Origin of the sequence: Streptomyces sp. NBRC 110028, from assembly GCF_001417735.1 — a bacterium.
Lineage (GTDB): Bacteria > Actinomycetota > Actinomycetes > Streptomycetales > Streptomycetaceae > Streptomyces.
In genome coordinates this window covers 1-55,914 of sequence record NZ_BBUZ01000036.1, presented here as the reverse complement: position 1 = coordinate 55,914, position 55,914 = coordinate 1, and the positions used below count along the sequence as shown (strand labels likewise).

Annotated in this window: 55 protein-coding genes and 2 pseudogenes (1 of these 57 only partly in view); 19 read left to right on the top strand and 38 right to left on the bottom strand. The window is 70.7% G+C overall.

Annotated features, from left to right (window positions below):
• The 6 genes from ASC60_RS28580 to ASC60_RS28555 form a co-directional block, all read right to left on the bottom strand.
• Positions 1-780, bottom strand: partial view of a dicarboxylate/amino acid:cation symporter gene (locus tag ASC60_RS28580; protein WP_055555940.1) — the 5' portion only. The gene continues 564 nt to the left of window position 1, outside the view; 780 of the gene's 1,344 nt are visible here — the first part of the coding sequence; the start codon lies at positions 778-780; its stop codon lies beyond the left edge, outside the window.
• 353 nt (positions 781-1,133) lie between these two features.
• Positions 1,134-1,457 carry a DUF4229 domain-containing protein gene (locus ASC60_RS28575; protein ID WP_199831077.1) on the bottom strand — a complete coding sequence of 108 codons (324 nt, stop codon included), beginning with the start codon at positions 1,455-1,457 and terminating at the stop codon, positions 1,134-1,136.
• A gap of 90 nt (positions 1,458-1,547) precedes the next feature.
• Complete coding sequence (locus tag ASC60_RS28570; RefSeq protein WP_055555938.1) at positions 1,548-2,072, bottom strand: GNAT family N-acetyltransferase; 525 nt, start codon at positions 2,070-2,072, stop codon at positions 1,548-1,550.
• 109 nt (positions 2,073-2,181) lie between these two features.
• Positions 2,182-2,838, bottom strand: coding sequence for a UdgX family uracil-DNA binding protein (locus ASC60_RS28565; protein WP_055555936.1), 657 nt, complete (start codon positions 2,836-2,838; stop codon positions 2,182-2,184).
• Positions 2,839-2,896: 58 nt separating this feature from the next.
• Positions 2,897-4,078, bottom strand: a complete 1,182-nt coding sequence (gene mqnE, locus ASC60_RS28560) for an aminofutalosine synthase MqnE (protein ID WP_055555935.1) — start codon at positions 4,076-4,078, stop codon at positions 2,897-2,899.
• A gap of 64 nt (positions 4,079-4,142) precedes the next feature.
• A complete protein-coding gene (locus ASC60_RS28555; RefSeq protein WP_055555933.1) occupies positions 4,143-4,604 on the bottom strand; it encodes an Lrp/AsnC family transcriptional regulator in 462 nt (153 codons plus the stop codon).
• A gap of 126 nt (positions 4,605-4,730) precedes the next feature.
• Between ASC60_RS28555 and ASC60_RS41815 the strand changes: the two genes are divergently transcribed.
• A complete protein-coding gene (locus ASC60_RS41815) occupies positions 4,731-4,898 on the top strand; it encodes a hypothetical protein (protein WP_159043333.1) in 168 nt (55 codons plus the stop codon).
• On the opposite strand, the gene ASC60_RS28550 is transcribed toward ASC60_RS41815, so the two are convergent.
• From ASC60_RS28550 to ASC60_RS28540, 3 genes are all read right to left on the bottom strand, one after another.
• Positions 4,895-5,563, bottom strand: a complete 669-nt coding sequence (locus ASC60_RS28550; protein WP_055555931.1) for a UbiX family flavin prenyltransferase — start codon at positions 5,561-5,563, stop codon at positions 4,895-4,897. The genes ASC60_RS41815 and ASC60_RS28550 overlap by 4 nt on opposite strands.
• Before the next feature lie 62 nt (positions 5,564-5,625).
• Positions 5,626-6,528, bottom strand: a complete 903-nt coding sequence (gene mqnP, locus ASC60_RS28545; RefSeq protein ID WP_055555929.1) for a menaquinone biosynthesis prenyltransferase MqnP — start codon at positions 6,526-6,528, stop codon at positions 5,626-5,628.
• Positions 6,525-7,976 carry a menaquinone biosynthesis decarboxylase gene (locus ASC60_RS28540; protein WP_055555927.1) on the bottom strand — a complete coding sequence of 484 codons (1,452 nt, stop codon included), beginning with the start codon at positions 7,974-7,976 and terminating at the stop codon, positions 6,525-6,527. The genes mqnP and ASC60_RS28540 overlap by 4 nt, the downstream gene beginning before the upstream one ends.
• A gap of 89 nt (positions 7,977-8,065) precedes the next feature.
• Between ASC60_RS28540 and ASC60_RS28535 the strand changes: the two genes are divergently transcribed.
• Positions 8,066-8,491 (top strand): PLD nuclease N-terminal domain-containing protein, encoded by a 426-nt coding sequence (locus ASC60_RS28535; RefSeq protein ID WP_055555925.1) that lies wholly within the window; start codon positions 8,066-8,068, stop codon positions 8,489-8,491.
• A 41-nt stretch (positions 8,492-8,532) separates the two neighbouring features.
• Here the strand turns inward: ASC60_RS28535 and ccsB are convergent, their stop codons facing one another.
• The 7 genes from ccsB to hemL all read right to left on the bottom strand — a co-directional run bounded on the left by ccsB (position 8,533) and on the right by hemL (position 16,280).
• Positions 8,533-9,627, bottom strand: a complete 1,095-nt coding sequence (gene ccsB / locus ASC60_RS28530) for a c-type cytochrome biogenesis protein CcsB (RefSeq protein WP_055555923.1) — start codon at positions 9,625-9,627, stop codon at positions 8,533-8,535.
• Positions 9,624-11,432, bottom strand: coding sequence for a cytochrome c biogenesis protein ResB (locus ASC60_RS28525; protein WP_107097188.1), 1,809 nt, complete (start codon positions 11,430-11,432; stop codon positions 9,624-9,626). Before ASC60_RS28525 ends, ccsB begins: the two co-directional genes overlap by 4 nt.
• 3 nt (positions 11,433-11,435) lie before the next feature.
• Positions 11,436-12,158, bottom strand: coding sequence for a cytochrome c biogenesis CcdA family protein (locus tag ASC60_RS28520; RefSeq protein WP_370592974.1), 723 nt, complete (start codon positions 12,156-12,158; stop codon positions 11,436-11,438).
• A 45-nt stretch (positions 12,159-12,203) separates the two neighbouring features.
• Positions 12,204-12,821 (bottom strand): TlpA disulfide reductase family protein, encoded by a 618-nt coding sequence (locus ASC60_RS28515; protein ID WP_055555920.1) that lies wholly within the window; start codon positions 12,819-12,821, stop codon positions 12,204-12,206.
• Positions 12,822-12,920: 99 nt separating this feature from the next.
• Positions 12,921-14,105 (bottom strand): hypothetical protein, encoded by a 1,185-nt coding sequence (locus tag ASC60_RS28510; protein WP_055555918.1) that lies wholly within the window; start codon positions 14,103-14,105, stop codon positions 12,921-12,923.
• Positions 14,106-14,268: 163 nt separating this feature from the next.
• Complete coding sequence (locus tag ASC60_RS28505; protein WP_199831076.1) at positions 14,269-14,955, bottom strand: histidine phosphatase family protein; 687 nt, start codon at positions 14,953-14,955, stop codon at positions 14,269-14,271.
• An 8-nt stretch (positions 14,956-14,963) separates the two neighbouring features.
• The gene (gene hemL / locus ASC60_RS28500) at positions 14,964-16,280 is read right to left on the bottom strand and encodes a glutamate-1-semialdehyde 2,1-aminomutase (RefSeq protein ID WP_079038692.1); all 1,317 of its coding nucleotides are present in this window, start codon (positions 16,278-16,280) and stop codon (positions 14,964-14,966) included.
• Between the two features lie 138 nt (positions 16,281-16,418).
• Here hemL and ASC60_RS28495 point away from each other — a divergent pair, with 138 nt between their 5' ends.
• A complete protein-coding gene (locus ASC60_RS28495; RefSeq protein ID WP_078510346.1) occupies positions 16,419-16,967 on the top strand; it encodes a hypothetical protein in 549 nt (182 codons plus the stop codon).
• A 26-nt stretch (positions 16,968-16,993) separates the two neighbouring features.
• A complete protein-coding gene (locus tag ASC60_RS28490; protein WP_055555912.1) occupies positions 16,994-17,326 on the top strand; it encodes a YnfA family protein in 333 nt (110 codons plus the stop codon).
• Here the strand turns inward: ASC60_RS28490 and ASC60_RS28485 are convergent.
• Positions 17,316-18,548, bottom strand: a complete 1,233-nt coding sequence (locus tag ASC60_RS28485; protein ID WP_055555911.1) for a hypothetical protein — start codon at positions 18,546-18,548, stop codon at positions 17,316-17,318. The genes ASC60_RS28490 and ASC60_RS28485 overlap by 11 nt on opposite strands.
• Before the next feature lie 208 nt (positions 18,549-18,756).
• Between ASC60_RS28485 and ASC60_RS28480 the strand changes: the two genes are divergently transcribed.
• Positions 18,757-19,512 (top strand): SDR family NAD(P)-dependent oxidoreductase, encoded by a 756-nt coding sequence (locus ASC60_RS28480; protein WP_055555909.1) that lies wholly within the window; start codon positions 18,757-18,759, stop codon positions 19,510-19,512.
• A 42-nt stretch (positions 19,513-19,554) separates the two neighbouring features.
• On the opposite strand, the gene ASC60_RS28475 is transcribed toward ASC60_RS28480, so the two are convergent.
• A complete protein-coding gene (locus ASC60_RS28475; RefSeq protein ID WP_055555907.1) occupies positions 19,555-20,748 on the bottom strand; it encodes an RtcB family protein in 1,194 nt (397 codons plus the stop codon).
• Between the two features lie 160 nt (positions 20,749-20,908).
• Here ASC60_RS28475 and ASC60_RS28470 point away from each other — a divergent pair, with 160 nt between their 5' ends.
• The 3 genes from ASC60_RS28470 (at position 20,909) to ASC60_RS28460 (ending at position 24,303) form a co-directional block, all read left to right on the top strand.
• Complete coding sequence (locus tag ASC60_RS28470; protein ID WP_055555905.1) at positions 20,909-21,850, top strand: hypothetical protein; 942 nt, start codon at positions 20,909-20,911, stop codon at positions 21,848-21,850.
• 122 nt (positions 21,851-21,972) lie between these two features.
• Complete coding sequence (locus ASC60_RS28465; protein ID WP_055555903.1) at positions 21,973-22,764, top strand: hypothetical protein; 792 nt, start codon at positions 21,973-21,975, stop codon at positions 22,762-22,764.
• 117 nt (positions 22,765-22,881) lie between these two features.
• The gene (locus ASC60_RS28460; protein ID WP_055555902.1) at positions 22,882-24,303 is read left to right on the top strand and encodes a DUF2637 domain-containing protein; all 1,422 of its coding nucleotides are present in this window, start codon (positions 22,882-22,884) and stop codon (positions 24,301-24,303) included.
• Positions 24,304-24,370: 67 nt separating this feature from the next.
• Here the strand turns inward: ASC60_RS28460 and lysS are convergent, their stop codons facing one another.
• Complete coding sequence (gene lysS / locus ASC60_RS28455; RefSeq protein WP_055556155.1) at positions 24,371-26,122, bottom strand: lysine--tRNA ligase; 1,752 nt, start codon at positions 26,120-26,122, stop codon at positions 24,371-24,373.
• A 167-nt stretch (positions 26,123-26,289) separates the two neighbouring features.
• Here lysS and argS point away from each other — a divergent pair, with 167 nt between their 5' ends.
• On the top strand, positions 26,290-28,077 hold the full coding sequence (gene argS, locus ASC60_RS28450) for an arginine--tRNA ligase (protein ID WP_055555901.1): 1,788 nt from the start codon (positions 26,290-26,292) through the stop codon (positions 28,075-28,077).
• A 43-nt stretch (positions 28,078-28,120) separates the two neighbouring features.
• Here the strand turns inward: argS and ASC60_RS28445 are convergent, their stop codons facing one another.
• Positions 28,121-29,632, bottom strand: a complete 1,512-nt coding sequence (locus ASC60_RS28445) for an alpha/beta hydrolase (protein WP_055555900.1) — start codon at positions 29,630-29,632, stop codon at positions 28,121-28,123.
• Between the two features lie 200 nt (positions 29,633-29,832).
• Here ASC60_RS28445 and ASC60_RS28440 point away from each other — a divergent pair, with 200 nt between their 5' ends.
• A complete protein-coding gene (locus ASC60_RS28440) occupies positions 29,833-30,420 on the top strand; it encodes a hypothetical protein (RefSeq protein ID WP_055555899.1) in 588 nt (195 codons plus the stop codon).
• A 13-nt stretch (positions 30,421-30,433) separates the two neighbouring features.
• Here ASC60_RS28440 and ASC60_RS28435 read toward each other — a convergent pair whose 3' ends face one another.
• Positions 30,434-31,582, bottom strand: coding sequence for an ROK family protein (locus ASC60_RS28435; RefSeq protein ID WP_234357183.1), 1,149 nt, complete (start codon positions 31,580-31,582; stop codon positions 30,434-30,436).
• A gap of 226 nt (positions 31,583-31,808) precedes the next feature.
• On the opposite strand from ASC60_RS28435, the gene ASC60_RS28430 reads away from it, so the two are divergent.
• The 4 genes from ASC60_RS28430 to ASC60_RS28415 are packed head-to-tail and all read left to right on the top strand — an operon-like array spanning position 31,809 to position 35,270.
• Positions 31,809-32,681 carry a sugar phosphate isomerase/epimerase gene (locus ASC60_RS28430; RefSeq protein WP_055555895.1) on the top strand — a complete coding sequence of 291 codons (873 nt, stop codon included), beginning with the start codon at positions 31,809-31,811 and terminating at the stop codon, positions 32,679-32,681.
• A 32-nt stretch (positions 32,682-32,713) separates the two neighbouring features.
• The gene (locus tag ASC60_RS28425; RefSeq protein ID WP_055555893.1) at positions 32,714-33,358 is read left to right on the top strand and encodes a nucleoside/nucleotide kinase family protein; all 645 of its coding nucleotides are present in this window, start codon (positions 32,714-32,716) and stop codon (positions 33,356-33,358) included.
• A complete protein-coding gene (locus tag ASC60_RS28420; RefSeq protein WP_055555891.1) occupies positions 33,355-35,034 on the top strand; it encodes a sodium:solute symporter family protein in 1,680 nt (559 codons plus the stop codon). The genes ASC60_RS28425 and ASC60_RS28420 overlap by 4 nt, the downstream gene beginning before the upstream one ends.
• Positions 35,035-35,048: 14 nt before the next feature.
• Entirely contained in the window at positions 35,049-35,270 is a 222-nt protein-coding gene (locus ASC60_RS28415; RefSeq protein WP_199831075.1) for a hypothetical protein, read from the top strand.
• Positions 35,271-35,328: 58 nt separating this feature from the next.
• Here ASC60_RS28415 and ASC60_RS43360 read toward each other — a convergent pair.
• The 3 genes and pseudogenes from ASC60_RS43360 to ASC60_RS28405 all read right to left on the bottom strand — a co-directional run.
• Positions 35,329-35,499, bottom strand: a pseudogene (locus tag ASC60_RS43360) (YdcF family protein); the annotation flags it as partial.
• Positions 35,500-35,528: 29 nt separating this feature from the next.
• Positions 35,529-35,945 carry an NUDIX domain-containing protein gene (locus ASC60_RS28410; RefSeq protein WP_234357182.1) on the bottom strand — a complete coding sequence of 139 codons (417 nt, stop codon included), beginning with the start codon at positions 35,943-35,945 and terminating at the stop codon, positions 35,529-35,531.
• A gap of 65 nt (positions 35,946-36,010) precedes the next feature.
• Complete coding sequence (locus ASC60_RS28405; protein WP_234357181.1) at positions 36,011-36,454, bottom strand: ATP-binding protein; 444 nt, start codon at positions 36,452-36,454, stop codon at positions 36,011-36,013.
• Between the two features lie 160 nt (positions 36,455-36,614).
• On the opposite strand from ASC60_RS28405, the pseudogene ASC60_RS28400 reads away from it, so the two are divergent.
• Positions 36,615-37,930 (top strand): annotated as a pseudogene (locus ASC60_RS28400) (hypothetical protein).
• On the opposite strand, the gene ASC60_RS28395 reads toward ASC60_RS28400, so the two are convergent.
• The 6 genes from ASC60_RS28395 to ASC60_RS28370 all read right to left on the bottom strand — a co-directional run bounded on the left by ASC60_RS28395 (position 37,927) and on the right by ASC60_RS28370 (position 44,525).
• Entirely contained in the window at positions 37,927-38,469 is a 543-nt protein-coding gene (locus ASC60_RS28395) for an NUDIX hydrolase (RefSeq protein WP_055555885.1), read from the bottom strand. The pseudogene ASC60_RS28400 and the gene ASC60_RS28395 overlap by 4 nt on opposite strands.
• Positions 38,470-38,577: 108 nt before the next feature.
• A complete protein-coding gene (hemB, locus tag ASC60_RS28390; protein ID WP_055555883.1) occupies positions 38,578-39,582 on the bottom strand; it encodes a porphobilinogen synthase in 1,005 nt (334 codons plus the stop codon).
• A complete protein-coding gene (locus ASC60_RS28385) occupies positions 39,579-41,240 on the bottom strand; it encodes a bifunctional uroporphyrinogen-III C-methyltransferase/uroporphyrinogen-III synthase (protein ID WP_055555881.1) in 1,662 nt (553 codons plus the stop codon). Before ASC60_RS28385 ends, hemB begins: the two co-directional genes overlap by 4 nt.
• The gene (gene hemC / locus ASC60_RS28380) at positions 41,237-42,202 is read right to left on the bottom strand and encodes a hydroxymethylbilane synthase (protein ID WP_055555879.1); all 966 of its coding nucleotides are present in this window, start codon (positions 42,200-42,202) and stop codon (positions 41,237-41,239) included. Before hemC ends, ASC60_RS28385 begins: the two co-directional genes overlap by 4 nt.
• Entirely contained in the window at positions 42,199-43,701 is a 1,503-nt protein-coding gene (locus tag ASC60_RS28375) for a glutamyl-tRNA reductase (protein WP_055555877.1), read from the bottom strand. Before ASC60_RS28375 ends, hemC begins: the two co-directional genes overlap by 4 nt.
• Positions 43,698-44,525 carry a redox-sensing transcriptional repressor Rex gene (locus ASC60_RS28370; RefSeq protein WP_055555875.1) on the bottom strand — a complete coding sequence of 276 codons (828 nt, stop codon included), beginning with the start codon at positions 44,523-44,525 and terminating at the stop codon, positions 43,698-43,700. The genes ASC60_RS28375 and ASC60_RS28370 overlap by 4 nt, the downstream gene beginning before the upstream one ends.
• A gap of 347 nt (positions 44,526-44,872) precedes the next feature.
• Between ASC60_RS28370 and ASC60_RS28365 the strand changes: the two genes are divergently transcribed.
• The 4 genes from ASC60_RS28365 (at position 44,873) to ASC60_RS28350 (ending at position 48,995) form a co-directional block, all read left to right on the top strand.
• Entirely contained in the window at positions 44,873-45,151 is a 279-nt protein-coding gene (locus ASC60_RS28365; protein WP_055555873.1) for a glutaredoxin family protein, read from the top strand.
• A 114-nt stretch (positions 45,152-45,265) separates the two neighbouring features.
• A complete protein-coding gene (locus ASC60_RS28360; RefSeq protein WP_055555871.1) occupies positions 45,266-46,189 on the top strand; it encodes an HAD family phosphatase in 924 nt (307 codons plus the stop codon).
• Positions 46,190-46,700: 511 nt separating this feature from the next.
• Positions 46,701-47,531: an ECF subfamily RNA polymerase sigma factor, BldN family gene (locus ASC60_RS28355; RefSeq protein ID WP_055555869.1), complete on the top strand. Its 831-nt coding sequence runs from the start codon at positions 46,701-46,703 to the stop codon at positions 47,529-47,531.
• 213 nt (positions 47,532-47,744) lie between these two features.
• A complete protein-coding gene (locus tag ASC60_RS28350) occupies positions 47,745-48,995 on the top strand; it encodes a DUF5667 domain-containing protein (protein ID WP_055555867.1) in 1,251 nt (416 codons plus the stop codon).
• A 63-nt stretch (positions 48,996-49,058) separates the two neighbouring features.
• Here ASC60_RS28350 and ASC60_RS28345 read toward each other — a convergent pair whose 3' ends face one another.
• The 8 genes from ASC60_RS28345 to ASC60_RS28315 form a co-directional block, all read right to left on the bottom strand.
• Positions 49,059-50,102 (bottom strand): lysophospholipid acyltransferase family protein, encoded by a 1,044-nt coding sequence (locus tag ASC60_RS28345; protein ID WP_055555865.1) that lies wholly within the window; start codon positions 50,100-50,102, stop codon positions 49,059-49,061.
• Between the two features lie 14 nt (positions 50,103-50,116).
• Positions 50,117-51,160, bottom strand: coding sequence for an NAD-dependent epimerase/dehydratase family protein (locus ASC60_RS28340; RefSeq protein WP_055555863.1), 1,044 nt, complete (start codon positions 51,158-51,160; stop codon positions 50,117-50,119).
• Positions 51,161-51,359: 199 nt separating this feature from the next.
• Entirely contained in the window at positions 51,360-51,458 is a 99-nt protein-coding gene (locus ASC60_RS39940; protein WP_003948845.1) for a 30S ribosomal protein bS22, read from the bottom strand.
• A gap of 113 nt (positions 51,459-51,571) precedes the next feature.
• The gene (locus ASC60_RS28335) at positions 51,572-51,781 is read right to left on the bottom strand and encodes a helix-turn-helix domain-containing protein (RefSeq protein WP_014053989.1); all 210 of its coding nucleotides are present in this window, start codon (positions 51,779-51,781) and stop codon (positions 51,572-51,574) included.
• Between the two features lie 131 nt (positions 51,782-51,912).
• The gene (locus ASC60_RS28330) at positions 51,913-52,728 is read right to left on the bottom strand and encodes a phosphatase (protein WP_055555861.1); all 816 of its coding nucleotides are present in this window, start codon (positions 52,726-52,728) and stop codon (positions 51,913-51,915) included.
• 102 nt (positions 52,729-52,830) lie between these two features.
• Positions 52,831-54,003: an acetoin utilization protein AcuC gene (locus ASC60_RS28325; protein ID WP_079038690.1), complete on the bottom strand. Its 1,173-nt coding sequence runs from the start codon at positions 54,001-54,003 to the stop codon at positions 52,831-52,833.
• Entirely contained in the window at positions 53,972-55,213 is a 1,242-nt protein-coding gene (locus tag ASC60_RS28320; RefSeq protein WP_055555857.1) for an MFS transporter, read from the bottom strand. Before ASC60_RS28320 ends, ASC60_RS28325 begins: the two co-directional genes overlap by 32 nt.
• Positions 55,214-55,238: 25 nt before the next feature.
• Positions 55,239-55,895 carry an HAD family phosphatase gene (locus tag ASC60_RS28315; RefSeq protein ID WP_055555855.1) on the bottom strand — a complete coding sequence of 219 codons (657 nt, stop codon included), beginning with the start codon at positions 55,893-55,895 and terminating at the stop codon, positions 55,239-55,241.
• Positions 55,896-55,914: the final 19 nt, after the last annotated feature.

The following is a 55,914-nucleotide window of genomic DNA, read 5'->3' as shown; positions in this document are numbered from 1 at the left end:
GACCTTGGCGACGGTCGCCAGCAGCAGCGGGTAGACGCCGAACATCACCAGCGCGCAGCCGATGTAGACGTCGGCGGTGAAGGTCGCGTACTTGCTGATGAGGTTCCAGCCGTACTCGGCGATGGCGGAGCCGATGAGCCCCAGGCTGCCCAGCGGGGCGAGGCGGATGACCCACCACAGGGCCTTCTGCAGCAGCTCCAGCACCGACTGGCTCAGGGTGAGGATCGGCTGCGCCTTCTCGCCGAGCCGCAGGGCGGCGACGCCCGCGACGGCGGCCATGAAGACGATCTGCAGGACGTTCAGCTCGGTGAAGGGCGTGATGACGTCCGTCGGCACGATGCCCGTGAGGAAGTCCAGCCAGGACCCGGCGTGGTCCGGCTTGGCGCCGTCCTTCGCGGTCAGGCCGGTGCCCGCGCCCGGGTTGGTGAGCAGGCCGATGGCCAGGCCGATGGCGACCGCGATGAGCGAGGTGGCCATGAACCACAGCAGCGTGCGGGTGGCCAGCCGGGCGGCGTTGCTGACGTTCCGCAGGTTCGTGATCGATATCAGGATCGCGAAGAAGACCAGCGGGGCGACGGCGAGCTTCAGCAACTGGACGAAGATCGAGCCGATCTTGTCGAGCGTGGTGACCAGCCAGCCGACGTCGCCGGTGCGGGCGACCCAGCCGAGCGCCACGCCGAGGACGAGACCCAGCAGGATCTGCGCCCAGAACGGCACCTTGGGCAGGCGGAAGGACGACGTCCGGCCGGACGTCTCGGGGAGGGACGACAACGGACACACTCCGGGGGAGGTAACGAAGGGCGAGAAAAAGCCAGGAGTCCGTACGGGATCTCCGGCCGCTGTACGAGAGGGGTCAGCGGCGTTGACAGGCCGCGGACCGGCAGCGGCAAAGATCGATGTGCAGGCGCGCCACGAGCGGAACGCTCGCTGCGTTACGGGGCGCGGCTGCTGTCTTCATGGCAAATACATTAACACCGCGTCTTTGGGGAACCCAAAGAAAATCTTTGATGTATCGGACCGGCCAGGGACCCGCCGAGGTGGCCGGAAACAGCTCAACGCCCCCTGGGCCAGCGGCTGCTGGCCCAGGGGGCGCCGGAAACCTGTGCGGGGTGTGAGGAGCCTTACACGCCGTCCTACGCGCTGTTGCGCGCGCCGGCCTGTGCGCCGTCCTGCGCGCCGTCCTCCTGGCTCTGGCTCGCCGCCAGCCGCTCCTTGGCCCGGTCCACGCGCTCGGCGACCTGCACCGCCATGGCCTCGCGCTGCTTGCGCAGCAGGACGAAGCTGAGCGGGGCGGACACGACCAGCGCGAGCAGGACGACCCAGAACAGGTTGGAGGCGCCGAGGCCGGCGGGGACCACGCGGAAGTAGACCAGGCCCCACATGATCAGAAAGCAACCGGCGAAGATCCCCAGGCGCATGCTGGTGTAGCGGAACGTGGCGCTCGGCTTGAGAGACACGGCGGGGTCCTCTTTCTGCTGGAAGTTCCTGCCCTCCCAGTGAATCACGTCCGGTTTCTGATCAATTCAGCGGTAGCCGGTTCGGCGCGCTCAGATCAGCGGCAGCCACATGGTGATGTCGTCGCGGAAATCGTCGTCCGCGACCTTGATCGCCCCCGGCACCCGGCCGACCTCCTTGTAGCCGCATCCGGCGTAGAACCGGTCCACCCCGGTGCCGCCCCGGCAGGTGAGCCGTATCCCCCGGATGCCGTCCATCCCGCGCGCGGCCTCCTCGACGGCGGCCATCAGGTCGCGGCCGTAACCCTTGCCCTGGTGGGAGGGGTGCACCATCACGCTGTAGAGCCAGCACCAGTGCCGCATCAGCCGGTGGGTGTTGAGGGTGAAGAAGGCGGTCGCGGCCGCCGCGCCGCTCTCGTCCCGGCCGACGAGCAGCCGGGTGCGCCCCTCGGCCATCGCGGTCAGGTGCTTGATCAGCTCGGGCCGTACGTCCTCCGTGGTCACCGGCGGTACGAAGCCGACCGCCCCGCCCGCGTTCGAGACGTCGGCCCAGAGCGTACGGATCGAGTCGAGCAGCTCAGGGGTGGTCTCGGGGTCGAGGTCGAACGTCAGCGGCATGCGGACGACGATATCCGAGCAGATGCCCGGGCCAGGCCCCCGGCCCGGCGCAGGAGCCCGGCGCAGGAGCTTGGCGCAGGAGCTTGGCGCAGGAGCCCGGCTATGGCCCTCAGCCCAGGGCCTCCGCCACGACCCGCAGGTCCGACACCAGCCCCCGGTAGACGGCCTCGCGGTCGTCGGCCCGCAGCACGGCGGACGGGTGGATCGTGGCGACCATCTCGTGGTCGTCCAGCGCGGGGCACGGCAGCAGCGTCCCGCGCTGCTCGGTCACCCGGAACGACGACCCCAGCAGTGCCTTCCCGGCGGTCGCGCCGAGCGCCACGATCATCTCGGGGTCGATCGCCGCCACCTCCGCGACCAGCCAGGGGCGGCAGGCGGTCATCTCGCGCAGGCTGGGCGGTTTGTGGATGCGCCGCTTGCCGCGCTCGGGGACGACCGTGAACGTGAAGTGCTTGACGGCGTTCGTGATGTACGTCTCGTCCGGCTCCACCCCGGCCTCGTCCAGCGCCCGGGTCAGCACCCTGCCCGCGGGCCCGACGAACGGCTTGCCCTGCCGGTCCTCCTGGTCGCCGGGCTGCTCGCCGACGAGGAGGACACGGGCGTCCGGGGCGCCCGCGCCGAACACGGTCTGGGTGGCCTCGCGGTGCAGCGGACAGCCGCGGCATCCGGCGGCCGCCTCCCGGAGCGCGTCCAGACCGGCGCCGGGCCCTCCGGGCACGAAGGGCTCGGCGGTGTACGCGTCCTCGGGGGCGGTACGGGCGCTCATGCGCGCCGAGTACCCGCCGGCCCGCCCCTTAAGACGGTCACCGCCCGCACGAGCGGTGTCACACCCGCATCGGCTGCGGCGACTCGCGCCGGGCCGGGTCCGGGCCCTCGTACTCGCGGATGGTCTCGTACCGGGTGTTGCGCTCCACCGGGCGGAAGCCCGCGTCCCGGATCAGGTCCAGCAGGTCGTCGCGGGTCAGCTTGTTCGGCGTGCCGTAGTTGTCCGCGTCGTGCGTGATCTTGTACTCGACGACCGAGCCGTCCATGTCGTCAGCGCCGTGGTTGAGGGCGAGCTGCGCGGTCTGCACCCCGTGCATCACCCAGAAGACCTTGACGTGCGGGACGTTGTCGAACAGCAGCCGGGAGACCGCGAAGGTCTTCAGCGCCTCCGCGCCGGTCGCCATGGAGGTGCGCGCCTGCAGCCGGTTGCGGATCTTGCCGTCCCGCATGTCCACGAAGTCGTGCTGGTAGCGCAGCGGGATGAAGACCTGGAAGCCGCCGGTCTCGTCCTGCAGCTCACGCAGCCGCAGCACGTGGTCCACCCGGTGCCGGGGCTCCTCGACGTGCCCGTACAGCATGGTGCACGGGGTCTTGAGGCCCTTCTCGTGCGCCAACCGGTGGATGCGCGACCAGTCCTCCCAGTGGGTGTCGTGGTCGACGATGTGCTGCCGGACCTCCCAGTCGAAGATCTCCGCGCCGCCGCCGGTCAGCGACTCCAGACCGGCGTCGATCAGCTCGTCCAGGATCTCGGACGCGGACATTCCGGAGATCTTCTCGAAGTGGTGGATCTCGGTGGCGGTGAAGGCCTTCAGCGACACCTCCGCGGGCAGCGCCTCCTTGAGCGCCTTCAGCGACCGCGGGTAGTAGCGCCACGGCAGGGTGGGGTGCAGTCCGTTGACGATGTGCAGCTCGGTGAGCTTGTCGTTCTCCATCGCCTTGGCGAGGCGGACGGCCTCCTCGATGCGCATCGTGTACGCGTCCTTCTCCCCCGGCTTGCGCTGGAAGGAGCAGTAGGCGCAGGACGCGGTGCACACGTTCGTCATGTTGAGATGACGGTTGACGTTGAAGTGGACGACGTCGCCGTTCTTGCGGGTGCGCACCTCGTGGGCGAGCCCGCCCAGCCAGGCCAGATCGTCGGACTCGTACAGGGCGAGGCCGTCCTCACGGGTGAGCCGCTCCCCCGCGAGAACCTTCTGCTCCAACTCCCGCTTGAAACCCGCGTCGTGTGTCGCTGCGCTCATGCGACGGCCGCCTCCCATACGTCTGGCCCTACGTCGTCGTGCCGGTGTCGGCCTGAAGCCGAGACTACGCCTCGGTGTCCTCGGGGAGTTCGCCGACCCGGTTCTCCCACTTCGTGGACAGCACGATCGTGCTACGCGTCCGGGAGACGCCCTTGGTGCCGGACAGTCTGCGGATCGTGCGCTCCAGACCGTCCACGTCCGAGGCGCGCACCTTGAGCATGTACGAGTCGTCGCCCGCGATGAACCAGCAGTCCTCGATCTCGGAGAGGTCGCGCAGCCGGTGCGCCAACTCCTCGTGGTCGGTGGCGTCGGAGAGCTGGATGCCGATGAGGGCGGTGACGCCGAGCCCGAGGGAGGCCGCGTCCACGGTCGCGCGATAGCCGGTGATCACCCCGGCCGCCTCCAGGCGGTTGATCCGGTCCGTGACGCTGGGTCCGGAGAGGCCGACGAGCCTGCCCAGCTCCGCGTAGGAGGCCCTGCCGTTCTCCCGCAGGGCCTGGATGAGCTGCCTGTCCACCGCGTCCATATGCCGTGCGCCTTCCATTATTCAGGGTTAGAGCGTCATTACATGTAGAATCTAAGGCATCATGGCCACAAGTCCTGCAAATCATCTAGGCGTTCGGCCTGTTATCTCAGGAGATGAGAACTCACCGTGTACACGATCGAAGGTCTTGAAGCCCGCATGCTGGAGCTGCGGGAACTGGCCGGCCGCTCGCGTGCCGTGATCCGCACCCCCGACCGTCCCGTGTCCCGCACGGCCCGCCGCGCGGCCGTCGTCGCGGCCCGCGCCGCCCGCGCCAGGAAGCGCTGGACCCCCTAATCCGGTCCCCGGTCTCCACCGAGTTCCCCCTCCCACCGGCGGTACAGCTTGTGCGGCACCCCCGCCGCGTCCAGCACCCGCCCCGCGACGAAGTCCACCAGATCCTGGATGTGCGTCGCCCCCGCGTAGAACGCCGGCGAGGCGGGCAGCACCACGGCGCCCGCCTCGTCCAGCGTCACCAGATGCCGCAGGGTCTGCCCGTTCAGCGGGGTCTCCCGCACCGCCACCACGAGCGGGCGCCGCTCCTTGAGCGTCACGCTCGCGGCCCGCTGCAGCAGATCCTTCGACAGCCCCAGCGCGACCCCGGCCACACACGCGGTGCTCGCGGGGACGATCAGCATCCCCTTGACGGCGTAACTGCCCGACGACGGCCCGGCGGCCAGGTCCCCGGCCGCCCAGTGCCGCACATCCGCCGCGTCCACGGGTACGTCGAAGGCGTCGGGCGTACCGTCCGCGCCGCGCGCCAGCCAGCGGCGCAGATCCTCCCGCCAGTGCGCGTCCCGGAAGCCGATCCCCGTCTCGTCCAGCAGCGTCAGCCGCGAGGAGCGGCTGATCACGAGGTCGACGGCCTCCCCCGCGTGCAGCAGCGCGCGCAGCACCGAGGCGGCGTACGGCGTCCCGGACGCGCCGGACACGCCGACCACCCAGGGCCGGCGTCTGCTCACTTCTTCGTGCGGCCTGTTCGGCCCGTGCGGCGGCTCCACACACCGAGCCTATCCGGCGGGTCTCACGGGCCGAGGCCCCGCACCACCAGGTCGAGCAGAGCGCAGCAGAACAGGGCGATTCCGATGAAGCCGTTCACCGTGAAGAAGGCGCGGTTCAGGCGGGAGAGATCGTCCGGGCGCACGATCGTGTGCTCATACGCGAACGCCGCCGCCACGATCACCAGCCCCAGCCAGAAGAAGACCCCGGCGCCGGTGGCCAGCGCGTACCAGACCAGCAGCAGCGTGGTGATCACATGGCAGGCGCGCGCCCCGTGGAGCGCCCCCGCGATACCGAAACGCGCCGGTACGGACCGCACCCCGTGCGCCCGGTCGGCGGCCACGTCCTGGCAGGCGTAGATCAGGTCGAACCCGCCGATCCAGATGCCGATCGCGAGGCCGAGGATCACCGCGTCCCACGACCACTGGCCGGTGACCCCGATCCAGGCCCCGATCGGGCCCATGGCCTGGGCGAGGCCCAGGATGGCGTGCGGGAAGTCGGTGAACCGCTTGCCGTACGGATAGACCACCATCGGGACGACCGCGACCGGCGCCAGCGCCAGGCACAGCGGGTTGAGCAGCGCGGCGGCGCCCAGGAAGACGACGAGCGCGACCAGCGCCCCGGTCCAGGCGGTGCGCACCGAGACCGCGCCGGTGACCAGCTCGCGGGAGGCGGTCCGCGGGTTCCGCGCGTCGATCTCGCGGTCGATGATCCGGTTGGCGGCCATCGCGAAGGTGCGCAGACCCACCATCGCGACCGTGATCAGCAGCAGCTTGGTCCAGTGGACGCTGCCGTCCCACAGCCGCATCGCGGTCAGCGCGGCGGTGTACGCGAAGGGCAGCGCGAAGACGGAATGCTCGATCATCACCAGGCGCAGGAACGACCTGGTCCGACCGGGCTGCGGTACGGCGGCGGCAGCGGAGGTCACAGTCCGAGTTCCTTCCAGCGTCGGGTCACCCGATCGGCTACCTCCGGATCGGACTCGACCATGTGCGGCCAGCCGCCGTCGCGGGTGTAGCCCTCCTCGGGCCACTTGGCGGTGGCGTCGATGCCCGCCTTGCCGCCCCAGAACTGCTGGTAGGAGGCGTGGTCGAGATGGTCGACCGGGCCCTCGACCACGGTCAGATCGCGGGCGTAGTCGGTGTTCCCCAGCGCGCGCCAGGACACCTCGTGCAGATCGTGTACGTCACAGTCCGCGTCGACGACGACGATCAGCTTGGTCAGCGACATCATGTGGGCGCCCCAGATGGCGTGCATGACCTTCTGCGCGTGCTTGGGGTACTTCTTGTCGATCGAGACGATCGCACAGTTGTGGAAGCCGCCCGACTCGGGGAGGTGGTAGTCCACGATGTCCGGGATGATGATCTTGAGGAGCGGGAGGAAGAACCGCTCGGTCGCCCGCCCCAGCGGCCCGTCCTCGGTCGGCGGACGGCCCACCACGATCGACTGCAGCAGCGGCCGGGACCGCATCGTCACACAGTCGATGGTCAGCGCCGGGAACGGCTCCTGGGGCGTGTAGAAGCCGGTGTGGTCGCCGAACGGCCCCTCCGGCAGCATCTCCCCGGGCTCCAGCCAGCCCTCGATGACGACCTCGGCGGCGGCCGGGACCTGGAGCGGCACCGTCTTGCAGTCGACCATCTCGACCCGCCGGCCCTGCAGGAACCCCGCGAACAGGTACTCGTCGATGTCACCGGGCAGCGGGGCGGTCGACGCGTACGTCACGGCGGGCGGCGCGCCGAAGGCGATCGCGACCGGCAGCCTCTCCCCGCGCCGGGCCGCCACCTGGTAGTGGTTGCGGCTGTCCTTGTGGATCTGCCAGTGCATGCCGATGGTGCGGCGGTCATGGCGCTGGAGGCGGTAGAGGCCGAGGTTGCGCACCCCGGTCTCCGGGTGCTTGGTGTGGGTGAGGCCGAGGTTGAAGAACGAGCCGCCGTCCTCGGGCCAGGTGAACAGCGCCGGAAGCGCGTCGAGATCGACGTCGTCGCCGGTCAGCACGGTCTCCTGGACCGGCGCCTCCTTCACCTTCTTCGGCGGTACGTGCGCCATGGAGCCGAGCTTGCCGAACGCCTCGCGCAACCCGCCGAAGCCCTGCGGCAGCTCGGGCTTGACCAGCCCGCCGATCTTCTCGCTGATCTCGTCGTACGAGCGCAGGCCCAGGGCCTTGAGGAACCGGCGATCCGTGCCGAACACGTTCATGGCCAGCGGCATCGCCGCGCCCTTGACGTTCTCGAAGAGCAGCGCGGGACCGCCCGCCTTGTTCACGCGGTCGACGATCTCGCCGATCTCCAGATACGGATCGACTTCGGCCTTGACGCGCTTGAGGTCGCCTTCCCTGTCGAGCGCCCGCAGAAAGGAACGAAGATCGTCATAAGCCATGCCTCCCAGTATCCGGTACGCACTACCCTGGTCCCGTAACTGGGGCCCGCCCGAACCGCCCCGAACACCACACGCAGGGGGATCGCCTCATGCTCCGGGTGCTGATGATCCTGGTGCCGCTGGCACTCAGCATCTACGCGTTCATCGACTGCATCACCACCGAAGAGCGGGACGTCCGCTATATCCCCAAGCCGCTCTGGGCGATCCTCGTCCTGCTGTTCCCGGTGGTGGGCTCGATCTCCTGGCTGCTGGTGGGAGGCAAGCGGGCCACGACGGCCGGGGCGCGGCGCGAGTGGGTCGCCCCGGACGACAACCCGGAGTTCCTGAAGTCCCTGGGGGACGCGCCGAAGTCCCCCGAGGACGCTCCGGAGGCGCGCGGCGCGGCGGCGCCCGAGGGCCGCGACGAGGAGCTGCTCAAGAGCTGGGAGGCGGATCTGCGCCGCCGCGAGGAGGAGCTGCGCCGCAAGGGCGGCGAGGGCGGCCCGGACGACAGCACGCCGCCCGCGGCGTCCTGAAGACGGCGCGGGCGGCGGGGCGGCGGGGCTGAACGCCGGGGTCAGACTCCGGCGTAGGAGTGCTTGCCGGTGATGAAGATGTTGACGCCGTAGTAGTTGAACAGGTAGCAGGCGAAGGCGATCAGCGCGAGGTACGCGGCCTTGCGACCCTTCCAGCCCGCGGTGGCCCGGGCGTGCAGATAGCCGGCGTAGGCGACCCAGGTGATGAACGACCAGACCTCCTTGGGGTCCCAGCCCCAGTAGCGGCCCCAGGCCGCCTCGGCCCAGATCGCGCCCGCGATGATCGTGAAGGTCCACAGCGGGAAGACCGTGGCGTTGATGCGGTACGCGAACTTGTCCAGCGACGCCGCCGACGGCACCCGCGCCAGCACGGACTTGACGCCCTGGCGGAACTGCTTGCCCTCCGGGTTCTCCAGCTGCGCCTCGTACCGGTCGCGGAACAGGTAGAGCAGCGTGGAGACGGCTCCCATGTACAGCGCGGCGCCGGAGATGATCGCGCAGCTGACGTGGATCCACAGCCAGTACGAGTGCAGGGCCGGAACCAATTGGTCGCTGTCGGTGTACAAGACAGAGACAGCGAGTCCGAGGTCGAGGAGGACCGTGGTGACCAGGGGCAGACCGATCCAGCGCACGTTCTTCTTCAGCGCGAGCAGCACGAGGTATGTGGCGACCGCGACCATGGCGAAGGTCGTGGAGAACTCGTACATGTTGCCCCAGGGCGCGCGCTCCACGGACAGCGCGCGGGTGAGGACACCACCGGCATGAGTGAGGAACGCCAGCACGGTGAGGCCCACCGCGATCCGGCCGTAGACATCGCCCTGCTCGGTGCCGCCCGCGGCGCCCGGCCCGTCCGGGACGTCGCGGCTGCCCGCGGCGGACCGGGTGATGACCTTCGGGCGCTCCAGCACGGCGGTGCCGCCGCCCTTCTCGGCGGTCCGCACCGTGACCGAGGCGCGGTTGGCGGCCCCGGTCCCGGTGGTGAGCGCGGCGGCGGTGCGGCCCACGGCGCTGCGGCTGCCGAAGACCCACTCGGCGATATGGGCGAGGAAGGCGAGGGTGTAGATCGCCATCGCCGTGTAGACCAGCACATTGCTGTAATGGGCGAGATTCTCGTTGACTGCGGCCGCGAGGTTCACGCGCTCGCTCCTTCTGCGGGATCTGCGGGGTGTGCAGGCTCTTCGGTGTCTCCGGGGGTCGACGCGGCCTTCGGGCCGTCCTCATCGGTGCCGTCTTCCGGTTCTGCCGTGGGGGGCGCGTCCGTCTGCAGCCGGACGGCCAGATCACCCAGCTCCTCGGGGAGCTTGGCGTATTCGCTGCGGCCGAGCCCGGCCATCTCGACGACGGTCGCGCCGTCCGAGCCCTTCACCGCCCGGATCCAGATCCGGCGGCGCTGGATGAACAGCGAGCCGACCAGGCCCACCAGGGCGCCCACGGCGCCCAGAAGGGCGGTCTGGTCGCCCGGCTTGTGCGAGATCTGGAAGCTGGCCCAGCTCTTGACGCCGTCGAAGGTCAGCGAGCCCTCGCCGCCCGGCAGCTTCATCGTGTCGCCGGGCGCGAGCGCCCGGGCGAACTTGGTCTTCCCGTCGGCCTCCCGGTACTGCCTCATCCGCGACTTGTCGAGCTGGTACACGCTCTGCGGAGTGCCGCCGTCGATGCCGAGGCTGCCGTGGTAGGCCGTCAGCACCAGCGCCGGATTGTCCAGCGCCGGGAACTGGGAGAACATCCCCTTGCTGCGCACCCAGGTCGGCAGGAACTGCCCCTGGTAGGCGACCTGGTCACGCTTGCCGTTCTTGTCGCGGTAGTCACCGAGCTTGATCACCATGCTCTCGGTGAGGTTGGCCCCGTCGATCGGCAGCCCGACCACCGGCCCCTTGTGGACCACGTTGCCCTGGCCGTCCCGGACCGTGACGACCGGCGAGTAGCCGTGGTTCAGCAGGTAGACCTTGTAGTTCTGGATCTCCAGCGGATCGTTCACCTTGATCGAGGTCTTGCGGGCGGGCCCGTCCACCCCGTCCCAGTAGGTGACATCGGCGCGGAAGGTGCGCGGCGTGCGCATCTGGGGGCCGCTGCGCTCGTAGGTCGCGTGGAAGCGGTCCAGCTGGAAGCTGAAGGGCGCCAGGTCCTCGCTCTTGAACAGCTGCCCGGTCTTGATGTCGTCGTACTGGGTCAGGCTGTTGGAGAAGCCGCCGCCCTCGGTGATCAGGCTGCTGCCCTCGGTCTTCCACAGCTGGCCCGCGGCGAAGGAGACCAGCAGCACGATCAGCGCGGTGTGGAACAGCAGATTGCCGACCTCGCGCAGGTAGCCCTTCTCGGCGGCGACCGCGCTCCCGGTGATCCGGCTGCGGAAGCGCCTCCGCTTCATGATCCGCTGCGCGGCCTCCAGCACCTTCTCCGGCTCGGCGTCGCTGCGCCAGGTGGTGTACGCGGGGAGCCGGGTGAGCCGGCGCGGGGCGGCCGGCGGGCGGCCGCGCAGCTGGCCCACGAACTGCCAGGTGCGCGGCACGATGCAGCCGATGAGCGAGATGAACAGCAGGATGTAGATCGCCGAGAACCACACCGAGCTGTAGACGTGGAAGAGCTGGAGCTTCTCGTAGACCGGGGTGAGGGTCGGGTGCTTGTCCTTGAAGTCCTGGACCTTGAGCTGGTCGATGCTGGTCTGCGGGATCAGCGAGCCCGGGATCGAGCCCAGCGAGAGCAGGAAGAGCAGCAGCAGGGCGACCCGCATCGAGGTCAGCTGCCGCCAGAACCACCTGGCCCAGCCGAGCGGCCCCAGCGAGGGGACGCTGAGCTCCTCGACGGGCGCGGTGGAAAGCTGCGAGCCCGCGGCGCCCAGCTCGCGCTCCTCGGCGCCCGCGCCGCCGTCGGCCGTCTGCTCGGCCGCGTTCTCGGCCGCGTTCTCAGCCGCCTTCCCGGCCGCGGAGTCGGTATCGGTGGTGGACATGGATCAGATCCCAACGTTGAAGCCCTGAGCCCAGCTCTGCGTGTCGCTCATGATGCTGTCCCAGGCGCCTGTGAGCAGCAGCACCCCCAGGGCGATGAGCAGACCGCCGCCGGTCCGCATCACCCACACGTAGTGCTGCTTGACCCAGGCGAAGGCGCCCAGCGCGCGCCGGTAGGCCACCGCGACGGCGACGAACGGCAGCCCGAGCCCGACGCAGTAAGCGACGGTCAGCAGAGCGCCGCGACCGGCGCTCCCCTCATTGAACGCCAGCGCCTGGACGGCGGTGAGGGTGGGCCCCAGGCACGGCGTCCAGCCCACGCCGAACAGGGCGCCCAGCACGGGCGCGCCGGCCAGCCCCATCGTGGGCGTGATGTGGAAGCGGAACTCCCGCTGGCCGAAGCCCTTCAGCAGCCCCATGAAGGCCAGGCCCATCAGGATCGTGACGGCCCCGAGGATCTTGGAGAGGGTCTCCTTGTGCTCCTGGAGGGTCCAGCCGAAGTGGCCGAAGAGGGCTCCGCCGGAGACGAAGACGGCGGTGAAGCCGAGCACGAAGAGCGAGGCGCCCGCGACCATCCGGCCGCGTCTGGCCTCCGCCAGATCCGTACCGGTGATCCCGGTGACGTACGACATGTAGCCCGGCACCAGGGGCAGCACACAGGGGGAGAAGAACGAGACCAGTCCGCCGAGGACGGCGATCGGCAGCGCGAGCAGCAGCGCGCCGGTCATCACCGTCTCATTCGCGCCTGTGGCGGCGAGCGTCATCACAAGAGGTCACTTCTCCGCGATGAGCGGGTCGACCATCTTGCGCATGCTGTCCTCGCTGAGCGGGGTGAGCGCGCGGGCCGCGATCCTGCCGTCCCGGTCCAGCACGATGGTCGACGGGATGGCCTGCGGGTTGAGGCTCCCCTTGGGGAAGCGCAGCATCAGCTTGCCGATCGGGTCGTACAGGCTCGGGTAGTCGACCTTGAACGCCTTCTCGAACCTGAGCGCGGGGGCTCGGTTGCCGTCGCGCGTGTTGATCCCGATGAACTGGACGCCCTTGGCCTTGGTGTCCTTGGCGACCTTCGCGAGGTTCGGGGCCTCGGCCCGGCAGGGCGCGCACCAGGAACCCCATACGTTCAGGACGACGATCTTGCCCTTGTAGTCGGCCACGTCGAGCGGCTTGCCCTCGAGGGTCTTGCCGGACAGCTCGGGGGCGTCCTGGCGGTCCTTCTCGGGCACGGTGTCGATGCCGCCCTTGCCCTGCACGAACTTGGTATCGGCCGAGCCGCCCGAGGTGCCGCCGCTACCACAGGCGGAGAGGGACAGCGCGGCAACCGCGGCCCCGGTGGCCAGCACGGTTGCGCGACGGAAGGTCGCGAGGCGCCGAGGGGCGCGGCAGGCACTCATGTGAAAAGTTTCGCATGGCCCTTTTGGGGATCTTCCCCACCCCCCTCGGCGCCTCCCCGGCCCCGGCGCCGCGGGCCCCACCGGCCCGGGGCGGGGCGGTCAGCGGCCGCTCGCGCGCCACGCCTCGCCCACACCGAACCCCTGAAGGTCCGCGAGCACCGCCGGATCCTGCGCGTCCATCCAGTCCGTGAGCTGTTTGAAGGACACCAGCCGCACGTCCTTGTGCTTCTCGTCGGCCATGTGCTTGAGCGCTTCCTCGACGGCGTCCATATAGATGCCGCCGTTCCACTTCTCGAAGTGGTTTCCGATGAAGAACGGGGCGCGATTGGTCTCGTAGGCGCGCTGGAAACCGGCGATGTAGGCGTCGGCGGCCTGCTTGCGCCAGCCCGGGTAGTTGGCGGGCGGTGCGTTCGTGGAATTCCGCGACTGGTTGGCCAGGATGTTGTAATCCATCGACAGCACTTCGAAGGAATGGCCGGGGAAGGGAATCTGCTGCAGCGGATAGTCCCACAGCCCCTGCTTCTTCGACGGCCACACCTGGCGGCCGCCGGGCGAACTGGCGTCATAGCGCCAGCCGAGCTTGCGGGCGGTCGGCAGCAGATTCTGCTGCCCCAGCAGACAGGGGGTGCGCCCGCCGATCAGTTCCTCTCGGTAATCGAAGGGCAGCGGATCGACATCCTTGAATCCGGTGTTCGTACGCCACTGCGTGACGAACGACACGGCCTGCTCGACCTCGGACTCCCACTGGGCGGACGTCCAGTCGGCGACGGTGCCGCGGCCGGAGCAGAAGTGACCGTTGAAGTGGGTCCCTATCTCATGCCCCTCCAGCCAGGCCAGACGCACGTTCCGCAGCGTCGCCTTGATGTGGTCGTCGGAGAGATAGCCGATGTCGGAGGCGCCCACCGGGTTGTTCGGCGGCTTGTAGAGCGACTTCTTCGACTCCGGCAGGCAGTAAAGGCCGGAGAGGAAGAACGTCATGGTCGCGCCGTGATCCTCGGCGAGCTTCCGGAAACGCGGGAAGAGGCCGTTGCCGACCTCTCCCGCGCCGTCCCAGGAGAACACCACGAACTGCGGCGGCTTCTGCCCCCGCTCAAGACGCTCCGGCTCGGGATCCTTCGGCCGACTCACCCCACGGGAAGTGGAACCATCACCTATCGGCTTCGCCTGCGCCGTCCTCTTCGGCGCCGCCTTGCCCGACCCCGATGAGGAGCAGCCGACAGCGGTCAGTGACGCGACCGCCCCCATACCGAGACCTAGGATCCCCCTCCGGCTGACCTCACGCATAGCGTCCTCAATTCGCACTCGCCGTACTGGTTGTCCGGGCACGGACGACCTTTGAGATGGCGAGACGAATAGCGCGGTTCCGCACGGACGCGCTCACTTACAGTCCCGGCACAATAGCCCGGGATCGATGACCCCCTGCGATGAGGCACCTACAGCGTGCTGGTCACGCGCCGACCCCCTTGGAGGCCCCCTTCACCTTCTTCGCTCCCGCGAGGAGATGGGCCGGGACCAGATCACGGGCCGGTTCGCTGTACCCGACGGACACGATCTTGTCGCCGCGGTACGTGAAGCTGGTGAGGCTGGCCAGGGTGCACTGCCGCTTGCGCGGGTCGTGCCACAGCCGCCGCCGCTCCACGAAGCTGCGCACGATCCAGATCGGCAGCTGATGACTGACGCAGACCGCCTCATGCCCACGGGCGGCGTCGCGCGCCGCGCCCAGCGCCCCCATCATCCGCACCACCTGGTCGATGTACGGCTCGCCCCAGGAGGGACGGAAGGGGTTGGTGAGATGACGCCAGTTGGACGGCCTGCGCAGCGCGCCGTCGCCGACCCCGAAGGTCTTCCCCTGGAAAGCGTTCGCCGCCTCGATCAGCCGCTGGTCGACGGCCACGTCCAGACCGTGCGCCTTGCCGATCGGCGCGGCCGTCTCCTGGGCCCGCTCCAGCGGGGAGGCGACCACATGGGTGATGTCGCGCTCAGCGAGGTGCTCGGCGACCCGGTCGGCCATGCGGCGGCCCAGCTCGGACAGGTGGTAGCCCGGCAGACGCCCGTACAGCACGCCCTCCGGGTTCTCCACCTCGCCGTGGCGCATCACATGGACGACGGTGATGTCGTTCTCGCTCTGTGTCATGCCACCCATCATTCAGCCGCCTCGGCGGCGGCCCGCGCCGCCCCCGGCAACGCCTCCGCCACCCGCTCCAGCGCCCGCTCGTCATGGGCCGTCGAGACGAACCACGACTCGAAGGCCGACGGCGGCAGATAGACGCCCTGGGACAGCATCGAGTGGAAGAAGGGGGTGAAGCGGAACGCCTGCTGCGCCTTCGCCTTGGCGTAGTCCGTGACGTCCTCGTCGGTGAAGAAGACGGTGAACATGCTGCCCGCGTTCTGCACCCTGTGCGCGACGCCCGCCTTCTCCAGCGCCTCGCTCGCCAGCGCCCGCAGCTGCGCGGAGGCCGCGTCGACCTTTGCGTACGCCGCGTCGTCCAGCAGCCGCAGCTGCGCCACACCGGCCGCCGTCGCGACCGGGTTCCCGGACAGCGTGCCCGCCTGGTAGACCGGGCCCGCCGGGGCGAGCTGCGCCATCACATCGCTGCGGCCGCCGAAGGCCGCGGCCGGGAAGCCGCCGCCCATGACCTTCCCGAAGGTCATCAGATCGGGTACGACCCCGTCGAGCCCGAACCAGCCGGCCCTGGAGACCCGGAAGCCGGTCATGACCTCGTCGGAGATGTAGAGCGCGCCGTTGTCGGAGCACAACTGCTTCAGGCCCGCGTTGAACCCCGGCAGCGGCGGCACCACGCCCATGTTGCCCGGCGCCGCCTCGGTGATCACGCAGGCGATCTCGCCCGGGTGCGCGGCGAACGCCGCCCGCACCGCCTCCAGGTCGTTGTACGGCAGCACGAGGGTCTCCCCCGCCTGCGCGCCCGTCACCCCGGGGGTGTCCGGCAGCCCGAAGGTCGCCACCCCGGACCCGGCCGCGGCCAGCAGGGCGTCCACATGGCCGTGGTAGCAACCGGCGAACTTGATCACCTTGGGGCGGCCGGTGAACCCGCGGGCCAGCCGGATCGCCGACATCGTCGCCTCGGTGCCGGACGACACCAGGCGCACCTGCTCGACGGGGCCGACCCGGGCCACGATCTCCTCGGCGAGTTCGACCTCGCCCTCGCCCGGCGTACCGAACGACGTACCCCGTGCGACGGCGGCCTGGACGGCCGCGATCACCTCGGGGTGTGAATGGCCGAGGATCATCGGTCCCCACGAACACACGAGGTCGACGTACTCGCGGCCGTCGGCATCGGTGAGGTACGGACCGTCACCGGACACCATAAAGCGGGGCGTACCTCCGACGGCGCGGAAAGCCCGGACCGGAGAGTTCACGCCGCCGGGCGTCACGACGGCCGCACGATCGAAAAGCGTCTGCGAAACTGGGGCTGCGTACGGATAGCTCACGCAAGCCATGTTGTCAGAGGGTGACGGAGTCCTGCCGCCGGGAGTTTCACAACGCCGACGCGGGGGAGGTCTCAGTCATATTGATCAGTTTGATCAGTCGCAATGTTCGGGTTGCGCGGCGGCGGCCGCGAGTGGTCGGGTGGAGATATGCATCGCGGTGGCGAACTGGGTGAAGGGACTGACGATCGAGGCCCCGAGCGTGCCCGCCCCGGACGCCATCGGCGAGAAGACGCGGGCAGGGCAAGCAGGAGCGGGGGCCGCATGGGGGTGACCTACAAGTACTTCGGCGCGCCCGACGGGGCCACCGCGGCCCGGGTCCCCATCTCCATGCGCCCCGAGGAACTCGGCGGCGACGAGCTGGGCCACGGCATGTTCACCAAGATCAAGCCGGAGACGGTGGCCGCGATGGTCCTCACCGGCATCGAGGGCGTCCCCCTGCACAAGGTGCCCCCGCTCGAACTGGTCGTCCTGCACCCGGACTACGCCGTCGTCAAGCTGCCGATGACCGCCGTCGACCCGCTGCGCGGCGTCGGCGAGGAGGCGGTGGGAGCCGCCGCCTTCATCTGGTCCACGGTCCCGGACCGCGGCGGTCCGCGCGACGCGTTCCTGGTCTACCAACTGCTCCACGAGTGGCAGGACTTCAGCCACCGGCTGCACGAGGCGGGCCACCAGCCGTACTGCCTGGTCTGGCCCTGAGCGGGCCGTGATCTAGCCTTCCCCCCATGCTCATCGCACGCTCCGTCAGCCTGTTCGTCCTGGCCGCCCTCCTGGAGATCGGAGGCGCCTGGCTGGTCTGGCAGGGTGTGCGCGAGCACAGGGGATGGGCCTGGATCGGCGCCGGGGTCGTCGCCCTGGGCGCCTACGGTTTCGTCGCCACGCTCCAGCCGGACGCGGACTTCGGCCGCATCCTCGCCGCGTACGGCGGCGTCTTCGTCGCCGGATCACTCGCCTGGGGCATGGTCGCCGATGGCTACCGGCCCGACCGATTCGATGTTCTCGGTGCGTTCATCTGCCTGGCCGGTGTCGCCGTGATCATGTACGCGCCTAGAAGGTGAGCGGACGCCCGTGGTGCCCGTGGTCCTCGTCCTCCTCCTGCTGAGTTGAGCTGAGGACGCAGCCGGTGTCCGGGTCGATCAGCACCCGGGTGACGGTGTCGCCGCACTCGACGTCCACGGCCCACACCTTGTGGTCGCCGTCCTTGTGGCGCGGCTCCTGCTGCTTGTGGTCGTGGCGCGGGTCCCGGTGCTGCTGGTCCTGGCGGTGGTCGTCCTTGCCCTGGTTGTTCTGCTGCGCGTCGTCCCCGGGGCAGTCGTCCACCAGCTCGGCGCTGATGGCCCGGCCGCCGACCTCGCACTCGGCGATCTCCACGGCCCGCTCCAGCGTCACCGGCCCGCTCGTGCTCTGCGCGTTGTCGGTGCCGGACTGGTGGTTCTGCTGCGCCTGGTGGTCCTTGCGGGCGTGGTCGTCCTGGTGGTCACCGTGGGCGGACGGGGCGCCGAAACGGTCCTGCGGGGCCATCTCGGTCGGGGCCGACTCGCCGTACTGGCCCATGCCACGCTGCTGGTAGCCGTGACCCTGCGGGGCGCTGTTCTCGCGCTGCCAACGCTGCGGACGGCCGTCCTGGCGGCCGTTCTGGGCGGCCTGGCCGTTGGCCGCTTGGCCGTTGGTCATCTGGCCGTTGGTCATCTGGCCATGGGCCGCCTGGCCGTTGCCGTGCTGGCCGTTCCCGTACTGCCCATGGGCCGCCTGACCGTTACCGGACTGGCCGTTGCCGGACTGACCGTTCCCGTACTGCCCATGGGCCGCCTGGCCGTTGCCGTGCTGGCCGTTCCCGTACTGCCCATGGGCCGCCTGACCGTTACCGGACTGACCGTTGCCCTGCTGCTGCCCGTTGCCCTGCTGCTGCCCGTTGCCGTACCAGCCGCTGCCGGATTGCCCGCTGTTGCCGGACTGGCTGTTGTTGCCGTGCTGCCCGTTGCCGTGCTGCCCATTGGCGTGATGCCCGTTGTCGTGCTGCCCATTGGCGTGATGCCCGTTGTCGTGCTGCTGGTGGTTGTTGCCCTGCTGCTGGCCATCCCCATGGTTGCGGTCCCCGTGCTGCTCCTGGTCCTGGGGGCATACGGAGGCCGACGACGGGTTCGGCGTAGTGCCCGCGGCCCATGCGACCGACGGCGCGCCGGCCACCAGCGCCGCCGCCGCGAGGGCTCCGGCGGAGGCGACGCCCCAGCGGCGGAAGGACCGACGGGACCGGTACAGCGTTCTGTTCTGATGGGTCATGGCCTGAATTCACTCCTTGGGCATGGGTCACTCCGAGACCGGCGGCGCGCCGGACGCAGTGCACTCTTCCCCGGGGCCAGGGCCGGATAGCGGTTTGCGATCTTCAGTCCCCCGATCGGCCGCATATCGGAAGGTCATATCCTGCTTATGGATCACAGTGCGATTTCCGTACCGCGATCACGCACGCCACGTCGCCGCAGGAGGGCCGATGACCACCCGTACCGCAGTCATCACCGGGGCCAGCAGTGGGATCGGGGCAGCCACCGCCCGCAGGCTCGCCGCGGCCGGATTTCGCGTCGTCCTCGCCGCGCGCCGCAAGGACCGCGTCGAGGCGCTGGCGGCGGAGCTGACGGAGGCGGGGCACGAGGCCGTGCCGTACGTCCTGGACGTCACCGACCGGGACGCCGTCGCCACCTTCGCCGATCACGTCGACCGCTGTGACGTGCTGGTCAACAACGCGGGCGGGGCCATCGGCGCCGAGAGCGTCGCGGCCTCCGACCCGGCCGACTGGCGTGCGATGTACGAGGTCAACGTGATGGGCGTGCTCCATGTGACGCAGGCCCTGCTGCCCGCCCTCATCGCGTCCGGCGACGGCACGATCGTGGTGCTGTCCTCCACGGCGGGCCACATCCAGTACGAGGGCGGCGGCGGTTACGTGGCCGCCAAGCACGGCGCGCACGCGATCGCGGGCACGCTGCGGCTGGAGCTGTGCGGCGAGCCGGTGCGGGTGATCGAGATCGCGCCGGGCATGGTCATGACGGACGAGTTCGCGGTGAACCGGTTCCGCGGGGACGAGGGCAAGGCAGCCGCCGTCTACGAGGGTGTGGCCGAGCCGCTGACCGCGGACGACGTCGCCGACACCGTCGCCTGGACGGTCACCCGGCCCTCCCACGTCAACGTCGACCTGATGGTGATCCGCCCCCGCGCCCAGGCTGCCCAGCACAAGGTCCACCGGGAGCGCTGAGGCCGGGGCCGCCGGTCACGCACGGCCACGGCCCCGCTCGTATCACCCCTTGACGCAGACGACCTGCTTGAGCCGGGCCACCACCTCGACGAGGTCCCGCTGCTGGTCGATGACCTTCTCGATGGGCTTGTACGCCCCCGGGATCTCGTCCACGACGCCGGAGTCCTTACGGCACTCCACGCCCCGCGTCTGCTCCTCCAGGTCCCGCGTCGAGAAACGCTTCTTCGCCGCGTTCCGGCTCATCTTCCGGCCGGCGCCGTGCGAGGCCGAGTTGAACGACGCCTCGTTGCCCAGACCGCGGACGATGTACGAACCGGTGCCCATGGAACCGGGGATGATCCCGTGGTCCCCGCTGCCCGCGCGGATGGCGCCCTTGCGGGTCACCAGCAGGTCCATGTCCTCGTACCGCTCCTCGGCCACGTAGTTGTGGTGACAGGAGATGACCGGATCGAAGACCGGCCGGGCCTTCGCGAACTCCTTGCGCACGACGTCCTGGAAGAGCGCCATCATGATCGCGCGGTTGTACTTGGCGTACTCCTGCGCCCAGAACAGATCGTGCCGGTAGGCGGCCATCTGCGGGGTGTCGGCGATGAAGACGGCCAGGTCACGGTCGACCAGATCCTGGTTGTGCGGCAGTCCGCGGGCCTGGCCGATGTGGTATTCGGCCAGTTCCTTGCCGATGTTCCGGGAACCGGAGTGCAGCATCAGCCAGACCGAACCCTCGTCATCGAGACAGAACTCGATGAAGTGGTTGCCCGATCCGAGCGACCCCATCTGCTTCGTGGCCCGCTCCTGACGGAACTTGACCGCCTCGGCCACTCCCCCGAACCGTCCCCAGAAGTCGTCCCACCCGGCGGTCCCGAACCCGTGCAGCCGCCCCGGGTCGACCGGGTCGTCGTGCATCCCCCGGCCCACCGGAATCGTCTGCTCGATCCTGGACCGCAGCCGCGACAGATCGCCCGGCAGATCGTCCGCGGTGAGCGACGACTTGACCGCCGACATCCCGCAGCCGATGTCCACGCCGACCGCGGCCGGGCACACGGCCCCCTGCATCGCGATCACCGAACCGACGGTGGCGCCCTTTCCGTAGTGCACGTCCGGCATCACGGCCAGGCCCTTGATCCACGGCAGCGTGGCCACGTTCCGCAGCTGCTGCATGGCCACGCCCTCGACCGTCGCGGGGTCCGCCCACATCCGGATCGGGACTTTCGCCCCGGGTACCTCTACATACGACATGTTTTACTCATTCCCCCGCGAAAAACTGAAAACGCAAATACCGGGCCCACGGCCCCATTCGCGACGGCCGACCGGCAGATGCGGCGGACCGTGCGGTACACATTGTCTTCAGCCATCGCCTACGGACGGCAAGCAGTTTTCGCTCGAAGGGACACGGATAGTGCAGCCAGCGCAGCGAACGGCCCGCGGACGGCGCGCCACCCCGGCCGCCGCCCTGCTCATCGCCGTGCTCGCCGCCGCGGGACTCAGCGGATGCACCGGCTCCGGCTCCAAGCCCGGGGGCGACGACAGCGCCTCCGACGACTCCGGTACGTCGGTCTCGGCCGAGCCCGGCCGCTACAACTCCCTCCCCGAGGCGTGCGGCGCCGTGAGCGCCAAGACCCTGCGCAAGCTGCTGCCCGGCGGCACCCAGGACGACAAGGCGTACGACGGCCAGGCGACCGTGACGTACGACATAGACCGGCGCGACGGCTGCCGCTGGAAGCTCGCGACGCCGGGCGGCACCCGCTATCTGACGCTGGACTTCGAGCGGGTCGTCTCGTACGACCCGTCCGTGAGCGATGACGACCGGGCGCTGGAGCTGTACGAGAAGAAGGCGGCCGCCGCGGACATTCCGGGCACCCCGGCCTCGCCCTCCGCGGGCGCGTCCTCCGACGACGACGCGTCCGCCTCCTCCTCCCCCGACGCCGGGACGAGCGCGTCGAGCGGCAAGGGCGGCAAGGGCGGCGCGAGCCCGGACGGCGGCAGGAGCGGCGCCGGAAGTGAGAAGGGCAACACCGGCGACAAGGGCCACACGAGCAGCCCGGGCGCGGGCGACGATGAGAGCAGCTCAAGCGACGGGAGCGCGTCGGAGACCCCGGACGCCATTGCCCCGCGCCGCCTCGACGACCTCGCCGACGACGCGTTCCTCGACGACCAGCTGATCACCAAGGACTCCGGAATCCACCGCGACATCACGGTCGTCTTCCGCTCCTCGAATGTGATCGCCACCATTGAGTACGACGAGTGGTCGACCAACAAAAAGGACATTCCCGAAAGCGAAGAACTCCAGGCGAACGCCGAAGACTTGGCCCAGGAGCTCACCGGGCGTCTCACCGAATAGCGGACCGGGCCACCCTCGGCGGGAGACCTCGGGGATTGGGCCGCCCGCGATCGGCCGCGTACCGTGCCGGTAATGACGCGGGCGGTACCACCGCCCATCGACAGAGATTGAGCGAAGGAACCATGCACCGTTCAGCCCCGCGACTCGCCCGAATACTCGCCTGCGCGACCGTACCGATCATGCTCGTCGCCGGCTGCTCCTCCGGCTCCGAGGACAAAAAGGACACGGAGGGCCCGTCGAGACCCTCCTCGCCCAGTGCCTCGCCGTCCGTCGCGGCGGCAAAGTTCAGCAAGCTCCCCGATGTGTGCTCGGCCCTGTCGGGCAAGACCATCGACAAGCTGGTGCCCAAGGCGAAGACCAAGAAGGGCAAGGCCCTCCCCTCGTCCGACACCAACACCTCCGCCACCTGCCTGTGGAGCGGCCTCGACGGCTTCAAGTACCGCTCGCTGTCCCTCTCCCTGAAGCTCTTCCCCTCCGACGCGGGTCTCGGCGCCGGTGACAAGCGCGCCCAGGAGTACGCCACCCAGCAGGCGAGCAAGGCCTCCTCCGCGGACGGGGTGAAGAACCCCAAGACCGAGCAGGCGGCCGTCGGTGACGCGGCGACCACCGTCCGTACCGAGGAGAAGAAGGACGGCGACGACTTCCGGAACCAGACGGTCGTCGCCCGGACCGCCAACGTCGTGATCACCATCGAGTACGACGGCGCCGGCTACGAGACCGAGAAGACGCCGGACGCCACCAAGCTGATGGAGGACGCCAAGTCCGCGGCCAAGGAGGTCGTCGACTCCGTCGAGAAGGGCACCAAGGGCGCCGGCGGCGGCCAGGAGTCCCCGGCTTCCGGCGGCTCCAAGTCCGCCGAGCCGTCCAAGGACTCCAAGGAGTCGAAGGGCTCGAAGGACTCGAAGGACTCCTAGGGCGGCGGGCCCAGCCGTCCTCGCCGCACCCTTCCCGTCCGGGGCGCTTGACGTGTATGCGACCCTGGGGCGCGCTGCAAGCCAAGGCTTATCGCCAAGGACGGGGAGGGATCGCGGGTGGCCGCGATGCAACTGACACGAACGCATCGAATACTCGTCGGCGTGGTCGTCGCCGGGGCGGTGGTGATCGCCGCGATCGGTTTCGCGGGGTCCTACTCCGCGGTCCGCGACCTCGCCGAGAAGAAGGGCTTCGGCGCCTTCTCCAACGTCTTCCCCATCGGGATCGACGCCGGCATCTGCGTGCTGCTGGCCCTGGATCTGCTGCTGACCTGGATCCGCATCCCCTTCCCCCTGCTGCGCCAGACGGCGTGGATGCTGACCGCGGCCACCATCGCCTTCAACGGCGCCGCCGCCTGGCCGGACCCGATCGGCGTCGGCATGCACGCCGTCATCCCGGTGCTCTTCGTGGTCTCCGTCGAGGCCGCCCGGCACGCGATCGGCCGGATCGCCGACATCACCGCCGACCGGCACATGGAGTCGGTCCGCCTCGTCCGCTGGCTGCTGGCGCCGCTCCCCACCTTCCGGCTGTGGCGCCGGATGAAGCTGTGGGAGCTGCGCAGCTACGAGGAGGTCATCCAGCTGGAACAGGACCGGCTGGTCTACCAGACCCGGCTGCAGGCCCGCTACGGGCGGCAGTGGCGCCGCAAGGCCCCGGTGGAGGCGCTGATGCCGCTGCGGCTGGCGCGCTACGGGGTGCCGCTGTCCGACACCGCCCCGGCGGGCCTCCAGGCGGCCGGGCTGGAAGCGAGCGCCTTCTCCCCGGCCGCGCTGCCCTCGGGCACGCCGGGCGCCCCGGGGGGCGGGGCCGGGCGGACGCCGGACATGGCGTACCCGGGGATGCCGCAGGGCGGCTACGGCGCGCCCGACGGCACCGGCTTCGCCGCCGGTCCCGGGCAGCAGCAGCCACAGCAACAAGCACAGCCACAGCAGCCGCAGGAGCTGCCCCTGTCGCTGCCGCTGCCCGTCTACCAGCAGCCGACGGCGCAGGACCACGACGGCCGGGGCGCCGTCCCGTTCGACCCCGCCGCCACCCACCATCCGGCGCAGCAGGAACAGCAGCCCGGTCAGCCGCAGGTCACCGTCCCGGTCGGGCCCGGCCGGGTCCGCCAGCTCGGCGGGCAGGGCGTGGGGACCGCGCAGGGCGCGTACGTCCCGGAGCAGCGCGTCCCGGAGCAGCGCGGCCAGGAGCAGCGCGGCCAGGAGCAGCGCGGCCAGGAGCAGCCGTACGTCGAGCACGGGCAGCCGGAGGCGCCCGCCGCGGCGGCGATGCCGGACGACGTGCCGCGCGACGACGTGTTCTACGCGACCTACCGCCAGTACCTCGCCGACAACGGGCGCTTCCCCTCCGCATACCAGTTCGGGCAGCGGCTGCGGGAGACGTACGGCGTCGCCGACCTCAGCAACGCCGAGCTTTCCGGCTACGTGAACGACTACAAGGACCGCTACCGCACGGAGATGCAGGCGGAGCACATCCCGTAGGCCCTTCGCTCCCTCGACGAGGAGGCCGGGCGGGCGTCCGGCCCGCCCGGCTCGGGGATCTCCCGGCTCAGGCCGCGAGCAGCTTGCGCACCCGGTCCGCCCCCACCGCGAGCAGCAGGGTGGGCAGCCGCGGCCCGGTGTCCCGCCCGACCAGCAGCTGGTAGAGCAGCGCGAAGAACGCCCGCTGCGCGACCTTCAGCTCCGGCGTCGGCTTGGCGTCCGCCGACAGCCCGGCCTGGAGCTTCGGCACGCCGTACACCAGCGTCGTCAGCCCGTCGAGCGACCAGTGCTCGTCCAGCCCGTCGAGCAGCAGCCGCAGCGACGCGCGCTCGGTCTCGCCGAGCGAGGCCAGCAGCTCGGTGTCCGGCTCCTCCCGGACCCGGGTGCGCTGCTCGGCCGGGACCTGGGTGGTGATCCAGCGCTCGGCCCGGTCGAGCCGCGGCCGCGTCTCGTCCAGGGACTTCACCGGGTTGGCCGGGTCCAGCTCGCTGAGGATGCGCAGCGTCTGCTCGTCGTGCCCGGTGGTGATGTCCACCACGGAGGCGAGCATCCGGTACGGCAGCGGGCGCGGGGTGCGGGGCAGCTCACCGGTGGCGGTGCCGGTCGCGCGGCTGTACGCGGCGGCGTCCGCGGGCTGCGCCGAACCGTCGTTGATCTTGCGCTCCAGGGCGTCCCACTCGTCGTAGGTGCGCTGGATCTCCTGATCGAAGGCGATCTTGAAGGACTGGTTCGGCCTGCGGCGCGCGTACAGCCAGCGCAGCAGCGGCGCCTCCATGATCTCCAGCGCGTCGGCCGGGGTCGGCACGCCGCCCTTGGAGGAGGACATCTTGGCCATGCCGCTGATGCCGACGAACGCGTACATCGGGCCGATCGGCTGGTCGCCGCCGAAGACCTCGCGCACGATCTGCCCGCCGACCACATAGGACGAGCCCGGCGAGGAGTGGTCGACGCCGGAGGGCTCGAAGACGACGCCCTCGTACGCCCAGCGCATCGGCCAGTCGACCTTCCAGACCAGCTTGCCGCGGTCGTGCTCGCTGAGCAGGACGGTCTCGCCGTGGCCGCAGGCGCAGGTGTAGGCCAGCTCGGTGGTCTCGTCGTCGTACGAGGTCACGGTCGTCAGATCGCGCTCGCAGACCGAGCAGTACGGCTTGTACGGGTAGTACCCGGCGGCGCCCGCGCTGCCGTCGTCCTCGGCGGCCGCGCCCGAGCCCTCGGCGGCCTCCAGCTCGGCCTCGTCGACCGGCTTCTGCTGCTTCTGCTGCTGCTTCTTCGGGGCCGGCTTGTCCTTCGTGCGGTACCGGTCGAGCACGGCGTCGATCTGCTCGCGGTGGCGCATCGCGTGCAGGATCTGCTCGCGGTAGGCGCCCGAGGTGTACTTCTCGGTCTGGCTGATGCCGTGGAACTCGATGCCCATCGCGCGCAGCGCCTCGATCATCGGCGCCTTGAAGTGCTCGGCCCAGTTCGCGTACGCCGAGCCGGGCGGGGCCGGGACGGACGTCAGCGGCTTGCCGATGTGCTCGGACCAGGACGGGTCGATCCCGGCCGGGACCTTCCGATACCGGTCGTAGTCGTCCCAGGACAGGATGTGGACGCAGTCGTATCCACGGCGCCGGATCTCGTCGGCGACCAGGTGCGGCGTCATGACCTCGCGCAGATTGCCGAGGTGGATCGGGCCGGACGGGCTGAGGCCCGAGGCGCAGACGATCGGTTTGCCCGGCGCGCGTCGCTCCGCCTCGGCAATGACCTCGTCCGCGAAACGGGAGACCCAGTCGGTCTCGGTGCTCTGAGCCACGGTCGGCACTTCCTTCCTTGCGGTCATGGCACCGACCATTGTCCCAGACGGAGAAGGCGCCTTCGGGGTTGCCCACAGGCTGCCGGAGTCCACGGCCGAGTTGTCCACAGCCCGGGAAAAGGGTTGGACGGCCCATGAAATACTGGGGTGGCCAGATTGGTAACCCAGCCCTCTATAGGAACGGCACCTCACCCATGGCCTCGGTCCCCTCCCTTGCCGCTTCGGTCCACCAGCGCATCGCGAACGCCCTCACGGCTGCCCTGCCGGAGGCCGCTTCCGCGGACCCGCTGCTGCGACGAAGCGACCGGGCCGACTTCCAGGCCAACGGGCTGCTGGCGCTGGCGAAGCAGCTCAAGGGCAATCCGCGCGAGCTGGCAGCCAAGGTCGTGGAGCGCCTTCCGGTCGCCCCGTCCTCCGCCGACCCCGACCCGGTGATCGCCGACATCAAGGTCTCCGGACCCGGCTTCCTCAACATCACCGTCGCGGACTCCGCCATCACCGCGACCCTCGCCGCGCGCGCCGCCGACGACCGGCTCGGCGTCCCGTTGGCGGCGGACGCGGGCACGACCGTGATCGACTACGCCCAGCCGAACGTGGCGAAGGAGATGCACGTCGGCCATCTGCGCTCGGCGGTGATCGGCGACGCGGTGGTCAGGATCCTGGAGTTCACCGGCGAGAAGGTGGTCCGGCGCCATCACATCGGCGACTGGGGCACCCAGTTCGGCATGCTCATCCAGTACCTGATCGAGCACCCCCACGAGCTGGACCACCGGGACGCCGCCTCCGGCGAAGAGGCGATGTCCAATCTGAACCGGCTCTACAAGGCGGCGCGCGGCCTCTTCGACTCCGACTCCGAGTTCAAGGAGCGGTCCCGGCGGCGGGTGGTGGACCTGCAGGCCGGGGACGAGGAGACGATCGCCCTGTGGCGGAAGTTCGTGGACGAGTCGAAGATCTACTTCTACTCGGTCTTCGACAAGCTCGACATCGAGATCCACGACCCCGACGTGGTCGGCGAGTCCGGGTACAACGACATGCTGGCCGAGACCTGCCGCCTGCTGGAGGAGTCCGGCGTCGCGGTCCGCTCCGAGGGTGCGCTGTGCGTCTTCTTCGACGACGTCAAGGGCCCGGACGGAAACCCGGTTCCGCTGATCGTCCAGAAGTCCGACGGCGGCTTCGGCTACGCCGCCACCGACCTGTCCGCGATCCGCGACCGGGTGCAGAACCTCCAGGCCGACACCCTGCTGTACGTGGTGGACGCCCGGCAGTCGCTGCACTTCAAGATGGTCTTCGAGACCGCCCGCCGGATCGGCTGGCTGAACGAGAAGACGCACGCCGTCCAGCTCGCCTTCGGCACGGTCCTCGGCAAGGACGGCAAGCCGTTCAAGACCCGTGAGGGTGAGACGGTCCGGCTGGAGGACCTGCTCGACGAGGCGACCGAGCGGGCCGCGGCCGTGGTCCGGGAGAAGAGCGAGAAGCTCGGCCTGACCGAGCAGGAGATCCTGGAGCGCGGCGGCCAGGTGGGCATCGGCGCCGTGAAGTACGCCGACCTGTCCACCTCCGCCTCCCGCGACTACAAGTTCGACCTCGACCAGATGGTCTCGCTCAACGGCGACACCTCCGTCTACCTCCAGTACGCGTACGCCCGCATCCAGTCCATCCTGCGGCGCGCCGACGAGACGCAGGCCCCGGTCCCGCATCCGGAGCTGCCCCTCGCCCCCGCCGAGCGCGCCCTCGGGCTGCACGCGGATCAGTTCGCGGAGACGCTGGCCGAGGTGTCCGCGTCGTACGAGCCGCACAAGCTGGCCGCGTATCTCTACCAGCTGGCCTCGCTCTTCACCACCTTCTACGACCAGTGCCCGGTCCTGAAGGCGAAGGGCGGCCCGGCCGAGGTCGAGAACCGGCTCTTCCTGTGCGACCTGACCGCCCGCACCCTGCGGCAGGGCATGTCCCTGCTGGGCATCCGCACCCCCGAGCGCCTCTGAGCGCCCCCGCCCGCCTCCGTACGCCCGTGCGCGGCGGTTCCGCTTACGGCGCTTCCTCCGGCCCCGGGCAGGACACGTCGCGCACCGGCCGTTCGCCGCGCACCAGGTAGTCCGTCACCGCGCGGTCCGCACAGGGGCTCGCGTACGGGGCCGGGACATAGGCCGCGCCGTGGCCCGTGGCGTCGACGCTGACCATCCGCGCCCGGTCGCCGAAGGCGCGGCGCAGATTGAGCGCCCCGCTGTACGGGGTGGCAGGGTCGTGGCGGTTCTGGACGAGCAGGACGTTGGACGGGCCCCGGTCGGTGATGCGGACCGGCTTGTCCCGGGGCTCATACGGCCAGAAGGCGCACGGTCCGATGTTCACCGGCATGCCCGCGGTCAGCGGGTGGGAGGCGCGGCCGGCGGCGACATCGCGGGCGTAGGCCGAGACCGACCTCGGCCACTCCACGTCGTTGCAGAGGATGCCGAACGATACGGCCGTGGAGTCCTGCGTCAGATCCGGCGGCACCGCGCCGGGCACCTTGCCGTCGTCCGCGTCCTTGATGAGCCGGGCCAGTCCCTCGTACTGGCTCCGGGAGTACAGGGCGGCCAGGACGCTCTGGCGGAGCACATTGCCGTTCAGCTCGGGCGGGTTGGCGCCCTTCCACTCCAGCGGCTCGGTGTCCAGCCGGGCGGCCAGATCGAGAACCCGGCGGCGCACTCCGGCGGGGGTGTCGGCGAGACGGCCGGGGCCGCCGGGCGCGGAGGCCCACCGCGCGAAGGCGGGGAAGGTGTCCTCGGCGCCGACCGCCCAGTTGGCCTGCCAGCCGCGCTCCACCCGCGTCGGGTCCGGGTCGTCGTTGCTGTCCAGCACCCAGCGGTCGGTGTGCTCCGGGTACAGCTGCGCGTACACGGAACCCACGTACGTCCCGTACGAGGTGCCCCAGGCCGACAGTTTCCGCTCGCCGAGCGCCCGGCGGATGCTGTCGATGTCGCGCGCCTCGTTGACGGTGGAGAGGGTGGGCAGCAGGTCGCCGCCGTTGCGGGCGCAGGCGTCGGCGATGCGGCGGGCGGTGGCGACGTTCTCCGTGATGTCCCCGTCGGCCGCGGGCCAGGGGCGGGCGCGGACCAGGGACAGGTCCTCTTCCGCCAGACCGCAGCCCGCGTGTGTGGACCCGCCCAATCCGCGCGGATCGAAGCTGACGAGGTCGTAGGCGTCCCGCACCGACCGCGGAAGCCGCTTGCCGTAGGTGGTGGGCCGGTTCAGGCCGGACCCCCCGGGGCCGCCGGGGATCAGCAGCAGCGTGCCGCGGCGGGCGGCGGGCCGCTCACTGCGGACGCGGGAGACGGCGAGCGTGATCCGCTTCCCGTCCGGGTCGTGGTAGTTCAGCGGCACGGAGAGCGCGGCGCACTCCTGGCGGGCGTCGTGGTCCGCGCCCTCGCACGTCCCCCAGGCGAGGGGCGGCGTGGCGGCCTCGCCCTCGCTCGCGTCGGCGGAGGACACGGTGGCCAGGACGGAGGCGGTGGCGGCGATGGCGAGGGCCAGCGCGGCGGTCTTGCCGGTCATCAGTGGCATGCGGCGAGCCTGTCCGAACCGGACGCGCGTGCCCATCCGGTCACCCGGCCGGTGGGCGCTGCGGATACCCCCACCCGTAGGGCGTGACAGACCCGACCGTCCCGTTTGCGACAGATTCCCCGATTGGGGACAACCTCCGGCCCCCACGGACCGTCAAACCTCATGCATCATCCGTCAATCGAAACACGTGGGGGTAGGACATGCGACGGTCGGGAACCTCGCTCGCGGCGCTCGTGCTGGCAGGCGCCGGACTGGCGGTGACGGCCGGAACGGCGGAGGCGGCGCAGGCCACCGGTGCGCACACGGCCGCGGCCTGCGCGACCGGCTGGGGCAGCGGCGAGAAGACGGCACCCTCCGGCAACCATAAGCCGCTGGAGGACATCAGGACCGGCCGGCACGAGTGCTTCGACCGCATGGTCTTCGACGTGAAGGGCGCCACCGCCACCGACCGGGTGCGCTTCGACGTGCGGTACGTCGACGCGCTGCACCAGGACGGCTCCGGGGACCCGATCCCGGTGAACGGCGGGGCGATCCTCGACATCCGGGTGGGCGCGCCCAGCTACGACTACGAGGCGGGCCGGAGCACGTACCCGGGCACGGCACGGCAGCAGCTGCCGGGCGTGGACGTCACCGGCTACCGGACCTTCCGGGACACCCGCTACGCCGCCAGCTTCGAGGGCGACACCCAGGTCGGCCTGGGGGTGCGGGCGCGGCTGCCGTTCCGGGTCCTCCAGTCGGACGGCAAGGTGATCCTGGACGTGGCCCACTCCTGGACCGCCGCCCGCTGAGCCGGACCGGAAGTCAACGCAGCCGGGCGTCGACCGTCGCGGGGTCGAAGAGGGCGTCGGCGACCATGTGTGCCGCGCCCGTGACGCCCGCGCGGGTCCCCAGCGGGGACAGCACGACGCGCAGATCGCGCGTGGCCAGCGGCAGGGACCGCCGGTAGGTCACCTCGCGGATGCCCGCGATCAGATGTTCCTGGGCGTGGGCGAGCCCGCCGCCGACGACCAGGATGGACGGGTTGAGCAGGCTGACCGCGTCGGCCACGCCCTGGCCGAGCAGTCGGCCCGCCTGCCGCAGCAGCCGTACGGCGTCGCCGTTGCCGGAGCGGACGAGCGCCACGACGTCGTCGGTGGTGGCGACGTCGTGCCCGGCGGCGGTGAGGTCGCGGACCAGGGCCCAGCCGCCCGCCAGGGCCTCCAGACAGCCGGAGTTGCCGCAGCGGCACACCGGCGCGTCCGGCGAGGTCTCGTCGAGGCCCGGCGCGGGGATGTGGCCGATGTCGCCCGCGGCACCCTGCGAGCCGTGGTGGAGCGCGCCGCCGAGGATCAGGCCGGAGCCGATGCCGGTGCCCGCCTTGACGAAGAGCAGATGGCGGCGGTCCGGCCAGTTGGCGCGGTGTTCGCCGAGGGCCATCAGGTTGGTGTCCTTGTCGGCGAGGACCGGGCAGGCGTAGGCGCCGCGGAAGAAGTCCGGCACGGTGTAGCCGTCCCAGCCGGTCATGATGGGCGGGCTGACGACGCGTCCGGTACCGGCCTCCACCGGCCCTGGCACCCCGATGCCGATGCCGCGCACCCGGTCGGCGGGCTCGCCCGCCTCCTTCAACAGCCGCCGGAAGTCGGCGGCGACCTGCCCCAGCACCGTCTCCGGGCCTTCGGCCACGCTGAGGTCGCGGCGGTGCGAGACCAGGACCTCGCACGCCATGTCGGCGAGCGCGGTGTGCACATGGCTGCCGCCGATGTCGGCGACGAGCAGCACCCCGGCGTCGCGGCGCAGCCGGAAGGAGCCCGCGGGGCGGCCGCCCGTGGAGTCCGCCGCGCCGGACACCTCCAGATAACCGGCCTCGCTCAGCGCCTCCAGCCGGGAGGCCATGGTGGACCGGGACAGTCCGGTCGCGGCCATGAGCTGGGCCCGGGTGGTGGCCCGGCCGCCACGGATGAGCGCCAGCACCGCCCCTGGGCCCGTTGGATGCGCCTGACCTGCCGAGACCGCCTCCGCCACTGAGCCCTGTCCTCCGTGTCCACGCTGTTCACGCTGTGTTCGGTACCGCCCACACCGTACCGCCCTTTACGACCGACCCCAAGCACACTTATGTATTGCCTTCACGCAAAAGATGCGTAGCATCAGGCAGGCATCACGCACGCCATCACTCACGTGACGACGCGGAAGGACCTCGATGAACGACCTCGGAGTGCACGCCCTGGTGTGGACCGGCGACTGGACGCCCGAAGGCGCCCGGACCGCCGCGGCCCGCAGCCGCGAGGCCGGATACGACCTGGTCGAGATCTCCCTCCACGACCCCGGACTGGTGGACGTGGAGGACACCCGCCGGGTCCTCGCCGACCACGGCCTGCGCGTGGCCTGCTCCCGCGGCCTCTCCTTCGACTCCGACGTCTCCTCCGACGACCCGGAGACCGCGGCCCGCGGCGAGGCGCTGCTGCGCCAGGCCCTGCGCATCACCCACGACCTCGGCGGCGACTACTTCGGCGGGGTGCTCTACAGCGCGCTCGGCAAGTACGGCCGCCCCACCACCGCCCGCGGGCGCGAGCACGCCGTCCAGGCGCTGCGCGGGCTGGCCGCCGAGGCGGACGGCCTCGGGGTGACGCTCGGCCTGGAGGTGGTCAACCGGTACGAGAGCAACGTCGTCAACACCGCCCGCCAGTGCCTGGACCTGATCGACGAGATCGGCGCGGGCAACGTCGTGGTCCACCTGGACACGTACCACATGAATATCGAGGAGCAGGACTTCTCCCGCCCGGTCCGCGCCTGCGGCGACCGCCTCGGTTACGTCCACATCGGCGAGTCCCACCGCGGCTACCTCGGCTCCGGCACCATCGACTTCCCTGCCTTCTTCCACGCCCTCGCCGACATCGGCTACCAGGGCCCGGTCACCTTCGAGAGCTTCTCGTCGGCCGTCGTCGCCCCCGGCCTCTCCCACGACCTCGCCGTCTGGCGGAACCTGTGGGCGGACGGCCCCGACCTCGCCGCCCACGCCCGCTCGTACATCGCCGACCAGATCAAGGCCGCCCACGCCCGCACCGTGGCCTGAAGCACCCACCCGGACTCCCCGAAAGACCCGCCATGACTCCCCAGCAACTCCTCGAGCGCGCCCGGCGCCTGGCCGACTCCGGCCGCCGCCGACTGCTCGGCATCGCCGGACCGCCCGGGGCCGGAAAGACCACCCTCGCCGAGTACCTGGTCGGCGCGCTCGGCCCCGAGCGCGCGGTCCTGGTCCCGATGGACGGCTTCCACCTCGCCGACGTCGAGCTGCGCCGCCTCGGCCTGCTGGACCGCAAGGGCGCCCCGGAGACCTTCGACCCGTACGGCTACACCGCGCTGCTGCGGCGCCTGAAGGAGCCGCGCCCCGGCGAGCCGGTGTACGCGCCGGGCTTCGAACGCGAGCTGGAGCAGCCCATCGCGGGCTCCATCCCGGTGGCCCCCGAGATCCCGCTCGTCATCACCGAGGGCAACTACCTGCTGCTGGACGACGCGCCCTGGCGCCCGGTCCGCGACCTGCTGGACGAGACCTGGTGGGTCGAGCTGGACTCCGAGGAGCGGGTACGGCGGCTGATCGACCGCCATGAACGGTTCGGCAAGGAGCGCGCCGAGGCCGAACGCTGGGTCCTCACCACGGACGAGGCCAACGCCCGCCGCGTCGCCCCGGGCCGCGAGGCCGCCGACCTCGTCATCGGCTCCACCACCGAACCAGGGGAGACCCGGACATGACCGGCACCCTGAACCTCGGGGCCGTCGACTGGTTCCTGCTCGCCGTCTACTTCGGCGCGATCATCGCCATCGGCCTGACCACCAAGCGCGCCGTCCACACCAGCGGCGACTTCTTCCTCGCCGGGCGCTCCATGCCCGCCTGGATCACCGGCCTCGCCTTCATATCCGCCAACCTCGGCGCCCTGGAGATCATCGGCGGCGCGGCCAACGGCGCCCAGTACGGGGCCGCCGCGGTGCACTTCTACTGGCTCGGCGCGATCCCCGCGATGGTCTTCCTCGGCGTCGTGATGATGCCGTTCTACTACTCGACGCGGGTGCACAGCGTCTCCGAATATCTGCGCCGCCGCTTCAACAACCAGACCCACCTGCTCAACAGCGTCGTCTTCGCCGTCGCCCAGATGCTGCTGGCGGGCGTCAACCTCTTCGCGCTCGCGCTGATCGTCAAGCTGCTGATCGGCTGGCCGCTGTGGCTGTCCATCGTGCTGTCCGCGGTCTTCGTCCTCGCGTACATCACCCTGGGCGGGCTGGCGGGCGCGATCTACGGCGAGGTGCTCCAGTTCTTCGTCATCCTCGCCGGGCTGATCCCGATCGTGGTCATCGGGCTGCACACCGTCGGCGGCTTCGGCGGCCTCAAGGACGCCGTCCAGGACCCCACCCTGCTGCACACCTGGCAGGGCACCACCCCCGGCCACTGGACCAACCCGCTCGGCGACTGGATCGGCCTCGCCATGGGCGAGGGCTTCGTCCTCGCCTTCGGCTACTGGACCACCAACTTCGCCGAGGTGCAGCGCTCACTGGCCGCCAAGGACCTCAACGCCGCCCGCCGCACCCCGCTCATCGCGGCCTTCCCGAAGATGGCGCTGCCGCTGTTCACCGTGGTCCCCGGCATGATCGCCCTGGTCATCATCCCCAGGCTCGGCCGGCCGGGCGGACCCACGTACAACGACGTCATCCCGGAGATGATGCAGCGCTTCCTGCCGACCGGGGTGCTCGGCATCGCCCTCACCGGCCTGCTCGCCGCCTTCATGGCGGGCATGGCCGCCAACATATCCGGCTTCAACACCGTGTTCACCTACGACATCTGGAAGCCGTACGTGGTCCGCGACCGCGACGACCGCTACTACCTCAAGGCCGGGCGCTACGCCACGGTCGCGGGCATCGCGGTGAGCGTCGCGGCGGCGTTCGTCGCCTCCGAGTACGACAACATCCAGAACTACATCCAGCTCCTCTTCTCCTTCTTCAACTCCCCGCTGTTCGCGACCTTCCTGCTGGCGATGTTCTGGAAGCGGGTCACCCCGTGGGCGGGCTTCTGGGGCATGCTCTCCGGCACCGCCGCGGCCGCCGTCGCCCACCTCTCCGCCTACCACATCGGCTGGTTCTACCCCGGCGGCGAGGTCGGCCCGCACGACACCGTCAACGCCCAGATGGCCAACTTCTACGGCGCCCTCTTCGCCTTCGTCGTCGACGCCGTCGTCACGGTCGCCGTCACCTTCGTCACCGAGCCCAAGCCGGACTCCGAACTCCGCGGCCTCGTCCACGGCCTCCCCGACCCCGACTCCCCCGACGCCCACGAGGCATCCGTACGCCAGCCCTGGTGGAAGTCCCCGGTCGTCCTCGGCTGCGTCATCCTGGCCCTGGCGGCGGCCCTGAGCGTCTGGCTGGTCGTCGCCGTATGAACGGAGAGAGCCCCATGACCCCGGGAAAGACCTTCGACGTCCGCTGGCTCATCGCCGCACTCCTCGGCCTGTACGGCGCCGTCCTCACGGTCCTCGGCCTCACCGACGGCCCCGCCGAACTCGCCAAGGCCGACGGCATCCGCATCAACCTCTGGATCGGCCTCGGCCTCCTGGCCGTGGCGGCGGCGTTCGCCACCTGGGCGAAGCTCGCCCCGCAGCGCCGGGACGAGGGCTGATCTGCTCCTGTACGTGCGGCTCGGGCACGCACACGGCGCCTGAGCCGCACCCCCATTCGGTGTGCCCGGCCATGGGCTCAAGGAGGATCGCATCAGCGGGTACGCCGAGGTCAAGAGCGTGCTCGCGGAAATGCACGGCTTCGCCGCGAGGGTAGAGGCCAGCGGTCGTCGGACTGCTGCCGCCGCAGGGGCGCGCCTCGTGCCCCATCCGCTGGTAGTCCCAGATCATCTCGACGTCGCGCCACTGCGCATCGGTGATCACACGCTGTTCACCGCGGTGAGCTGAAGGATGTAGTGCCGGATATGAGGCGGCATCTTGTCAGGCAGATGCGCCAGAGGGACCAGCCGTAGCTCTTGGCCTTCGCCGAGGACGAGTTCGCGCTCCTCACCGTCCCAGGTGCCGAGGAACACATGCGGCGGAGTCTTGAGAGCGTCGTACGGGGCCACCGTGGCCTCCTCGATCGTGTCCGGCGTGATACCGGTCTCCTCCTTGAGTTCACGGAGGATGGTGTTGATCGGCGTCTCGCCCGGCTCCCGTCCCCCTCCGGGAAGGGACCAGTATCCCGGCCAGCCGATCCCGGGCTTCTCGTCGCGGAGTTGGAGGATGACTTCCCTGCGGCTGGTGAGGATCACAGCCAGACACCCGGGGATCTTGGTCGGCGAAGCCTCAATCACCACGGTTCTCCCCCGATGTGTTCGCAACAGTGGCCCCCACCGTAGCGACGGAGGCCACCGGCTTCTCAGGATCGACCGGCTTCTTCACCCCAAGTGAGGGCAAGGCGCGCCCAGACAGTCTTACCGATGGGGCCGCGGGGGCAATGACCGGTCTCCTTGGCCAGGGCTGCAACAAGCTGGAGGCCACGACCGTGCTCGTCGTCCTCAGCGGCCTCCGTACGACGCGGCAGACGACTGCTGGCCGCGTCGGAGACCTCGACGAGGCAACTGGTGTCCTCGTGTGTCAGGCGCACCTCGAAGAGGTGACCGCGCTTGTGGCCGTGCTGCACGGCGTTGGTGGCCAGCTCGCCGCAGACGAGGACCGTCCGGTCGATGTCTTCCTCTCCGTAGTCCCAGTTACGAAGCACTTTGCCGACCTGGCTTCGAGCAAGGCGGACGCACCTGGGTGTGGACGTGAACTGCATCTTCCATTGCCGCGTGGCGGGCTGCTGTGGGTTGGGGGTGGTCATCGGGAGCATCGTGTCCCCTCGTCGCGTGGTTCCAAGGGGGCAAGCTCATCCGATCAGTGACTACGGAAACAGGCCATGGTGATTACCCAAAGTGGGTAAAATCCTCGACGGTTCACTGCCCAGACCACCCACAGCCGTGGGACGAGGAAGAGGGGCACGAGTGCCTGGACCGCAGCCTCACCACAGGCTTCCGCCCGCGTTGCTGACCAGCTACGAGTGGCAGGACGCCTGCCGGAGCCGCGACTTCGCTCGCATCTTCCGGCTGGCCCAGCTCAAGGCAGGCATCTACCCCTCGCGTATCGCCGCACTCTGCGCATGACGCCCAGCAGGGTTGGCGAGATCATGGCCGGGCGCCGCACCCTGGCGCACATCGATGTCATCGAGCGAGTCGCCGACGGGCTGCGTATCCCCGGTGCGATGCTGGGCCTCGCCCATCGTCCCTGGGAGATCCCTTCGCCTGACCATGTACGGGAACGCACCCCAGGACGAGAGCCAGAGCCTGCGCACTCCCCGATGCCTTCCGACCAGGCTCCCAGCGACCGTCTTGAAGATCTCCTGGCCCTGGCTGACGGGCAGGTAACCCGCTCCACCCTGACGGCGTTGCGCTCCTCAGTGGAGGACTACTGGCGGCGCGACGATCAACATGGCGGCGCATCACTTCGCCCCGCCATCGTGGGGCATCTCAAGTACGTCACCCAGATGATGCGCGCCGCCGACTGCCCTCTGGAGCGAGACCTGCGATCCCTCGCCGCCGAGCTGGCGCGCCTCGCAGGGTGGGCATACTTCGACGCCCGCCAGTACAGCACCGCCCGCATCTACTTCGCCCAGGCCCTCGGCCTCTCCCACGGGCAGAACGACCGCCTGTTCATGGCCAACGTGCTTTCCTGCATGAGTCTCCAGGCGACCTATGAAGGCAACGCGGTGGACGCCATCGCCCTCGCCTGCAAGGCCCAGGACGTTGCGCGAACCGCCGGTGATCAACCGCTGGTGATGTCCATGCTCCACATGCGCGAAGCCTTCGCTCATGCCTCCCTGCGCGACGCCTCCTCGTGTCACCAGGCCATCGACCGCTCCCGCGATGCGTATGAGTTGGCACGCGGTCGAGAGGACGAGGCCCCGTCCTGGGTCCGCTACTTCGATGAGACCAAGCTCATCGTCGACGCAGGCATCGCCTACGCACGTCTCGGCGAGGCACAACGCGCCGAACCCCTGATCGCGGAAGGCTTGCGGCGAGAGGCGGCCGGGCGGCAGCGCGGTCGAGCCCTCCATGCGTTCTGGCTCGCCACAGCCCAGCTCCAGCAAGACAGACTCGATGACGCCTGCCGCAGCGCCGCACTCGCGCTCGACCTGACGGCGGCCATCGACTCGCCCCGGGTCGCCGGGCACCTCCAGGAGTTTCACCGCCGTCTGACCCCGTACGCCCGCGAGACGCCAGTAATCAGGTTCGAGCAGCGGATGCGAGAGGCACTGCGCTAGCCGGTGGCCTTGGCGGCCTCGTCCAGGAGCAGGTACAACAAGCCCACCAGGCTGCCGCTGCTGACGATCTCACGGCGGTCGATCATTCCGCGGATCTCGGCGAGCGGAATCCACTCGATGCGGTCCGATTCGTTCTGCTCGGTCGGCGGACCGGCGTACGTGGCGCCGTCGGCGCGGAAGACGTGGTGTTCGGAATCGGTGATGCCGTTCGCGGGCTGGGCGTACACCAGCGGCTTCACCGCCTCCACCCGCCAACCGGTCTCCTCCTCGACCTCGCGGACGGCGGCTTGCTCCGGGGTTTCGTCGGGCTCGATGAGGCCCATGGGCAGCTCCCAGCCCCACGCATCGGTGACGAACCGGTGCCGCCACATCATCAGCACCCGCTTCTGCTCATCGACCACGGCGGCGACGGCGAGGTGCCGCATCCGCACCACATGGTGTTCCCAACGATGACCGTCCGGCTGCTGGACGTCCACGAGCCACAGGTTCACCCACGGGTTGCTGTAGATCTGCCGCTCACCATGGACGGTCCACCGCATGAGCCCACTCCCCTTCGCCGACGCGAATCCCAGCATGTCACTCGGGCGAAACGCAGTCGGGCCGGATGCGCAGTGCGCATCCGGCCCGCTGTCGGCCTCGAGAAAAAGCTACTCGCCGCGGTTCAGCCGCTGTGCGACCTCCGTGGCCCAGTAGGTGAGGATCATCCCCGCGCCCGCGCGGCGGATGGAGGTCAGGGTCTCCATGATGGCGCGGTCGCGGTCGATCCAGCCGTTGGCGGCGGCCGACTCGACCATCGCGTACTCGCCGGAGATCTGGTACGCGGCGACCGGCACGTCCACCGCGTCCGCGATCTGCCGCAGGATGTCCAGGTACGGCAGCGCGGGCTTGACCATGACCATGTCGGCGCCCTCGGCCAGGTCGAGTTCCAGCTCGCGCAGCGCCTCGCGGGCGTTGGGCGGGTCCTGCTGGTAGGTCTTGCGGTCGCCCTTCAGCGACGAGCCGACCGCCTCGCGGAACGGGCCGTAGAAGGCGGAGGCGTACTTGGCGGTGTAGGCGAGGATCGACACGTCCTGGTACCCGGCGTCGTCCAGGGCCTCGCGGATCACGCCGACCTGGCCGTCCATCATGCCGCTCGGGCCGACCGTGTGGACGCCCGCGTCGGCCTGGACGCGGGCCATCTCGGCGTAGCGCTCCAGGGTGGCGTCGTTGTCGACGCGGCCCTCAGCGTCGAGGACGCCGCAGTGGCCGTGGTCGATGTGCTCGTCCAGGCACAGGTCCGACATGATCACGAGGTCGTCGCCGACCTCGCCGCGCACATCGCGGATGGCCTGCTGGAGGATGCCGTCCGGGTCGGTGCCAGGGGTGCCGACGGCGTCCTTCTTGGACTCCTCCGGCACCCCGAACAGCATGATCCCGCCGATGCCCGCCGCGACCGCCTCGGCCGCGGCCTTCCGCAGCGAGTCCCGGGTGTGCTGGACGACGCCCGGCATCGACTGCAGGGGCACCGGCTCGCTCACGCCCTCCCGCACGAACGCGGGAAGGATCAGCTCGGCCGGGTGCAGCCGGGTCTCGGCGACCATGCGCCGCATCGCCGGCGTGGTGCGCAGCCGGCGCGGCCGGGCGTCCGGGAAGCTGCCGTACCTCGTGCTCAAGAGCGTGCCCTCCTACGCGATCCGGGCCGTCGCTCGCTCGGGCGCGTGACCGGGTCCCCGGCCTCGACCGCGGCCTGGCGCCGCGCCGCGCCGAAGTCCGCGAGCGCCTCGGCCAGCTTGAGCACCGAGGGCTCGGGCGACAGCACGTCCACCCGCAGGCCGTGCTCCTCCGCGGTCTTCGCGGTGGCCGGGCCGATACAGGCGATGACAGTGACATTGTGCGGCTTGCCCGCGATGCCGACGAGGTTCCGCACGGTGGACGACGAGGTGAACAGCACCGCGTCGAACCCGCCGCCCTTGATCGCCTCACGGGTCTCGGCCGGCGGCGGCGAGGCGCGCACGGTGCGGTACGCGGTGACGTCGTCGACCTCCCAGCCCAGCTCGATCAGCCCGGCGACCAGGGTCTCGGTGGCGATGTCGGCACGCGGCAGGAACACCCGGTCGATCGGGTCGAAGACCGGGTCGTACGGCGGCCAGTCCTCCAGCAGCCCGGCCGCGGACTGCTCACCGCTGGGCACCAGATCCGGCTTCACACCGAACTCGATCAGCGACTTGGCGGTCTGCTCGCCCACCGCCGCGACCTTGATCCCGGCGAACGCGCGGGCGTCGAGCCCGTACTCCTCGAACTTCTCGCGCACCGCCTTGACCGCGTTGACCGAGGTGAAGGCGATCCACTCGTAGCGGCCGGTGACCAGGCCCTTGACCGCGCGCTCCATCTGCTGCGGAGTACGCGGCGGCTCGACGGCGATCGTCGGCACCTCGCTGGGCACCGCGCCGTAGCTGCGCAGCTGGTCCGAGAGCGAGGCGGCCTGCTCCTTGGTGCGCGGCACCAGGACCTTCCAGCCGAACAGCGGCTTGGACTCGAACCAGGACAGCTGATCGCGCCGCTCGGCCGCGCCACTCTCGCCGACGACCGCTATCACGGGCTGCGAGCCCTGCGGCGACGGCAGCACCTTCGCGGACTTCAGCACCTGCGCGATGGTGCCGAGCGTCGCCGTCCAGGTGCGCTGCCGGGTGGTGGTACCGGCGACGGTGACCGTCAGCGGGGTGTCCGGCTTGCGACCCGCGGACACCAGCTCGCCCGCGGCGGCCGCGACCGTCTCCAGGGTGGCGGAGACGACGGCCGTCGCGTCGGACGAGCCGACCTCGCTCCAGCAGCGCTCATCGGCGCTGCGGGCGTCCACGAAGCGCACATCGGCGCCCTGGGAGTCCCGCAGCGGCACCCCCGCGTAGGCGGGCACGCCCACCACGGACGCGACACCGGGGACCACCTCGAAGACGATGCCCTCGGCGGCGCACGCGAGCATCTCGTCGGCGGCGTTCCCGTCGAGGCCGGGGTCGCCCGCGACCGCGCGGACGACCCGCTTGCCGCCGCGCGCGGCCGCCATGACAAGATTGGTGCTGTCCCGGAGTACCGGGACCTCGGCGGCTCCTGACGACACGTCAGGGGCCTGCCCCGGCGTGCCCTGAGCCTCCGCGGCCACGCCCGGCCTGACGTGCGTACGCACCACGTCGAGCACGTGCGGGTCGGCGATCAGCACGTCCGCGGCGGCCAGTGCCTCCACGGCACGCAGCGTCAGTAGGCCCGGATCTCCAGGGCCGGCACCGAGGAAGGTGACGTGCCCGCAGCCGGGGTGATTAGGGGCGTTGGGGTTCAAAGTGCTCGCTCCCCCATAAGACCGGCCGCACCCTTGGCAAGCATCTCGGTGGCGAGTTCGCGACCGAGGTCCGCGGCCTTGTCGGGCGACGCGGGTACGGGACCGGTGGTGGACAGCTGCACCAGCGTCGAGCCGTCGGTCGTGCCGACGACGCCGCGCAGGCGCATTTCGGTGACAACCTGACCGTCGCCCAACAGGTCGGCCAGCGCCCCCACAGGTGCGCTGCAGCCGGCCTCCAGGGCGGCGAGCAGGGAACGCTCGGCGATCACGGCGGCCCGCGTGTGCGGGTCGTCGAGTCCGGCGAGCAGGGCAGTCGTCTCCGCGTCGGCCGCGGCACATTCGACTGCCAGGGCCCCCTGGCCGGGGGCGGGCAAAACATGGTCGGCGTCGAGGAGCCCGGTCGCCTCGCCGATCCGCCCGAGGCGGATCAGCCCGGCGGCGGCGAGCACCACGGCGTCCAGTTCACCGGAGCGGACGTAGCCGATCCGGGTGCCGACGTTGCCGCGGATCGGCACCGTCTCGACATCGAGCCCGAACGAGCGCGCCCAGGCATTGAGCTGCGCGGCGCGGCGCGGCGATCCGGTGCCTATCCGGGCGCCGGGCGGCAGCTGTTCGAAGGTGAGGCCGTCGCGCGCGATGAGCGCGTCCCGCGGGTCCTCGCGCCGCGGTATCGCGGCCAGCGTCAGACCCTCGGGCTCGGCGGTCGGCAGGTCCTTCAGCGAGTGGACGGCGAAGTCGATCTCACCGCCCAGCAGCGCCTCGCGCAGCGCCGAGACGAAGACGCCGGTGCCGCCGATCTGCGCCAGATGCTCGCGCGAGACGTCCCCGTACGTCGTGATCTCGACCAGCTCGACGGGGCGGCCGGTCAGCTCGCGCACCGCGTCGGCTATCAGGCCGGACTGGGCCTTGGCGAGCGCGCTGCGGCGGGTCCCCAGCCGCAGCGGGGTGGCGGGGGCGGTCATGCCCTGCCTCCCTTCGGGTCGTTCGGTTCGGCGGCGGCCACGGGGCCCGAGCCGCTGGTGTCGGCCCGGCTGACGGCGGCAACCGCCTGGGGGTCGAGGTCGAAGAGCTCGCGCAGCGCGTCCGCGTATCCCGCGCCGCCCGGAGTGCTCGCCAGCTCCTTGACCCGCACGGTGGGCGCGTGCAGCAGCTTGTCGACGACCCGGCGCACCGTCTGGGTGATCTCCGAGCGCTGCTTGTCGTCCAGATCGGGCAGGCGTCCGTCGAGCCGGGCGATCTCACTCGCGACGACATCTGCCGCCATGGTACGCAGCGCGACCACCGTCGGCGTGATGTGCGCGGCGCGCTGGGCCGCCCCGAAGGCGGACACCTCGGCGGAGACGATTCCGCGGACCTTGTCGACATCGGCGGCCAGCGCGCCCGCGGAGGAGTCCGAGTCGTCGTCGGGGGTGGCGGCCGCCTCGGCGAGGGACTCGATGTCGACCAGCCGCAGTCCCTCGATCCGGTGCGCCGCCGCGTCTATGTCGCGCGGCATCGCCAGATCGAGCAGCGAGACGGTGGCGGCGCGCCCGCCGGAGGGGCAGCCCGCCCGCTGGGTGAGGGCGGTGCGCAGATCGTCCTCGGTCAGCACCAGGCCGGTCGCGCCCGTACAGGAGACGACGATGTCGGCGTGCGGCAGCTCGCCCCCGACCCGGTCGCGCGGCACGGCGCGGGCGATCAGCCCGGTCCGCCGCTCCGGGGCGGCCTCCCGCGCGGCGTCGGCCGCGCGGTCGGCGACGGCGATGCCCGAGCCCAGCCCGGCGTGCTGGCCCACGAGGGACTCGGCGAGCCGCAGGGCCCGCTCCAACGTCCTGTTGGCGATCACCAGTTCTGCCACCCCGGCGCGCGCGAGGGTCGTCGCGGCCAGCGAGGACATCGATCCGGCGCCGATCACCAGCGCACGCTTCCCGGCCGCCCACGCCGCCACCGGCTCGCCGCCGGCCAGCTGCTCCAGGCCGAAGGTCACCAGCGACTGCCCGGCCTTGTCGATCCCGGTCTCGCTGTGCGCCCGCTTGCCGACCCGCAGCGCCTGCTGGAAGAGGTCGTTCAGCATCCGGCCCGCGGTGTGCAGCTCCTGGCCGAGCGCGAGCGCGTCCTTGATCTGACCGAGGATCTGGCCCTCGCCGACGACCATCGAGTCCAGTCCGCAGGCCACCGAGAAGAGGTGGTGGACGGCCCGGTCCTCGTAGTGGACGTAGAGGTACGGGGTCAGCTCGTCCAGGCCGACGCCGGTGTGCTGGGCGATCAGGGTGGACAGTTCGGCCACTCCGGCGTGGAACTTGTCCACATCGGCGTACAGCTCGATCCGGTTGCAGGTGGCCAGCACCGCGGCCTCGGTGGCGGGATCGGCGGCGAGCGTGTCCTGCAGCAGCTTCGTCTGCTCGTCCCCCACCAGGGCGGCGCGCTCCAGCACGCTCACGGGCGCGCTGCGGTGACTCATTCCGACGACGAGGAGACTCATGCCGGCATCACGGCGGGCACATCCCCGTCAGGTCCCTGCCGGCTGCCGTCGCCGGACGCACCGGCGGCGGGGCGGTCCGCGGCGACGGAGGGCCGCTTGGGCGTCGTCGCGACGCCCGGCTCACCGGTTCCGGCCGTCTCCCGCTCGGGCGGGGTGGCCTCCTCGCCCGCCTTGCGCTGCTCGTGGAAGGCGAGGATCTGCAGCTCGATCGAGAGGTCGACCTTACGGACGTCCACACCCTCCGGAACGGACAGCACGGTGGGCGCGAAGTTCAGGATCGAGGTGATCCCGGCCGCGACGAGGCGGTCACAGACCTGCTGGGCGGCACCGGCCGGGGTGGCGATGACGCCGATCGAGACCCCGTTGTCGTCGATGATCTTCTCGAGCTCGTCGGTGTGCTGCACCGCGATCCCCGCGACCGGCTTCCCGGCCATCGCCGGATCGGCGTCGATCAGCGCGGCGACCCGGAAGCCACGGGAGGCGAAGCCGCCGTAGTTGGCGAGCGCGGCGCCGAGGTTACCGATACCGACGATCACGACCGGCCAGTCCTGCGTGAGGCCGAGCTCCCGCGAGATCTGATAGACGAGGTACTCCACGTCGTAGCCGACGCCCCGGGTGCCGTACGAACCGAGGTACGAGAAGTCCTTGCGCAGCTTGGCCGAATTGACCCCGGCGGCGGTCGCGAGTTCCTCGGAGGACACCGTGGGCACCGAACGCTCGGAGAGCGCGGTCAGGGCGCGCAGATACAGCGGTAGCCGGGCGACGGTGGCCTCGGGGATTCCTCGGCTTCGGGTCGCCGGTCGGTGAGTTCGGCCAGTTGCCACGGTGCTCCTGCGGGTAGAGCGGGGCTGCGGGCGGCCGAATGGCGTGAGGCCGCCCCATCGACGCCAGGCTATGTCTTTGTGAACGCGTGCACAAAGATGGTGTCCGCTTTGTCCGAGCAAAGTGACCGGTGTCACGCGCCTTTTCGACCTGGCCGCGGAACCACCACCAGCGTCGCACCGTTCCCCATGGAAGCGCGCGCACCGCTGGGACACCGAGGGGAGCACGGGCCCTCACTCCTCACCGCTTTCCCCCCGGACAGCAACAAATCGCCCACGATCGTAAACCGGCCCGGGGCCCCCCGCCGAACTCACCGGGAGAGCCTGAGACGGGGCGCACAATGGGTGCCATGAGTCCGCTGTTGCGTCGTAGCCCCCGCAAGAAGCCCAGCGAGCGCACGGTGACGCTGATCGGCAAGCCCGACTGTCACCTCTGCGAGGACGCCGAGGCCGTGATCGAGGAGATCTGCGGCGAGCTGGGCACCCCCTGGGAGAAGAAGGACATCACCCAGGACGAGGAGCTGTACCGCACGTACTGGGAGCAGATCCCGGTGGTCCTCGTCGACGGCGCCCAGCACGACTTCTGGCGGGTCGACCCGAAGCGGCTGCGCGCCGCCCTCGGCGGCTGACGCCGGCCACCGGCCCGTTCTCGGCCGTCCGCGCCCGGCCCCTTTCGCGTAACCTGAATCCGCGCGACACCCGGGCGTAACGGGAAGCACCGCGGGCGTGGCTATGCTCGCTTCATGGCCGCACTGGGATGGTTCACCCGACGTCGACAATCCGCCACGGAGCGGAGCGTCCTCGCCGGAGAGGCATCGGCCGAGGCGGCACGCAAGTCGTCGGCCGAGACTCCCCCGCCACAGACCGCCGCCGAGCCGGAGTTCCCCGTGGTCGGGGACGAGCAGGCGGCCGCCTTCTTCGACCTGGACAACACGGTCATGCAGGGCGCCGCGCTCTTCCACTTCGGCCGCGGCCTCTACAAGCGGCATTTCTTCCGCAAACGCGAACTGGCCCGCTTCGCCTGGCAGCAGACGTGGTTCCGGATGGCCGGGGTCGAGGACCCGGCCCACATGGAGGACGTGCGCAGCAGCGCGCTGTCGATCGTCAAGGGCCACCGGGTCGCCGAGCTGATGTCGATCGGTGAGGAGATCTACGACGAGTACATGGCCGACCGCATCTGGCCCGGTACCCGCGCTCTCGCCCAGGCCCACCTGGACGCCGGGCAGCGGGTGTGGCTGGTGACCGCGGCCCCCGTCGAGACCGCCACGATCATCGCCCGGCGGCTCGGGCTGACCGGGGCCCTGGGGACGGTGGCCGAGTCCGTCGGCGGCGTGTACACCGGCAAACTGGTCGGCGAACCGCTGCACGGCCCGGCGAAGGCGGAGGCCGTACGGGCGCTGGCGGCGGCCGAAGGGCTCGACCTGAGCCGCTGCGCGGCGTACAGCGACTCCTCCAACGACATCCCCATGCTGTCGATCGTCGGCCACCCCTACGCCGTGAACCCCGACGGACAGCTGCGCAAACACGCCCGCGAGCGCGGCTGGCGGCTGCGCGACTACCGCACCGGCCGCAAGGCGGCCCGCATCGGCATCCCGGCCGCGGCCGGTGTCGGCGCGGTGGCGGGCGGCACGGCCGCCGCCGTGGCCCTCCACCGCCGCAGGCGCTAGCACCCGGGGCACCGGCCCGGGGCACCGGCGCGTCACCCTCGCGGCGGAACCGGATGCGCCCGGGCCGTCGCCGGAGGCGCCCGGCGCCGTGACCGACCGTCGCCGAACGAGGGTGACCGGGCATGCCCGCGCTTGACTGATCGTCGCGCTGCGTGACGGCATGGGCAGCGATACGCAGGGTCATCGAACGACCGCCTCCGTCCCGTTTCAGTCAATCCGCGTTTGCTGACCCATAGCGCCCCCGCCAGTCCCCTTACCGCCGCTTTGTCACAACACGCCATACCGACGCACAAGCAGCGAAGCTTTTCGATCAACTTCCATACTGCACTCGTCACTTGATCGGTCATCAATCCATAACGAAGCAGACGGAAACGATGATTTGAGCAACTGGGTGTAGCGCCGCCTATACGAAGCGTTATTCTCCTTAGACGCAAACCGGTACCCACGCGTCCCTACGGCGGGTGAACGGTCCCGTACTGCACGTGATGGAAGCTCTGCCTCTGGGAGTCCCGTGTACCCACACGTCGGGGTTGACGCCTCGGGCCTGGCTACGCTGCGCGCAACGGTCCTCGACTGTCTGCGCGGCTTCGTCCCCACCGCGTATGCCGTCCCCGCCCTCGCCCTCGCCTCGCCCGTGCCCGCCGGTCCGGCCGGTGCCGCCGGCACCGCCGACGGCACGGTCAGCCGGTCCGGCGCCGCCAGTCCCTGCTATGCCCTCACCGACGGCGGAGCGGCGGTCGGCAGACGTTCCCGCGGCGCCGCCTCCACCGCCCGCCGGCCCAGCGCCGACAGCGACAGCCGCCGGATGATGGACCTCGTGGAGCGCGCCCAGGCGGGCGAGGCCGAGGCCTTCGGGCGCCTCTACGACCAGTACGCCGACACGGTGTACCGCTATATCTACTACCGCGTCGGCGGCCGGGCCACGGCCGAGGACCTCACCAGCGAGACGTTCCTGCGCGCCCTGCGCCGCATCGGGACCTTCACCTGGCAGGGCCGCGACTTCGGCGCCTGGCTGGTGACGATCGCCCGCAACCTCGTCGCCGACCACTTCAAGTCCAGCCGCTTCCGGCTGGAGGTCACCACCGGCGAGATGCTCGACGCCAACGAGGTCGAGCGCAGCCCGGAGGACTCCGTCCTGGAGTCCCTCTCCAACGCGGCGCTGCTGCAGGCGGTGCGAAAACTCAACCCGCAGCAGCAGGAGTGCGTGACGCTCCGCTTCCTCCAGGGCCTGTCGGTCGCCGAGACCGCCCGCGTCATGGGGAAGAACGAGGGCGCGATCAAAACCCTGCAGTACCGGGCCGTGCGCACCCTGGCGCGGCTGCTGCCGGACGACGCCCGCTGACCCGCTGGAACCCCGGAAGCGCGGGCGCGGCGTGTGGTCCGATCATCGGGAGGGCGTAACCCCTGTGCCGCGCCGCTCGTTGTGGGAGGTGCAGGCGCCTCGCGGTCGTACCCTGCCCGTAGTCCCCTCACTCGATCGGGTGGACGCGCGCATGGCACGGAACCTCCAGGTGTCCTGGGGAGTCGACCGTCACGAGAAGAGGAGGTGCCGCCCGTGATCGCGAACGTATCGGCGCACCGGCGGGCGAACGCCTTCGCCGAGGCGCTGGAGGCCCTGGAGGCGCTGGAGAGCCGGCACCAGGCGTCCCAGGACACGACCGGGGCGACCGCGACCGGGGCCGAACCGTCCGGCCCCACCGCGGACAACCCCGGCGAGCAGCGGCTGATGGGCCTGACCCGGCAGCTCGGCGAGCTGCCGAAGCCGACACTGTCCGCCGACGTCAAAACGACCCAGCGGGCCCAGCTGATCGCCGCCATGGAGGCCGCCTTCGCGGACGGCGCGTCCCGCGTCCCCGAGCAGCGCCGCCGCAGCAGCGGTGCCCACCGGGCGAAACCCCCGGTGGCCAGACTCCGGCCCCGCTCCCGCTGGTCCAAGGGGCTCGCGGCCGGGGGGCTCACCGTGGGAGTCGCGGCGGGCGCGTTCGGCGGGGTCGCCGCGGCCAGTTCCGACGCGCTCCCGGGCGACACCCTCTACGGGGTCAAGCGGGGCATGGAGGACCTGAAGCTGGAGATGGCCGACGGCGACGCCGACCGCGGCCGGATCTATCTGGACCAGGCGTCCACCCGGCTGGGCGAGGCCCGTCGGCTGATGGAGCGGACCCGCTCCGGCGACCTCGACCACGAGCAGCTCGGCGAGATCCGCCGGGCCCTGTCCGGGATGCGCCATGACGCCTCCGAGGGCCACCGGCTGCTGCGCCAGGTCTACAAACGGGACGGCTCGCTCGGCGCGATGCGGGAGCTGTCCACCTTCGCCACGGCGCACCGCGAGGGCTGGAGCCGGTTGCGCGAGCAGCTGCCGGTCCAGCTCATGGACGTCGGCCAGCAGGTCAGCTCGGTCTTCGACGCCATAGACGATGAGGTCGGTCCGCTGCGCTCGCTGCTGCCCTCCACCGGGGACCAGCACGGGCCGTCCGGCCAGTCGAGCGGTGAGCTGCCGCCGCGCCCCGGCGCGGTGGAGCCGGAGCGTGGCCAGGCGGCGTCCTCCCCGGCCGCCCCGAACCACAGCCGCCCCGGTGACGCCTCCGCCAAGCCGCACCCGTCGGCGTCGGCCGACCCCGAGGAGCAGGGTCTGGTGGGCGGCGCCGGCGGTCTGCTGGACCCGCCGACCGGCGCGGCGTCGCCGAGCCCGTCCGCGGGCAAGGGCGAAGCGGGCGGCGGCAAGCCGTCCCAGCCGGACATCACCATCCCGCCGCTGCTGCCCGACCTGCTGCCGGGGCTCGGTCTCGACGGCGACGGCACGAGGTAGCCGTATCGGGTCCGGCGGCCCCGCCGCCGGACCCGAAGGCCGCCCCTCAAGAGAACAGCGAACTCAGAAGAACACCGAGCGGCGCTGCACCAGCAGCTTGTACAGCGTGTGCTGGATCGTTTCCCTGACCTGGTCCGTCAGGTTGAACATCAGCATCGGATCGTCCGCGGCCTCCGGGGGATACCCGTCCGTCGGGATGGGCTCACCGAACTGGATCGTCCACTTCGTCGGCAGCGGCACCGCCCCCAACGGTCCGAGCAGCGGGAACGTCGGCGTGATCGGAAAGTACGGGATCCCCAGCAGCCGGGCGAGCGTCTTCGCGTTCCCGACCATCGGATAGATCTCCTCCGCGCCCACGATCGAGCACGGCACGATCGGCGCCCCGGCGCGCAGCGCCGTCGAGACGAAGCCGCCCCGCCCGAACCGCTGCAGCTTGTACCGGTCCGCGAACGGCTTGCCAATGCCCTTGAAGCCCTCCGGCATCACCCCGACGACCTCGCCGCGCTCCAGCAGCAGCTGGGCGTCCTCGGAGCAGGCGAGGGTGTGACCGGCCTTGCGCGCCAGTTCGTTGATGACCGGCAGCACGAAGACCAGGTCGGCGGCGAGCAGCCGCAGATGGCGCTGGGCCGGGTGGTTGTCGTGCACCGCGACCTGGAGCATCAGCCCGTCCAGCGGCAGCACCCCGGAGTGGTTGGCGACCACGAGCGCGCCGCCCTCCTCCGGGATGTTCTCGATGCCCTTCACCTCGACCCGGAAGTACTTCTCGTACATCGGGCGGAGCATCGACATCAGCACCTGGTCGGTCAGGTCCTCGTCGTAGCCGAAGTCGTCGACCTCGTACTCGCCGGTGATCCGGCGGCGCAGGAAGCTCAGCCCGTGGGCGAGCTTGCGCTCCCAGTCACCGCCGCCCTGCGCCCGCTTCGGCGGGTGCGGGGGCGGTGGCGGGACGGAGGCCGCGGAGGTCTCGGGGTGGTGCTCCAGCTCCTCGTCGCGCTGCTGCGGTACGGGCTTCAGCGGACCCTGGGACCGGTTCGAACGGCCCGCGCGCGGTCCCTTCCGCCGGGACCGGGGTTCCTCACCGAACGGAATGACCTTGGCATCCGCCATGGTGGACGCGCTCCTCATTTCTGGGCGCCGGCGGGCAGCAGGGCGCCGAGCCGGTCGATGGTACGGGCGAGGGTCTCGGGCGGGAGCAGCCCGGGACCGCGGCTGTGCGCGTAGTCCGCGAAGGCGCCGGCGGTGGTGTATTCGGGTTCGAATCCCAGGGTCTCGCGCATCTGGGTCGTGGCCACCACCCGGCCGTGGGTGAGCAGCCGGATCTGCTCGGGCGAGAAGTCGGTGATGCCGAGGGAGCGCAGCGCGGTGCGGGCCCACCGGAGGGTCGGCAGCAGCAGCGGCAGGGTGGGGCGGCCCAGGCGCCGGGCGGCCTGGGAGAGCAGCAGCACCCCGTCGCCCGCGATGTTGAACGTGCCGCTGTTGAGCGTGGAGCGGCGCGGCTCGGAGGCGGCGATCCGCAGCACCTCCAGGGCGTCCTTCTCGTGGACGAACTGCAGCCGCGGGTCGTAGCCGATGACGGTGGGCAGCACCGGCAGGGCGAAGTACTCGGCGAGCGGGGAGTCCGCGCACGGTCCGAGGATGTTGGCGAAGCGCAGCACGCACACCGCGACGTCGGGGCGGCGCCGGGCGAAGCCGCGTACGTACCCCTCGACCTCGACGGTGTCCTTGGCGAAGCCACCGCTCGGCAGCGACTTGGGCGGGGTCGTCTCGCCGAAGACGGCGGGGTCGCGGGGCGCGGAGCCGTACACGCTGGTGCTGGACTTCACCACCAGCCGCTTCACCGACGGCGCCTTCTGGCAGGCGCCGAGCAGCTGCATGGTGCCGATGACGTTGGTTTCCTTGACCGAGGTGCGGTTGCCGCGGGCGCCGAGCGGGGTGCCGTTGATGTCCATGTGGACGACGGTGTCGACGCCGAATTCGGCGAGGAGCTTTCCGATCGTGGGGTGGCGGATGTCGGCCCGGACGAAATCGGCTCCGCCCAGCTGGTGTTCGGGAGCGACCGCGTCCACCCCGATGACCCGGTCGACGTCCGGCTCGCGCTGTATGCGCCGTACGAAGCGGCCCCCCAGCCGGCGGGCGACTCCGGTGACGAGCACGACCTTTCCCAAGATCAGCGCCTTCCTTCCCACCCTCGTCCGAGCTGGGCTGTCGAGCTGGGCTGTGCGGACCACCGTAACGGGTCGATGTTGCGCTGTGATGACCACTCGCCGCACGGTACGACGTTTTGAGCCGGGGCCTCAGCCACACGCACCGCAGCCCTTCCACCATGGGTGGAAGGGCTGCGGGACGAACACAGCGTCGCTGGTGTTACTTCTTGTTACGACGCTGGACGCGCGTGCGCTTGAGCAGCTTGCGGTGCTTCTTCTTCGCCATCCGCTTGCGCCGCTTCTTGATAACAGAGCCCACGACTACCCTCGCTCACTTCGAATCACTCGGTGCGGGGCGTCCGAGCCCACACGACCTACATCGGGCCAGCCTACCCGCCACCGGGCGAACCACGTAATCCGAGGGTCGTCGACCTAAGCGGACTCCACCCCCACATAGGACTCGCGGAGGTACTCATGCACCGCTTGCTCCGGGACCCGGAAGGACCTGCCCACCCTGATCGCCGGCAGATGACCGCTGTGCACCAAGCGGTACACGGTCATCTTGGAGACTCGCATCACCGAGGCGACTTCCGCCACGGTCAGAAACTGAACCTCATTCAGAGGCCGTTCGCCAGCAGCCATGACACACCACCTGAACCTTCCGCACATGTCGGGCACCGGCTTCCCCTCCGGTGACTCCTGCTCGCATGCGCGCTCATCCCCAGGTTAGGGGCGGGTGATGCGAGTGGGGAAGAGGAGTAGCGATCGCACGCCTACTGTGACAGACACGCTCGATTGAGTACATAGCGAGTAAGCGGCCGGTAGTAACCAGACCGCACAGCGTCATCAAGTGGAACGGCCACGGACACCTGTCCCTCGGCTTCCCCGACGAACAGCGCGGGGTCGTCGGTGTCGGCGAGACCGATGGCGGCAAACCCCAGTTGACCTGCTCCGCAGACCCATCCGTGGTCCCCGATCACCAGCCCCGGAAGTGGCCCCCCGGACTCCGCGGCACAGGCGAGGGCAACGCGAACCGGGAGGGGCGAGTGACTGTGGGCGCCCGGCTCACTCGCGGTCGGCCGGGCGCCGGGTTCCCGCACCATCGCGACTCCCCGTACGTAGGTGAGCTGGTACGTACGTACGCCAAAGCGAGTCGTTATGTCGACACATCTACCGTCCGCCGGGGTGAGGACCGGGCATCCGGCCGCCGAGAGGGCTGACGCCAACGCGGCGTAGAAACCCAGGAGACGGTGGGGGTGGCCGGTGCCCAGGAGCACCGGCGCCCGCGTCTCGGCGGCCACCCGGAGCCGGTCCGCGAAGGTCTGCAGGGCGGCGATCGTACGCTCCGGATCGATCACATCGTGACCGGAGACATGGGCCGGGTTGACCGAAACCCCGCATTTACTCCCCATGAGGCGAAGCAATTCGGTGAAGGACCAGTCGTATTCGGGATCCAGGCCGAGCAGCACCCGGGGGTCGCGGGCGGCGAAGAGCCGATACCGGCGCAAGCTCTCCTCCCGGCTGGTGGTCACCGGCCCGGCGAGCCGCGCCGCCAGCAGATGCGCACGCAGCGCGGCGGTACTCAACACCCCACCGATGCTGCTGGATCACCGTACGCGCCCGAAGGGGAACGCCCCGAGTTACCACGGTCGGCCTAACACTGGCGTACGAGAGCGTGGCGACCCAGGGGCCTACGGCAGCAGGCCATGGCGGGGGAAGACGGCCCGGCGGGTCGCCAGGATCGCCTGGTCCAGACGGTCCGCGGGGTCATAGCCGGACTCGGCGAAGTCCTGCCAGCGCGGCTCGCGCCCGTCCGTCATCCGCCGCGGCGCCTCCAGCCGGGTCCGGCGGTACACCTCGTGCCGCCACTCCTCCGGCACCTCCGCCTCCGGCGCCACCGGCCGCCCCGCCGCGATCGCCACCAGATGCGTCCACGACCGCGGCACCACGTCCACCACCGCGTAGCCGCCGCCCCCGAGCGCGATCCAGCGCCCGTCCGCGTGCTCGTGCGCCAGCCGGTGGCAGCTCTCCGCGACCGCGCGCTGCGCGTCCACGGTCACGCCCAGATGGGCGAGGGGGTCCTCGATGTGGGTGTCCGCGCCGTGCTGGGTCACCAGCACCTGCGGCCGGAAGGCGGCCAACAGCTCCGGCACCACCGCGTGGTAGGCCCGCAGCCAGCCGGCGTCCCCGGTCCCGGCCGGGAGCGCCACGTTCACCGCCGAGCCCTCGGCGCCCTCGCCGCCGGTCTCCTCGGGCCAGCCGGTCTGCGGGAAGAGGGTGCGCGGATGCTCGTGCAACGAGATGGTCAGCACCCGCGGATCGTCCCAGAAGGCCGCCTGCACGCCGTCGCCGTGGTGCACGTCCACATCCACGTACGCGACCCGCTCGGCGCCCAGCTCCAGCAGCCGGGCCACCGCCAGCGCCGCGTCGTTGTAGACACAGAACCCGGAGGCGCCGCCGGGCATGGCGTGGTGCAGCCCGCCCGCGAAGTTCACCGCGTGCAGCGCCTCACCGCGCCAGACGCTCTCCGCGGCGCCCACCGACTGCCCGGCGATCAGCGCCGACGCCTCGTGCATCCCGGCGAACGCCGGGTCGTCCATGGTCCCGAGCCCGTACGAACCGTCCGCGCCCGCCGGATCGGCCGAGGCCCGCCGCACCGCCTCGATGTAATCCTGGCGGTGGACCAGCCGCAGCGTCGAGTCGCCGGCCGCCTTGGCGGCCACCACCCCGACCGCCCGGTCGAGCCCGTACGCCTCCACCAACCGCATGGTCAGCGCGAGCCGGACCGGGTCCATCGGATGCCCGGCACCGAAGTCGTATCCGGTTACTTGCTCATCCCACATCAACTGTGCGCGGCCGCTCATGCCCGTCACCGTATCGGGCGGGTGCGGCGCCGAACGACCTCGCGTAGACCAGCGTCACGAGCACGAGGGCCATCGGCACGAGCATCGCCCCCCGGTAGTTCCACGCGCCGCCCAGCGCGCCCACCAGCGGCGAACCGATCAGAAAGCCCACGTAATTGAAGATGTTCAGGCGCGCGATGGCCGCGTCCGACGCCCCGGGGAAAAGCCGCCCGGCGGCGGCGAACGTCTGTGGCACCAGTACGCACAGCCCGAACCCCAGCAGCGTGAACCCGAGCATCCCCACCCAGGCGCCGGGCGCCGCGGCGACCACGGCGAACCCGCCCGCCGCGAGCAGCGCCCCGGCCCGCACGACGGCGGCCGCGCCGAACCGCCGCACCCCGAGGTCGCCGAAGGACCGGCCCAGGAGGGTGGTGACCATGTAGACGTTGTACGGCACCGTCGCCAGCTGATCGGAGCTGTGCAGCACGTCCTCCAGGTACTTGGCGGACCAGTTGGAGACCGTGGAGTCGCCGATGTAGGCGAAGGCCATGACGAGGCAGAGCGGCAGCAGCGGCCGCATGCTCACGACGCGGTGCTCCGCGCCGCCCGCCGCGCCCGTGCCGCGGTCCGGGCCCGTGCCGCCGTCTCCGGGGCCGCGGGCGTCGTCCGCGAACCAGCGGCCCGCGACGAACGCGACGGGCACGAGAGCCGCCACCAGCGGCGCGTAGAGCACGGGCAGCGGCAGGTCCCCGTGCGCGCCCACCCAGGCAAGCGAGGCCCCGGTGATCCCGCCCAGGCTGTACGCGGCGTGGAAGCCGAGCATGATGCTGCGCCCGTACGCGCGTTGCAGACTCACCCCGAGCATGTTCATCGACGCGTCGAGCGCCCCGACGGTGAGGCCGAAGACCGCGAGCGCCACGGCGAGCTGCCACACCGCCGAGCCCGACCCCGCCGCGAGCAGGGCGAGCGAGACGACGGGCTGGACCCCGCGCAGCACCCGTCCCGGCCGTACCCGCTTGACGAGGTGTTCGGTGGTGACGCTGCCCACCCCGGCCAGGACCGGCACGGCGGCGAGGAAGAGGGGCAGCAGTCCGTCGGATATCCCGTAGCGGTCCTGCAGCGCGGGTATCCGGGTCACGAGCAGTGCGAAGATCGCGCCTTGGACGAAGAAGCTGATGGCCAGCGAGGCCCGGCCATGCCGCAGCCGCGGGCCCGGGCGCGTATCCGTCATGGCCGAGGAGCGTAGGCCCCTGGCGCTACTTGTGGGTAGAGCTGAGCAGTATTCGCAGTTCGGCCATGTCCGAGAAGTGGGCCCGGGCGCCCGGGAGGCGGTCGGCCGGGGTCATGGCCGTGTAGCCGTACGCGTCCATCCCGGCTGCCAGGGCGGCCCGCACCCCGAGCGGGCTGTCCTCGACGACGGCGCACCGGCCGGGGGTCGCGCCCATGCGGTTCGCCGCGTGGAGGAACAGGTCGGGGGCCGGTTTGCCGCGGCCCACGTCCTCGGAGCTGAAGATGCGGTCCTCGCCGAAGTAGTCGTAGAGCCCGGTCTTCCGCAGGGCGACCCGTATCCGCTCATGGCTTCCGGAGGAGGCCACGCAGTACGGGATCCCGTCCGCCCGCAGACCGTGCAGCGTGGCGGCGACGCCGTCCACCGGCTCCAGCTCGCGGCGGAAGGCGGCGAAGACGCGGGAGTGGAAAGTGGTGTCGAAGTCGGCGGGCAGCCGCTGCCCGGTGCGCTCCAGGACCAGGTCATGAACGCGGTGCATGGCGGATCCCATGTAGTCGCGCAGGGAGTCCTCGTAGCTGGTGGGGTGGCCCAGCTCGGTGAGATAGCCCGCGAGGAGCCGATTGGAGATCGGCTCGCTGTCGACGAGTACCCCGTCGTTGTCGAAGATGACCATGTCATAGCGCATGGCGTCAGCCTACAAAGAC

Bases quoted from the DNA above. Each gene is read 5' to 3' on its own strand.
- ASC60_RS28570 (WP_055555938.1), bottom strand. From the start codon at position 2,072: ATGCCGCTGACGTTCGACCTCGACCCCGAGACCACCCCTGAGCTGCTC.
- ASC60_RS28565 (WP_055555936.1), bottom strand. From the start codon at position 2,838: ATGAGCGCCCGTACCGCCCCCGAGGACGCGTACACCGCCGAGCCCTTC.
- mqnE (WP_055555935.1), bottom strand. From the start codon at position 4,078: ATGAGCGCAGCGACACACGACGCGGGTTTCAAGCGGGAGTTGGAGCAG.
- ASC60_RS28555 (WP_055555933.1), bottom strand. From the start codon at position 4,604: ATGGACGCGGTGGACAGGCAGCTCATCCAGGCCCTGCGGGAGAACGGC.
- ASC60_RS28540 (WP_055555927.1), bottom strand. From the start codon at position 7,976: ATGGCTTATGACGATCTTCGTTCCTTTCTGCGGGCGCTCGACAGGGAA.
- ASC60_RS28535 (WP_055555925.1), top strand. From the start codon at position 8,066: ATGCTCCGGGTGCTGATGATCCTGGTGCCGCTGGCACTCAGCATCTAC.
- ASC60_RS28525 (WP_107097188.1), bottom strand. From the start codon at position 11,432: ATGTCCACCACCGATACCGACTCCGCGGCCGGGAAGGCGGCTGAGAAC.
- ASC60_RS28520 (WP_370592974.1), bottom strand. From the start codon at position 12,158: ATGACCGGCGCGCTGCTGCTCGCGCTGCCGATCGCCGTCCTCGGCGGA.
- ASC60_RS28515 (WP_055555920.1), bottom strand. From the start codon at position 12,821: ATGAGTGCCTGCCGCGCCCCTCGGCGCCTCGCGACCTTCCGTCGCGCA.
- ASC60_RS28510 (WP_055555918.1), bottom strand. From the start codon at position 14,105: ATGCGTGAGGTCAGCCGGAGGGGGATCCTAGGTCTCGGTATGGGGGCG.
- ASC60_RS28505 (WP_199831076.1), bottom strand. From the start codon at position 14,955: ATGACACAGAGCGAGAACGACATCACCGTCGTCCATGTGATGCGCCAC.
- hemL (WP_079038692.1), bottom strand. From the start codon at position 16,280: ATGGCTTGCGTGAGCTATCCGTACGCAGCCCCAGTTTCGCAGACGCTT.
- ASC60_RS28495 (WP_078510346.1), top strand. From the start codon at position 16,419: ATGCATCGCGGTGGCGAACTGGGTGAAGGGACTGACGATCGAGGCCCC.
- ASC60_RS28490 (WP_055555912.1), top strand. From the start codon at position 16,994: ATGCTCATCGCACGCTCCGTCAGCCTGTTCGTCCTGGCCGCCCTCCTG.
- ASC60_RS28485 (WP_055555911.1), bottom strand. From the start codon at position 18,548: ATGACCCATCAGAACAGAACGCTGTACCGGTCCCGTCGGTCCTTCCGC.
- ASC60_RS28480 (WP_055555909.1), top strand. From the start codon at position 18,757: ATGACCACCCGTACCGCAGTCATCACCGGGGCCAGCAGTGGGATCGGG.
- ASC60_RS28475 (WP_055555907.1), bottom strand. From the start codon at position 20,748: ATGTCGTATGTAGAGGTACCCGGGGCGAAAGTCCCGATCCGGATGTGG.
- ASC60_RS28465 (WP_055555903.1), top strand. From the start codon at position 21,973: ATGCACCGTTCAGCCCCGCGACTCGCCCGAATACTCGCCTGCGCGACC.
- lysS (WP_055556155.1), bottom strand. From the start codon at position 26,122: ATGACCGCAAGGAAGGAAGTGCCGACCGTGGCTCAGAGCACCGAGACC.
- argS (WP_055555901.1), top strand. From the start codon at position 26,290: ATGGCCTCGGTCCCCTCCCTTGCCGCTTCGGTCCACCAGCGCATCGCG.
- ASC60_RS28445 (WP_055555900.1), bottom strand. From the start codon at position 29,632: ATGCCACTGATGACCGGCAAGACCGCCGCGCTGGCCCTCGCCATCGCC.
- ASC60_RS28440 (WP_055555899.1), top strand. From the start codon at position 29,833: ATGCGACGGTCGGGAACCTCGCTCGCGGCGCTCGTGCTGGCAGGCGCC.
- ASC60_RS28430 (WP_055555895.1), top strand. From the start codon at position 31,809: ATGAACGACCTCGGAGTGCACGCCCTGGTGTGGACCGGCGACTGGACG.
- ASC60_RS28425 (WP_055555893.1), top strand. From the start codon at position 32,714: ATGACTCCCCAGCAACTCCTCGAGCGCGCCCGGCGCCTGGCCGACTCC.
- ASC60_RS28420 (WP_055555891.1), top strand. From the start codon at position 33,355: ATGACCGGCACCCTGAACCTCGGGGCCGTCGACTGGTTCCTGCTCGCC.
- ASC60_RS28415 (WP_199831075.1), top strand. From the start codon at position 35,049: ATGACCCCGGGAAAGACCTTCGACGTCCGCTGGCTCATCGCCGCACTC.
- ASC60_RS28405 (WP_234357181.1), bottom strand. From the start codon at position 36,454: ATGACCACCCCCAACCCACAGCAGCCCGCCACGCGGCAATGGAAGATG.
- ASC60_RS28395 (WP_055555885.1), bottom strand. From the start codon at position 38,469: ATGCGGTGGACCGTCCATGGTGAGCGGCAGATCTACAGCAACCCGTGG.
- hemC (WP_055555879.1), bottom strand. From the start codon at position 42,202: ATGACCGCCCCCGCCACCCCGCTGCGGCTGGGGACCCGCCGCAGCGCG.
- ASC60_RS28375 (WP_055555877.1), bottom strand. From the start codon at position 43,701: ATGAGTCTCCTCGTCGTCGGAATGAGTCACCGCAGCGCGCCCGTGAGC.
- ASC60_RS28365 (WP_055555873.1), top strand. From the start codon at position 44,873: ATGAGTCCGCTGTTGCGTCGTAGCCCCCGCAAGAAGCCCAGCGAGCGC.
- ASC60_RS28360 (WP_055555871.1), top strand. From the start codon at position 45,266: ATGGCCGCACTGGGATGGTTCACCCGACGTCGACAATCCGCCACGGAG.
- ASC60_RS28345 (WP_055555865.1), bottom strand. From the start codon at position 50,102: ATGGCGGATGCCAAGGTCATTCCGTTCGGTGAGGAACCCCGGTCCCGG.
- ASC60_RS28335 (WP_014053989.1), bottom strand. From the start codon at position 51,781: ATGGCTGCTGGCGAACGGCCTCTGAATGAGGTTCAGTTTCTGACCGTG.
- ASC60_RS28325 (WP_079038690.1), bottom strand. From the start codon at position 54,003: ATGAGCGGCCGCGCACAGTTGATGTGGGATGAGCAAGTAACCGGATAC.
- ASC60_RS28320 (WP_055555857.1), bottom strand. From the start codon at position 55,213: ATGACGGATACGCGCCCGGGCCCGCGGCTGCGGCATGGCCGGGCCTCG.
- ASC60_RS28315 (WP_055555855.1), bottom strand. From the start codon at position 55,895: ATGCGCTATGACATGGTCATCTTCGACAACGACGGGGTACTCGTCGAC.